General features: G+C 44.6%; 58 protein-coding genes, 1 tRNA gene, 1 other RNA gene and 1 other annotated feature (1 of these 61 cut by a window edge). Of the genes, 44 read left to right on the top strand and 16 right to left on the bottom strand.

Translation table 11 applies throughout. The annotated features are described in order from the left end of the window. The 12 genes from H7198_RS00300 to H7198_RS00245 form a co-directional block, all read left to right on the top strand. On the top strand, positions 1–470 hold the 3' portion of the coding sequence (locus H7198_RS00300) for a beta-ketoacyl-ACP synthase III (protein ID WP_274457677.1). It extends 499 nt beyond the left edge of the window; 470 of the gene's 969 nt are visible here — the last part of the coding sequence; the start codon falls outside the window, past its left edge; it ends in the stop codon at positions 468–470. 157 nt (positions 471–627) lie between these two features. Next, on the top strand, positions 628–1,374 hold the full coding sequence (locus tag H7198_RS00295) for a CAP domain-containing protein (RefSeq protein WP_274457674.1): 747 nt from the start codon (positions 628–630) through the stop codon (positions 1,372–1,374). Between the two features lie 181 nt (positions 1,375–1,555). Next, on the top strand, positions 1,556–2,716 hold the full coding sequence (locus H7198_RS00290; protein ID WP_274457672.1) for an LCP family protein: 1,161 nt from the start codon (positions 1,556–1,558) through the stop codon (positions 2,714–2,716). Positions 2,717–2,809: 93 nt separating this feature from the next. Further along, complete coding sequence (locus tag H7198_RS00285; protein WP_274457670.1) at positions 2,810–3,754, top strand: Ppx/GppA phosphatase family protein; 945 nt, start codon at positions 2,810–2,812, stop codon at positions 3,752–3,754. Further along, positions 3,751–4,974: a hydroxymethylglutaryl-CoA reductase, degradative gene (locus tag H7198_RS00280; RefSeq protein ID WP_274457668.1), complete on the top strand. Its 1,224-nt coding sequence runs from the start codon at positions 3,751–3,753 to the stop codon at positions 4,972–4,974. Before H7198_RS00285 ends, H7198_RS00280 begins: the two co-directional genes overlap by 4 nt. Then, complete coding sequence (locus H7198_RS00275) at positions 4,971–5,942, top strand: nitrate ABC transporter ATPase (RefSeq protein WP_274457667.1); 972 nt, start codon at positions 4,971–4,973, stop codon at positions 5,940–5,942. Before H7198_RS00280 ends, H7198_RS00275 begins: the two co-directional genes overlap by 4 nt. Positions 5,943–5,955: 13 nt before the next feature. Further along, positions 5,956–6,666 carry an NAD-dependent protein deacylase gene (locus tag H7198_RS00270; RefSeq protein WP_274457665.1) on the top strand — a complete coding sequence of 237 codons (711 nt, stop codon included), beginning with the start codon at positions 5,956–5,958 and terminating at the stop codon, positions 6,664–6,666. 58 nt (positions 6,667–6,724) lie between these two features. After that, the gene (locus tag H7198_RS00265; RefSeq protein WP_274457663.1) at positions 6,725–7,759 is read left to right on the top strand and encodes a cation diffusion facilitator family transporter; all 1,035 of its coding nucleotides are present in this window, start codon (positions 6,725–6,727) and stop codon (positions 7,757–7,759) included. A gap of 449 nt (positions 7,760–8,208) precedes the next feature. Next, positions 8,209–9,591 carry an Nramp family divalent metal transporter gene (locus tag H7198_RS00260; RefSeq protein WP_274457661.1) on the top strand — a complete coding sequence of 461 codons (1,383 nt, stop codon included), beginning with the start codon at positions 8,209–8,211 and terminating at the stop codon, positions 9,589–9,591. Between the two features lie 26 nt (positions 9,592–9,617). After that, a complete protein-coding gene (locus tag H7198_RS00255) occupies positions 9,618–10,079 on the top strand; it encodes a universal stress protein (RefSeq protein ID WP_274457659.1) in 462 nt (153 codons plus the stop codon). 91 nt (positions 10,080–10,170) lie between these two features. Beyond that, entirely contained in the window at positions 10,171–10,515 is a 345-nt protein-coding gene (locus H7198_RS00250) for an ArsR/SmtB family transcription factor (protein WP_274457658.1), read from the top strand. 67 nt (positions 10,516–10,582) lie between these two features. Next, positions 10,583–10,666, top strand: a tRNA-Leu gene (locus H7198_RS00245). 134 nt (positions 10,667–10,800) lie between these two features. Here H7198_RS00245 and H7198_RS00240 read toward each other — a convergent pair. The 4 genes from H7198_RS00240 to H7198_RS00225 are packed head-to-tail and all read right to left on the bottom strand — an operon-like array spanning position 10,801 to position 13,958. Beyond that, entirely contained in the window at positions 10,801–11,706 is a 906-nt protein-coding gene (locus H7198_RS00240; RefSeq protein WP_274457657.1) for a DNA/RNA non-specific endonuclease, read from the bottom strand. Then, entirely contained in the window at positions 11,706–12,440 is a 735-nt protein-coding gene (locus H7198_RS00235; protein WP_274457654.1) for an amino acid ABC transporter ATP-binding protein, read from the bottom strand. The genes H7198_RS00240 and H7198_RS00235 overlap by 1 nt, the downstream gene beginning before the upstream one ends. Continuing rightward, positions 12,437–13,135 (bottom strand): amino acid ABC transporter permease, encoded by a 699-nt coding sequence (locus H7198_RS00230; protein WP_274457652.1) that lies wholly within the window; start codon positions 13,133–13,135, stop codon positions 12,437–12,439. Before H7198_RS00230 ends, H7198_RS00235 begins: the two co-directional genes overlap by 4 nt. A 28-nt stretch (positions 13,136–13,163) precedes the next feature. Beyond that, on the bottom strand, positions 13,164–13,958 hold the full coding sequence (locus H7198_RS00225) for a transporter substrate-binding domain-containing protein (RefSeq protein WP_274457650.1): 795 nt from the start codon (positions 13,956–13,958) through the stop codon (positions 13,164–13,166). 435 nt (positions 13,959–14,393) lie between these two features. On the opposite strand from H7198_RS00225, the gene metG reads away from it, so the two are divergent. Further along, positions 14,394–16,433 (top strand): methionine--tRNA ligase, encoded by a 2,040-nt coding sequence (gene metG, locus H7198_RS00220; RefSeq protein WP_274457648.1) that lies wholly within the window; start codon positions 14,394–14,396, stop codon positions 16,431–16,433. Between the two features lie 79 nt (positions 16,434–16,512). Here the strand turns inward: metG and H7198_RS00215 are convergent, their stop codons facing one another. Together H7198_RS00215 and H7198_RS00210 are read right to left on the bottom strand one after the other, a co-directional pair. After that, positions 16,513–17,850, bottom strand: a complete 1,338-nt coding sequence (locus tag H7198_RS00215; protein ID WP_274457646.1) for a dihydrolipoyl dehydrogenase family protein — start codon at positions 17,848–17,850, stop codon at positions 16,513–16,515. 99 nt (positions 17,851–17,949) lie between these two features. Then, on the bottom strand, positions 17,950–18,438 hold the full coding sequence (locus H7198_RS00210; protein WP_274457643.1) for an ECF transporter S component: 489 nt from the start codon (positions 18,436–18,438) through the stop codon (positions 17,950–17,952). 212 nt (positions 18,439–18,650) lie between these two features. On the opposite strand from H7198_RS00210, the gene gap reads away from it, so the two are divergent. After that, positions 18,651–19,673 (top strand): type I glyceraldehyde-3-phosphate dehydrogenase, encoded by a 1,023-nt coding sequence (gene gap / locus H7198_RS00205; protein ID WP_274457641.1) that lies wholly within the window; start codon positions 18,651–18,653, stop codon positions 19,671–19,673. 112 nt (positions 19,674–19,785) lie between these two features. Here the strand turns inward: gap and nadE are convergent, their stop codons facing one another. Beyond that, positions 19,786–20,607 (bottom strand): ammonia-dependent NAD(+) synthetase, encoded by an 822-nt coding sequence (nadE, locus tag H7198_RS00200; RefSeq protein WP_274457639.1) that lies wholly within the window; start codon positions 20,605–20,607, stop codon positions 19,786–19,788. A 259-nt stretch (positions 20,608–20,866) separates the two neighbouring features. Between nadE and H7198_RS00195 the strand changes: the two genes are divergently transcribed. The 23 genes from H7198_RS00195 to H7198_RS00085 all read left to right on the top strand — a co-directional run bounded on the left by H7198_RS00195 (position 20,867) and on the right by H7198_RS00085 (position 40,480). Beyond that, on the top strand, positions 20,867–21,595 hold the full coding sequence (locus tag H7198_RS00195; protein ID WP_274457636.1) for a YdcF family protein: 729 nt from the start codon (positions 20,867–20,869) through the stop codon (positions 21,593–21,595). 208 nt (positions 21,596–21,803) lie between these two features. After that, on the top strand, positions 21,804–22,508 hold the full coding sequence (locus H7198_RS06945) for a mucin-binding protein (RefSeq protein ID WP_274457634.1): 705 nt from the start codon (positions 21,804–21,806) through the stop codon (positions 22,506–22,508). A 50-nt stretch (positions 22,509–22,558) separates the two neighbouring features. After that, positions 22,559–23,458, top strand: coding sequence for a mucin-binding protein (locus H7198_RS00185; RefSeq protein WP_274457906.1), 900 nt, complete (start codon positions 22,559–22,561; stop codon positions 23,456–23,458). A 186-nt stretch (positions 23,459–23,644) separates the two neighbouring features. Further along, complete coding sequence (fabZ, locus tag H7198_RS00180; protein ID WP_091502758.1) at positions 23,645–24,088, top strand: 3-hydroxyacyl-ACP dehydratase FabZ; 444 nt, start codon at positions 23,645–23,647, stop codon at positions 24,086–24,088. Continuing rightward, positions 24,075–24,548, top strand: coding sequence for a MarR family winged helix-turn-helix transcriptional regulator (locus H7198_RS00175; protein WP_091502757.1), 474 nt, complete (start codon positions 24,075–24,077; stop codon positions 24,546–24,548). The genes fabZ (H7198_RS00180) and H7198_RS00175 overlap by 14 nt, the downstream gene beginning before the upstream one ends. Before the next feature lie 17 nt (positions 24,549–24,565). Then, positions 24,566–25,540, top strand: a complete 975-nt coding sequence (locus H7198_RS00170; RefSeq protein WP_274457630.1) for a beta-ketoacyl-ACP synthase III — start codon at positions 24,566–24,568, stop codon at positions 25,538–25,540. 97 nt (positions 25,541–25,637) lie between these two features. Next, on the top strand, positions 25,638–25,880 hold the full coding sequence (locus H7198_RS00165) for an acyl carrier protein (RefSeq protein WP_091502755.1): 243 nt from the start codon (positions 25,638–25,640) through the stop codon (positions 25,878–25,880). A gap of 62 nt (positions 25,881–25,942) precedes the next feature. Next, positions 25,943–26,908: a DUF561 domain-containing protein gene (locus tag H7198_RS00160; RefSeq protein WP_274457627.1), complete on the top strand. Its 966-nt coding sequence runs from the start codon at positions 25,943–25,945 to the stop codon at positions 26,906–26,908. Positions 26,909–26,922: 14 nt separating this feature from the next. After that, on the top strand, positions 26,923–27,864 hold the full coding sequence (locus H7198_RS00155; protein ID WP_274457625.1) for an ACP S-malonyltransferase: 942 nt from the start codon (positions 26,923–26,925) through the stop codon (positions 27,862–27,864). A gap of 2 nt (positions 27,865–27,866) precedes the next feature. Further along, positions 27,867–28,595, top strand: a complete 729-nt coding sequence (gene fabG / locus H7198_RS00150) for a 3-oxoacyl-ACP reductase FabG (protein ID WP_091502752.1) — start codon at positions 27,867–27,869, stop codon at positions 28,593–28,595. 38 nt (positions 28,596–28,633) lie between these two features. Further along, complete coding sequence (gene fabF / locus H7198_RS00145; protein ID WP_274457621.1) at positions 28,634–29,884, top strand: beta-ketoacyl-ACP synthase II; 1,251 nt, start codon at positions 28,634–28,636, stop codon at positions 29,882–29,884. 14 nt (positions 29,885–29,898) lie between these two features. Beyond that, positions 29,899–30,384, top strand: coding sequence for an acetyl-CoA carboxylase biotin carboxyl carrier protein (accB, locus tag H7198_RS00140; RefSeq protein ID WP_274457618.1), 486 nt, complete (start codon positions 29,899–29,901; stop codon positions 30,382–30,384). Positions 30,385–30,468: 84 nt separating this feature from the next. Next, positions 30,469–30,900, top strand: coding sequence for a 3-hydroxyacyl-ACP dehydratase FabZ (gene fabZ / locus H7198_RS00135; RefSeq protein ID WP_091502749.1), 432 nt, complete (start codon positions 30,469–30,471; stop codon positions 30,898–30,900). 1 nt (position 30,901) lies between these two features. After that, positions 30,902–32,278 (top strand): acetyl-CoA carboxylase biotin carboxylase subunit, encoded by a 1,377-nt coding sequence (locus tag H7198_RS00130; RefSeq protein ID WP_274457613.1) that lies wholly within the window; start codon positions 30,902–30,904, stop codon positions 32,276–32,278. Positions 32,279–32,338: 60 nt separating this feature from the next. Next, positions 32,339–33,190: an acetyl-CoA carboxylase carboxyltransferase subunit beta gene (locus tag H7198_RS00125; RefSeq protein WP_274457611.1), complete on the top strand. Its 852-nt coding sequence runs from the start codon at positions 32,339–32,341 to the stop codon at positions 33,188–33,190. Beyond that, complete coding sequence (accA, locus tag H7198_RS00120) at positions 33,183–33,980, top strand: carboxyltransferase subunit alpha (protein WP_274457609.1); 798 nt, start codon at positions 33,183–33,185, stop codon at positions 33,978–33,980. The genes H7198_RS00125 and accA overlap by 8 nt, the downstream gene beginning before the upstream one ends. A 76-nt stretch (positions 33,981–34,056) precedes the next feature. Beyond that, positions 34,057–34,415: a transfer-messenger RNA gene (gene ssrA / locus H7198_RS00115) on the top strand. 243 nt (positions 34,416–34,658) lie between these two features. Further along, the gene (locus H7198_RS00110) at positions 34,659–35,204 is read left to right on the top strand and encodes a hypothetical protein (RefSeq protein WP_274457607.1); all 546 of its coding nucleotides are present in this window, start codon (positions 34,659–34,661) and stop codon (positions 35,202–35,204) included. A gap of 248 nt (positions 35,205–35,452) precedes the next feature. Next, positions 35,453–36,391: a phosphate/phosphite/phosphonate ABC transporter substrate-binding protein gene (locus H7198_RS00105; protein WP_274457605.1), complete on the top strand. Its 939-nt coding sequence runs from the start codon at positions 35,453–35,455 to the stop codon at positions 36,389–36,391. 92 nt (positions 36,392–36,483) lie between these two features. After that, the gene (gene phnC, locus H7198_RS00100) at positions 36,484–37,284 is read left to right on the top strand and encodes a phosphonate ABC transporter ATP-binding protein (RefSeq protein ID WP_274457603.1); all 801 of its coding nucleotides are present in this window, start codon (positions 36,484–36,486) and stop codon (positions 37,282–37,284) included. Then, on the top strand, positions 37,284–38,066 hold the full coding sequence (phnE, locus tag H7198_RS00095; protein ID WP_274457601.1) for a phosphonate ABC transporter, permease protein PhnE: 783 nt from the start codon (positions 37,284–37,286) through the stop codon (positions 38,064–38,066). The genes phnC and phnE (H7198_RS00095) overlap by 1 nt, the downstream gene beginning before the upstream one ends. After that, positions 38,063–38,857 carry a phosphonate ABC transporter, permease protein PhnE gene (gene phnE, locus H7198_RS00090; protein ID WP_274457599.1) on the top strand — a complete coding sequence of 265 codons (795 nt, stop codon included), beginning with the start codon at positions 38,063–38,065 and terminating at the stop codon, positions 38,855–38,857. The genes phnE (H7198_RS00095) and phnE (H7198_RS00090) overlap by 4 nt, the downstream gene beginning before the upstream one ends. Positions 38,858–38,914: 57 nt before the next feature. After that, positions 38,915–40,480, top strand: a complete 1,566-nt coding sequence (locus H7198_RS00085; RefSeq protein ID WP_274457597.1) for a bifunctional metallophosphatase/5'-nucleotidase — start codon at positions 38,915–38,917, stop codon at positions 40,478–40,480. A gap of 43 nt (positions 40,481–40,523) precedes the next feature. Here the strand turns inward: H7198_RS00085 and H7198_RS00080 are convergent, their stop codons facing one another. Continuing rightward, complete coding sequence (locus H7198_RS00080; RefSeq protein WP_274457593.1) at positions 40,524–41,132, bottom strand: Pr6Pr family membrane protein; 609 nt, start codon at positions 41,130–41,132, stop codon at positions 40,524–40,526. Between the two features lie 275 nt (positions 41,133–41,407). Between H7198_RS00080 and H7198_RS00075 the strand changes: the two genes are divergently transcribed. Then, entirely contained in the window at positions 41,408–42,013 is a 606-nt protein-coding gene (locus H7198_RS00075) for an NAD(P)H-dependent oxidoreductase (protein ID WP_274457591.1), read from the top strand. An 83-nt stretch (positions 42,014–42,096) separates the two neighbouring features. On the opposite strand, the gene H7198_RS00070 is transcribed toward H7198_RS00075, so the two are convergent. Then, positions 42,097–43,182, bottom strand: coding sequence for a glycosyltransferase family 2 protein (locus H7198_RS00070; RefSeq protein ID WP_274457589.1), 1,086 nt, complete (start codon positions 43,180–43,182; stop codon positions 42,097–42,099). Between the two features lie 25 nt (positions 43,183–43,207). Beyond that, on the bottom strand, positions 43,208–45,445 hold the full coding sequence (locus H7198_RS00065) for a glycosyltransferase family 39 protein (protein ID WP_274457587.1): 2,238 nt from the start codon (positions 45,443–45,445) through the stop codon (positions 43,208–43,210). A 247-nt stretch (positions 45,446–45,692) separates the two neighbouring features. On the opposite strand from H7198_RS00065, the gene H7198_RS00060 reads away from it, so the two are divergent. Further along, positions 45,693–46,502 (top strand): alpha/beta fold hydrolase, encoded by an 810-nt coding sequence (locus tag H7198_RS00060; RefSeq protein ID WP_274457585.1) that lies wholly within the window; start codon positions 45,693–45,695, stop codon positions 46,500–46,502. Positions 46,503–46,584: 82 nt separating this feature from the next. On the opposite strand, the gene H7198_RS00055 is transcribed toward H7198_RS00060, so the two are convergent. The 4 genes from H7198_RS00055 to H7198_RS00040 all read right to left on the bottom strand — a co-directional run bounded on the left by H7198_RS00055 (position 46,585) and on the right by H7198_RS00040 (position 50,624). Then, positions 46,585–47,427: an amino acid ABC transporter substrate-binding protein gene (locus tag H7198_RS00055; RefSeq protein WP_274457583.1), complete on the bottom strand. Its 843-nt coding sequence runs from the start codon at positions 47,425–47,427 to the stop codon at positions 46,585–46,587. Then, positions 47,411–48,061: an amino acid ABC transporter ATP-binding protein gene (locus H7198_RS00050; protein WP_274457581.1), complete on the bottom strand. Its 651-nt coding sequence runs from the start codon at positions 48,059–48,061 to the stop codon at positions 47,411–47,413. Before H7198_RS00050 ends, H7198_RS00055 begins: the two co-directional genes overlap by 17 nt. Positions 48,062–48,065: 4 nt before the next feature. Beyond that, positions 48,066–48,707 (bottom strand): amino acid ABC transporter permease, encoded by a 642-nt coding sequence (locus H7198_RS00045; protein WP_274457579.1) that lies wholly within the window; start codon positions 48,705–48,707, stop codon positions 48,066–48,068. Positions 48,708–48,756: 49 nt separating this feature from the next. Further along, positions 48,757–48,990 (bottom strand) — a binding site (T-box leader). Between the two features lie 233 nt (positions 48,991–49,223). Further along, positions 49,224–50,624 (bottom strand): APC family permease, encoded by a 1,401-nt coding sequence (locus H7198_RS00040; RefSeq protein WP_274457577.1) that lies wholly within the window; start codon positions 50,622–50,624, stop codon positions 49,224–49,226. A gap of 100 nt (positions 50,625–50,724) precedes the next feature. Here H7198_RS00040 and H7198_RS00035 point away from each other — a divergent pair, with 100 nt between their 5' ends. After that, positions 50,725–51,594, top strand: a complete 870-nt coding sequence (locus H7198_RS00035; RefSeq protein ID WP_274457575.1) for a LysR family transcriptional regulator — start codon at positions 50,725–50,727, stop codon at positions 51,592–51,594. Positions 51,595–51,624: 30 nt separating this feature from the next. On the opposite strand, the gene H7198_RS00030 is transcribed toward H7198_RS00035, so the two are convergent. Continuing rightward, the gene (locus tag H7198_RS00030) at positions 51,625–52,173 is read right to left on the bottom strand and encodes a TetR/AcrR family transcriptional regulator (RefSeq protein ID WP_274457573.1); all 549 of its coding nucleotides are present in this window, start codon (positions 52,171–52,173) and stop codon (positions 51,625–51,627) included. Between the two features lie 128 nt (positions 52,174–52,301). Between H7198_RS00030 and H7198_RS00025 the strand changes: the two genes are divergently transcribed. Next, positions 52,302–53,783, top strand: coding sequence for a DHA2 family efflux MFS transporter permease subunit (locus tag H7198_RS00025; RefSeq protein WP_274457570.1), 1,482 nt, complete (start codon positions 52,302–52,304; stop codon positions 53,781–53,783). Next, entirely contained in the window at positions 53,777–54,205 is a 429-nt protein-coding gene (locus H7198_RS00020; protein WP_274457569.1) for a DUF4811 domain-containing protein, read from the top strand. The genes H7198_RS00025 and H7198_RS00020 overlap by 7 nt, the downstream gene beginning before the upstream one ends. Positions 54,206–54,349: 144 nt before the next feature. Here the strand turns inward: H7198_RS00020 and H7198_RS00015 are convergent, their stop codons facing one another. Continuing rightward, the gene (locus tag H7198_RS00015) at positions 54,350–54,901 is read right to left on the bottom strand and encodes a TetR/AcrR family transcriptional regulator (protein ID WP_274457567.1); all 552 of its coding nucleotides are present in this window, start codon (positions 54,899–54,901) and stop codon (positions 54,350–54,352) included. A gap of 142 nt (positions 54,902–55,043) precedes the next feature. Between H7198_RS00015 and H7198_RS00010 the strand changes: the two genes are divergently transcribed. Both H7198_RS00010 and H7198_RS00005 read left to right on the top strand, forming a co-directional pair. Further along, on the top strand, positions 55,044–56,522 hold the full coding sequence (locus H7198_RS00010; protein WP_274457565.1) for an MDR family MFS transporter: 1,479 nt from the start codon (positions 55,044–55,046) through the stop codon (positions 56,520–56,522). Between the two features lies 1 nt (position 56,523). Further along, complete coding sequence (locus tag H7198_RS00005) at positions 56,524–57,075, top strand: DUF4811 domain-containing protein (protein WP_274457561.1); 552 nt, start codon at positions 56,524–56,526, stop codon at positions 57,073–57,075. Positions 57,076–57,151 lie beyond the last annotated feature (76 nt).

Genomic DNA, 57,151 nt, shown 5'->3' with positions numbered 1-57,151 from the left:
TGGCTAAGGATGATGGCGAGTTCATCCAAGCAGAAGAGATGCATACACGTGGTGATGCTGAAGTTGTGCACTCAGGACGCATCGCACCATTGACAAAGCTCTCGGCAGATAATTATCCTAAAATTGATGCTTTTGCCCAAGAGGGACGAGCGGTTTATAATGAAGTGACGACTTTGATTCCTGAGCATATTCAATCGATTTTGAATCAAGAGGGATTGACGGTTGATGATGTTGACTATTTTGTCCTACACCAGGCCAACTTACGAATGATTGAGAAGGTGGCTGAAATTTTAGGCCAACCAATGACAAAGTTCGTAACGAACGTCCAGCATTATGGTAATTCCTCATCGGCAGGGATTGCGATGGCCTTTGATCAGTTAAATCAAAAAGTCGATTTATCGGGAAAGAAAGTTTTGCTAACCGGGTTTGGTGCTGGCTTCACCTATGGTTCTCTTTTGTTGAGCCTATAAAATTTGCATTTACGGTTGAAATATTGTAATATAAACGTAACCTATGGGATATTATGTGGTAACGCAGGTGTCCTAGAATAGGTATATAGATTGAGCGCTTATTGATTAAGCAAGCCAATTATTTAAAAAATAAGTAGAAAAATATGGAGAGTCTCTCATGAAGAATAAACTTACTAAGACAATCTTGGCTACTTTAGCTTCAGCTACTGCCTTTGCGGCAGCAGGTCATTCAGCTTCAGCCAACGATATCACAATCAAGGCTGGTGACACTTTGTCACAGATCGCCGAAGATAACAACACAACTGTTGAAGAATTGGTTGCTAAGAACAACATTGCTAACGCTGACTTGATCATCGCTGGTAACACAATCTCAACTGATGGTGTTGCTTCACAAGCCGCATCAACTACTGCCACAGCAACTGCTTCAGTTGCAGCAGCTGCTGATGAAAACGTTACTGCATCAACTTCTGATGATTCAGCTAACACACAAGCTACTACAAACACGAACACACAAGCACAAGCAGCTACAACTGCTTCAACTAACTACACAGCTTACTCAGCTGGTGCTTCTGGTTCAGTTCAAACAATCATTAACGCTATGAACGCTAAGCGTGCAGCTGCTGGATTGGCACCTGTATCATACGATGCTTCATTGGCCGCAACTGCTGTTTCACGTGCACAAAACGCTGAAGCAAACGGCGGATTGCCAACTGGTCACTTCCAACAAGTTGCCGGACCTGAAGTTGTTGCTATCCAATGGTCACCATCATCAGTCGTTGATGCATGGTACAACGAAACTGGAATGGTTGCAGCACCTGCTCACCATAACTGGTTGATGAACGCCTCATTCACTAAGGTTGGATTTGGTATCGTTGGTGACACTATCGTTGGTATCGCTGGCTAATCACTTTATAAATAACGACGACTAGGATTTCCTAGTCGTCTTTTTTTATATTTTAAAAGTAAAGCTTTTACTAAGAATGCGCTCTTTGACGGTTTTTAACCTTGGTTTAACATGCACTGTGATAGAATAATAAAAGTTAAGAGTAAATCTCAAATTCGTTAGAAGCGGAGCAAAAATATTTATGCAAGAAGAGCCAAAACAGCTTTCACGTGCAGTTCGTAATGAAGGCATACGTGCAAAGCGTAAAAAGCGAAGTCGTATTCGTAAGTGGATTTTTTGGATTTTAACGGTTATTATTCTTGGTACCGCTGGATGGGGAACCTACCTTTATGCCCAGTATAAAGGTGCTATTGATGATATCCAAAAATCTGCTCACATTAATAAGACCCGTAACGTATCAAACCTAATTGCCCGCGGAAAGCCTTTCTCAATTTTGGTATTGGGAACTGATGTTGGTGAATTAAACCGTGATCGAACTGGATTAACGGATTCCATGATGTTGGTAACGGTTAATCCAAAAACAAACAAGACCACGATGGTGTCGATTCCACGTGATATCTTGACGGCCATTCCTGGCTACGAGGATTCCTTCCCACAAAAGTTGAACTCAGCTTACGCCTTTGGTGGCGTTGGAGCGACAATGAAGGCCGTTCAGAACTATTTGAACGTTCCAGTCGATTCCTACGCATTGGTCAACATGAAGGGCTTGGAGACTTTGGTTAATAAGGTTGGTGGTGTTTCTGTTGAATCCCCAATGGATTTCCAATATAGTCAAGATACGGCCCATGATTATGGTCCAAACTTGTATCGTTTCCACAAGGGTTCTACTAAGTGGGAGAAGTCCGATGATAACGGTGTTACTTGGTCATCATCAAAGACTAAGCTGGATGGTGATGCGGCTTTGGCCTTTTCACGTATGCGTTATGATGATCCGCAAGGGGATTACGGACGTCAGCAACGTCAACGTTTGGTTATGCAGGCAATGATTAAGAAGGCAATCAACGCGGATACGTTGTTGAACTCATCTTTCATCAAATCTTTGTCAAAGTACGCACAAACTGATCTTTCCTTTAACGATATCGTGAAGATTGCTCAGAAGTATCGTTCTGCTGCAAAGCACCAGGATTCCGATCATATGCAGGGAACTGGTGTCATGCTTAGTGGCGTGTCATACCAGGCCGTAACGGATACGGAAAAGCAACGTGTAACGGATAAGCTTCGTAAGCAGTTGGGATTGTCTGCTAAGGAAACTGGTTCACAGTTCGGAGGCGACGTGCCATCAAGTGGCTTGAGTATTGCCCAAACTTACTTATCACAAATTAATGAAACGGTTGATGAATAATCAACTAATAAAAGCATTAGACAGCCGTCTAATGCTTTTTTCTTTAACGAATATCCGTGTTATACTGGACAATAATCACTAAATGGGGCCGCTATGCGAGAAAAGACAATTGCAATTATCGACTTAGGGAGTAATTCAGCCCGAATGGTCGTCGAGAAGTTGAAAGAAGACGGCACTTACCAAGAGATTTTTCGGGTAAAAGAAGATACCCGCCTCTCTCAGGGCATGGGGGACTCCCTCATGCTTCAAGAAGAACCAATCCAGCGAACGTTACGTGTTTTAACGGACTATCGTGAACGACTGACAAAGTTTTCTGTTGAAGCCATCTATGGTATTACGACGGCCGCTGTTCGAACGGCTAAGAACCAACAGGACTTTTTAGATCGCGTGTATCAGGCGATTGGCGTGCGATTGCGTGTGCTGACCGGAGAAGAAGAAGCCCACTATGATTTTCTAGGTGTTTTGTCCTCCTTGCCAGATGAACAGTCAGCTGTGATTTTAGATACCGGTGGCGCGTCGGTAGAACTGATACCCTACCATCAAAAAATGGCCGAAGCAGAGGTATCGCTGCCCTTTGGAGCTGTTAATTTATCTGAAAAATACCACCTTGCGGATGTGATTTCAGAAAAAGATATTAAGAACGCCTGTCAGCAAATCCATGCTGATTATGAAAAGCTGCCCTTTATTAAAGATAACCAGGATCAACCGGTTATCTTATTGGGCGGGGCAAATCGTTCACTGGCAAAAATGGCGGAAAAGAAAGGCTGGGCTAAGCAGCACCAGACAAGTTTACACGGTCTATTTCTCTCTGCTGATCGAGTGGAGCAGGTTTTCTCTGAGATTTCTCAGATGAACCGCAAGGAACGAGAACACTTGGCGGGCTTGGAAAAGAACCGAGCAGATATTATTATTTCTGGCTTACTGCCCGTCTTGAATTTGATTCGCGTGCTTCATTCTCCTAAGGTTATTTTCTCGGAGTCAGGCGTTCGCGAAGGTCTTATTTTCGAATTGATTCAAAAGGAATTTAGTCATTCATGACAAAAAAGTTTTACCAATTATCACCTGCCGAAAGGCTGGAAACGTTAGATTTACCAACTGACTTAGCTGACTTTTATAAGGGACAGCAGTCTGTTGAATTAGAAAATATAATTGAGAACTACTTAGCTGACTTCAGGTTACCTGAGGGACTTTTACATCACCTTGTTGTCGATGGTAAGGTTTACGAAGTGCCAATGGTCACGGAAGAACCATCCGTGGTCGCCGCTGCTAATAACGGTGCTCGAATGATTGGCTTAGCTGGTGGCTTTAGCTCAAAAAAGGCCAGTCAGCCATTATTAGGTGGTCAAATTCTCTTTAAAGGCGTTAACCAGTTCAAACTGCAGGCCTTCGTTGATCAAAATAAGGCAGCTATTTTTGCTGCTGCGGAAAAGGCTAAGCCTTCCATGGTGGAACGTGGCGACGGCCTTAAAAAGGTAAACCTTCGTTTTGTGGGTGAAGAACAGGCTGCTCTAGACCTAACTGTACAGACAGGAAAGGCGATGGGAGCCAATGCCGTGAACACCATTTTGGAAGCGGTAAAATCTTGTCTACAACCCTATCAGGACAATATCGTTGCAGCTATCCTGACTAATTCCGGCCGAGATGCGCTGGTGACAGTTCAAGGTTCTGTGCCCGTTGAAGCGGTGGGCGGTGAAATGGCTGCCGAAAAAATCGTTTCACTTTCGGACTTTTCGAAAGACGATGTTGACCGTGCGGTGACAGAGAATAAGGGTATTTTTAACGGCTTATCGGCAGTAGTTATGGCTACTGGTAATGACTACCGGGCTGTTGAAGCGGCTGGGCATGCCTATGCGGCTAAGTCTGGTAAGTATCAATCATTGTCAACCTGGCAATTGAGCGATGATAAGGAGGCATTGGTTGGTCAATTAACGATGCCTCTCAATATAGGTGTCCTTGGAGGGGCGATTGCCGCTTTGCCAATGGCACAGAAAAATTTAGAATTGCTTGGCAATCCAACGGTTGATGAATTAAAGAAGGTTATTTTAGCAACCGGATTGGCCAATAATCTGGCTGCTTTAAAAGCAGTTTCAGGTAAGGGAATTCAGTCTGGACATATGAAGATGCAGGCTCGTGTACTGGCTGTTCAAGCGGGTGCCCGCCCTGATGAAATCATGGCGGTGGCCGATGAGTTAGCCCAGTCGGGACAAATTGACCAAGAAAACGCAGAAAGAATCTTAGGAGAATTAAGAAGACCATGACGCCAAAATTGGAAGTTTTACTCGAACAAGTGAACCAGACCTATCCTGGAACGGTTATGGTACGTACGGGTCAAGAAAAGTCAGGACGTTTACGTTTGGACCAAGCCAAGCAGTCTTTTTTAGCAGACCGCTTGTTAATTGAAGTGCCAGATCAAACGGAAGCTGATTTTGTGATTGGTAACGAACTCTTGCAGTTAATGCTTTCTTTGAATGGCATTGTCCCTCAAATTTTCTTCGGACTGACTTTTGAAGATGATGCGCTGGACCAACAGCTGGTGACCATCGCTAGCCGCTTGCACAAGATGGTGATGCACGGTATTACCTACCGTGAAATGGCTAAGCAGGGCTATTTGACTGCTGATACTGCCAGTGCTTTCCAGGCGGGAATTGAAGATGAGTTAACGGCTGAAGAAGGCGAAATTGATGGTCAACATCTATTCCGCTTGCTTTCACTTGTTGATGCTCAAATTTTGCTAGCTGTATTGAAAGAACAGGGACTTCTTGAAGAAGCTAAGGGTGCAGAAAAGGCCTTTTCAAAGCTCTATCCAAAGGCAAATGCTGAAGCCAAGGCTTTGGCCGAGCCAATTATGACAGCCGATTTGAAGGACTCCCGAACGATTCGTAAGACGATTGTTCGACTCTTTGCTGGCCTTGACGAATTACTTGAAAAAGATCAGTTGCCAACGGTTAATGCGAAGCAGTATGTCACTTTGGCACCGGTATTGTCAGAACGTCAATTGGCAGGACCTGTTAAGAACCTATTTGAGATTTTCCATTCTGATATGACGGACTTTGCTTCAAAGGAAAAGGCCTATGTTGGATTAGGAAAGCAGGATCAACAAAATACCTTTGTTATCGCACCACCTAAAAATCCGGCAGATCGTCCTAAGTTCTTTAAGGAACTGTACGAATTACCAGTGAAGGACTTGCTGGAAAAATTGGCCCTACCATACATTGTGCGTAAATAAGGGGGATAAACGAATGGAAATGGTTGATGAAAGAATCCAAGAAGCCTTTGACCATGCAAAGAAAATTGTTTTTTTGACTGGGGCAGGGGTTTCAACGGCGTCGGGTATTCCTGATTATCGTTCAAAGAACGGAGTCTATCAGGGTTTACAGTATTCGCCAGAGTATCTTTTATCTGACCAGGCTTTCCAAGGCATTCCAGAGATTCAATATCAATTCATGCAGGATAACCTCTACTTCCCGGACGCCAAGCCGAATGTCATCCATGAAAAGATGGCCGACTTTGTTCGTGAAGGACGTGCCCGTGTGATTACTCAAAATATTGATGATTTGGACGTGAAAGCAGGCCTTTCTGATAAGCAATTGATTCGCTTTCACGGCTCTCTTTACGACCTCTACTGTCCAAAGGATGGGCGGAAAGCAACTCTTGCTGAGTATCAACAGTCGCTTTACCGGGCCTCAGATCATGCCAAGATTCGCCCTCGAATCACCTTTTATGGTGAAGTACCATTCCGTGTGGAAGAGGCGGTTTCTTGGGTGGCCGATGCCGATTTGATTTGTCTGGTTGGTACTTCTTTTAAGGTGTATCCATTTGCTGGATTGCTAAATTACGCGCATAACCAAGTGCCTATTTTTGCTGTGAATTTAACACCATTGCCAAGTATGCCGGGTGTTGAACAGGTAATTGGAGATGCCACTAATTTCTTTAGTCAATTGAAAAATTAAGCCGAAAGGCTTTTTTTTATTTAGAAAAAAGGTATGATACAAAAAGGAGGAAGAGTATATGTCTAAACAAGAAGAGTGGCATGATTCAGAGAAGGGCCACTCCAGTACTGCAACTCAACCGAAGGAAAATCATGTTCACGAGCATGCACACCAGGCTGCACAGCCTTCGCAGAAACCCTATCTAATTGGGATTAGTTTGAACCTGATTTTCGTTTTGTCTGAGTTAGTCTTTGCAAAGTTAGCCCATTCAACGGCATTGTTTGCCGATGCCTTTCACAATTTATCAGACGTGTTAGCACTCGTGATCGCCTGGTTAGCAGTCTTGGTTTTTGGTATCAAAGCCACGCGTAGTAAAACTTACGGTTGGCACAATGTTTCCATTCTAGCTTCAATTTTTAACACTGTTCTGTTGCTCTTTGCTGTTGGAACAATCTTTGTTGAGGGAATGAGTGATTTATTGAACCCTGGTCATATTCATACGAATGGTGTCATGATTACCATAGTGGCTGCCATTGGCATTGTTGTGAACGTTTCAACAGCCATGCTCTTTAAGGCTTCTGGTGTACCAGACGAGCATGGTCACAGCCACGGTGGACACGGTCATGGACACGGGGATGGCCAAGATTTGAATGCGAAGACGGCCTACATCCATCTGCTGTCTGATGCGGGTGTTTCGATTGGCGTGATCCTTGCGGGTTGGTTGATTAAAGTCACTGGTTGGCAGTTGATTGACCCAATCGTTTCTTTGTTAATTGGTTTGATTATTCTAATTACAGCTTGGCCTGTGATGAAAGAAACGGTCAACTTAGCCATTAATGGTGTACCAGATGAAATCGATGAAGATGCGATTTATGACTATTTAACGAAGAAACCAGGAGTTGTTTCTTTGCATGATTTGCATATTTGGCCATTATCGACGACGGAAACTGCTTTGACGGTGCATCTCGCATTTTCAGATGACGTCTTAGAAAATAATCATGGTCAAAAATTACTCTCCATTATTGAGGATGAATTAAAACATGACTTTGGAATTAGCCACGTAACGATCCAAATTGAAGAGGCTAATCATCAAGAAAATTGCAATACAATTTAAGCTGTATTGTACGCTAAATATTCTCTGTTTCTGGTTAAATAAGAATGGTTCTCACTTATATGAGAGAATTACAAAGAAATGTTAAATTAAGATTAAATCATAAAAGAGGCTTAGGGCTTGTTCCTAAGCCTTTTTATATAAATATGAGACAAAAAAGGGAAATAGATGACAAAAATTACACTTGACCTGTTCTGCTGCTCGTGTAATATTAATTCTAGACTTAGGAAAAAGTCATTGGGTTAAGTACCTTTCATAAGCTTTCAACAACCAAGTTGAATGAAATCCTTTATGAAAATTATTTAGCGTAAAAAACGATAGCATTCTGCTATTCTATCTACTTTAGAATAACTCGATATTAAGCAAGAAAGTCTTGTGAACTTTTTTGCTGCGTTCGTTTTTAACGACATTCAATGACCACCTTCCTAAGGAGAATTCCAAAGGAGACAATTATGGACAATTCCATGAATAAAAAGACTCATCATTCATTGATTGAGCACGCCGGTGAGAAGTCATTGGCAGAAGTAAACGGTTCGATTGAAGTTCCAAAGGATGGATCTTTCTGGCGCCGTTTGTTAGCTTTCTCAGGGCCAGGTGCCTTGGTTGCCGTTGGTTATATGGATCCAGGTAACTGGGTTACATCAATCAAGGGTGGAGCTGCATACCACTACTTGTTGCTTTCAGTTATCTTGATTTCATCATTGATTGCCATGCTCTTGCAGTACATGGCTGGTAAGCTTGGAATCGTTAAGCAAGAAGATTTGGCCCAAGCCACTGGTAACCGTACGAACAAGTTCGGCCGTTACGCACTCTGGATCATGACCGAATTGGCCTTGGTCGCAACGGATATCGCCGAAGTTGTTGGTGGTGCCATTGCCATGTCATTGTTGTTTAGTTGGCCACTATTGGTTACCATCTTCTTGACTGCCTTCGATGTTATCATCCTTCTTCTCTTGATGAAGTTTGGATTCCGTAAGATTGAAGCGATTGTTATGACTTTGATTTTGACGATCTTGGTTGTCTTCGTTTACTTGACAGTCTTGTCAAAGCCTGACTGGGCAGCGGTTATGGGTAACTACGTACCTCGTCCACAGACTTTGTCAACTGACGCACTTCACGGATTGGACAGCCCAATCACATTGACTGCTGGTATCATTGGTGCCACGGTTATGCCTCACAACCTTTACTTGCACTCATCAATTTCACAAACACGTCAAGTGAACCATGATGATCCTGCTGAAGTGAAGGAAGCTATCAAGTTGATGACTTGGGATTCAAACCTCCAATTGACTTTGGCCTTCTTCATCAACTCAATGTTGTTGATTGTTGGTGCCGCTTTGTTCTTCGGTCACGCTACTGAATTGGACGGTTTCCACCAATTGTACGACGCATTGAACGACCACAACATCGCTGGTGCAATTGCATCACCTGTTTTGTCAACATTGTTCGCCTTGGCCCTCTTGGCTTCAGGTCAGAACTCAACGATTACTGGTACTCTTACCGGTGAAATCATCATGGAAGGGTTCTTGCACTTCCGTATCCCAATGTGGCTTCGTCGTGTGATTACCCGTGGTATCGCCATCACGCCTGTATTGATCATTGCGATCATGTACGGTGGTAACGAATCACAAATGGATGCCTTGATTGAATCAACACAGGTATTCTTGTCAATCGCCTTGCCATTCTCAATGGCCCCATTGATTTACTTTACTTCTTCAAAGAAGATTATGGGACAGTTTGCTAACTCTGCTTGGGTAAAGTGGGTTGGTTGGCTCTGCTTCGTTGGATTGACGATTATCAACATCGTTCTTGTCTGGAACATGTTTGCCGGATAAAAGCGAGTAGAATTTAGGAGGCTATGATGGCTGAATTACAATTGAATGTTGAACCAAAGCATTTCAAGACAATTTTGGTTGGTGTTGATGAATCAGAACAAGGCTACAACGCCTTGGCAAACGCCATCCACCAAGCGCGCGAAGATAACGCACACTTGATTATTGCTTCAATTTTGGAAATGGGTGACTTGTCAGCCATTGCCGCTTTGCACTTGGACGCTATCAAGGAAAAGCGCGAAGAAATTGAAAAGAACTTGGAAAAGTACCGTGCATACGCTGAATCACAAGGCGTAAAGCAAGTTGACACTGTCTTTGATGACGGTGACAAGGCTGGCCAAATCATGGTCGAGGACATTGCTCCTTCTGTGAAGGCTGACCTTCTTGTTGTGGGTGCCCACTCACGTCAAGGCTTCTGGGGATCAATCGGTTCTCAAGCTGCTTACATCGCACGTAACTCAAAGATTTCTGTTTTGATTGTTCAAGACTAAAAGATTTGAAAAGTCCCTGCTTCGGCAGGGGCTTTTTTTGTTGTCTATTTTAGGTCGGTCTGACTTCGATTGCTTTTGCTATAATAGGGATATGCAAAAAAGAATCCTTGAAGAATTAAGCCATATCTTTAAATTGCTTTCGGCTGAAAAGCGTTTAGCAATTTTGATGCTATTACAGGAGCGAACGTATACTGTTTCCGAGCTAGTAGAAGAGCTTGGAATGGAACAATCGGCTGTCTCACACCAATTGAAGGCTTTGCGTGAAGAACAAGTGGTAACGGATGAAAAAGTCGGACGGACAGTTACTTACCGTTTAACCGATTCCCACATTATTGATCTGTTAGAAAACGCCGAAGAACACGTTGGACACTTAGTTAAAAACGAAACGCATGCCGAGTGGTTAGCTGACGAGACATCTCGTAAAAATTCCAAATAAAATATCGTTTTATTCTTGACAGGGAGTGCTCCCCTTGATAAACTGATATAGTTGTAAAAAACGAATTGCCCTTGTGGCGGAATTGGCAGACGCGCTGGACTCAAAATCCAGTGGTGGCAACACCGTGTGGGTTCGACTCCCACCGAGGGCATCTCAAAAGAGAAACGAGAAATCGTTTCTCTTTTTTTAGATAATTATTTGATATTCATTCCTTTAAATAAAATGCAGCTATATAGGTAAAGAAAAAGGGCACTTCCTATTTAATAGGAAGTGCCCTTTTTGTCTTTAATTGATTGTTGATGAGCCGGTATTGTAGTTAATCGTAACACCAGGTTGAACATTAAATATCCAGTAGTTCAGGTTGAGACTAGCCCCATTATCTTCAACCGATTTGGCCATGTAGTGAACACCACGGGGTACGAGTTCGTTACCTGAGTAAACAGGAGTTACCTGTCCGCGGATGGTGATATTTGGGTTCTGCTTAATGGCATAGCGGATATCATCCTCCGGTACTAACTGACCTGGATAGGCGTTTTCAACGCGGGTCCCGGTTGTCATGTTTTCCGTCACCATAGTAGGCATACCAAAGAACTGGTAACCGACGATGTGGGACTTATTCCAGAGGGCTTGCTTGCTACCGCCAAGGGTAACCTTGGGATTGTTGTGGTAGCCACCAATCCAGGCGGTCCCGTTAAAGTGATCGTTTTGGTTCCAACCGGATGGTCGAACTGACTGTGGGATTTGGCTAGGACGCTTGGTAACCTGATCCATAGCAGCCTTAGAAGCGACAAAGTTAGCTTGCTGAGAACGGCCTAAGGAATCAAGAGCCGATAGTGAAAGACCATCGACTGGGTTTAGCTTACTGCCGTTGCCGGGAAAGGTTTCCTGCATTTCAGTCGCTGTAAAAGTCGCCTGGTTATTATTCAAATGAACAATATCGCCATCAAGGGTGCCGTCCCATTTGATGTTTAATAAATCAGCATCGTTAGAGGCAGAACTTGATGGGGTATTGGCAGACTTATTGGCTTTCTTTGCCGATTGAAGTACCTTGGACTGACTTTGCCCGGTACTTGATTTGTGCTTGTGATTATCCTGACCAAAGGCTTGGTAGGAGAGTACAGCAGCAATTGCGATGATAATTGCAATGGTTTGAGAAAAGCGGGATTTAGATTGTTTTCGACGTTTGGCCATTAGAAGGACATTGCTCCCAAGAATTGTTGAATGCGTTCGCTATCAGAGTGGAAGAAAGTTTCCGTAGCTCCATTATAGCCAACTTTACCATCATCAATGAAAACAATCTGGTCGGCGACTTGTTCTGCAAAGGCCATGTTGTGTGTGACGACAACCATCGAAGTATCTTTTTTTGCTAAGTCTTTCAGAACACGCAGAACCTGTGCCTCTAACTCGGGATCGAGAGCGGATGTTGGTTCGTCTAATAGTAGGTATTTTGGTGACATAGCCAGCGCTCGTAAAATGGCAACACGCTGTTGCTGTCCTCCAGAAAGTTGGTAAGGATAGCGGTCGGCTAGTTCGGACATACCAAATTGTTCGAGGAGTTCGCTGGCCTTTGCTTCGGCTTCTTGCTTGTTCTTCTTTTGAACCTTAATGGGACCTTCGGTCAAATTACGCATCACCGTTAAGTGCGTGAACAAAGCCTTTTCCTGGAAGACCATCGCCGTTTTTTGCCGAATCTGTAAGATTTGGCTTGTCGTGATTGGCTGTGAAAGGTCCAAAGTCAAATCATCGATTTGCAACTTTCCCTGGTCCGGCCGTTCCAGTAGGTTCAGCGAACGAAGCAGGGTGGACTTACCAGAACCAGAAGGACCCACGATGGCTATGGTTTGTTCGGCCGGGAAGGTGAGATTGATGTCGTCGAGGGCGACTTTATCAGGATAGTGCTTGAAAAGATGTTCAACTTGAATCATTGTGCGAACCTCGATGTGTACTTCTCTAAGTAATGTTGGGCAATCGCTAGGATTGACGTGAAGAAGGCGTAAACCATAGCCACTAAGATGTACATGGATAGAACCTTATAGTTCGCCGCGGCAATTTGTTGGGCTAGGTAGAAAATTTCGACAATTGTGATAACGGATGCCAAGGAAGTGTCCTTTAACAGTGAAATCAGTGAGTTGGAGAGCGGTGGGATGGAAATCCGTGCTGCCTGTGGTAAAACCACGTTCCAATAGACCTGTGCGCTTGTCATCCCTAAGGATTCGGCTGCCTGCTTTTGTACTTCGGGTACGGAGGCGATGCTTGCTCGAATCGTTTCGGAAGCGTAGGCCCCAGTATTGAGTGAAAAGACGGTGATTGCTGAAACCCAAGCAGATTGGAAAAGAGCGATGTGAGCGTTTGGCAAACCGTAAAAAACAATGAAGAGTTGCACCAAAAGTGGTGTGGAACGGAAGAACCAAACGTAGGCTGCTGCTAACCACTTAAGTAGTTGAAGCGCAGCTGCTGCCCATTCGTTTTGTGGTAATTTAGCCACTCGAATGATGGCGGTAATGGAGGCCAGGATGATACCAAAGAAGAAGGCAATGGCCGTTAATGGGAGGGTATATTTGAGCGCTGTCATGAAGAGCTCGGGCAGGTATTTGACTGCCAGGTTGAAAAAGTCAATCATCTTTTCTTCCTATCTGTAAGTGTCTTGCTTATTCCTTGGTTAGGTCCTTGTTAAAGTATTTCTTTGAAAGCTTTGTCAAAGTCCCGTCGTCGCGAAGCTCCTGCATGGCCTTGTTGACCTTGGACTGCAACTTCTTGCTGTCCTTGTTCATCAAGACACCGTCAGGCGTTGAGCCCATTTCTTTTGAAATATCGACGGCTTCCACATCGGCGTTGGGGTTGGACTGCTTCCAGTTTTCAAAGGCCCCCATGTCGTTTAGTGAACCATCGGCACGGTTTGTTGTGACTAAGTTCATGGCCTCGATGATACCGGCAACGGCCTTGATGTTGGCTCCTTCGGCTTTGGCCTTCTTACCATAGTTGGAAGTAACGGATTGAGCCATCGTATTTCCCTTGATGTCGGACAGGTTGTTCAGGGAAGTATCACCAGTACGCTTGATCAACGCCGCGCGTGGATACAGGTAGGCTGTTGACATGCGGTAGTTCTTCTTACGCTCGTCTGTGATGCCGATGTTGTTAATGACGGCATCGTAGCGCTTGGAGTTGAGGCCAGCGATTAATGAGTCCCACTTAGACTGAACAAAGTTGACCTTCATGTCCATTTTCTTAGCCAGCGCTTCGGCGATTTCAACTTCGAATCCGGTTAGCTTCCCTTTATCGTCGTGGTAGGAGAAGGGCGCGTAAGTCCCCTCCAGTCCAACGGTGAAGGTGCCGGACTTGATGGTTGTTGATTCTGAGTTCGACGAGGTCATTTTCACGATACCAAAGATACCGCCAATGATAACGATGAGACCTGCGAGGATAATTGCCATTTTCTTATTCATTTGTATACTCCTAAATTTTTGCAAAATAAAAACCACCCATTCAGCAGATTATCCTCTGCTAGTGGGTGGTTTTTAGCCTATAAACGCCACCCTAAAAAAGAGGTGCGCAACAGCAAACCATAAGAGTCGTCGTAAGTTGTTGGTTGTTTCGAATGTTCGCGTTCATAGGTTGTCTCCTTTTGTGATATGCACTAAGTGTACCGGGGGGCGTTTTTTTTGTCAATACAGTTTAGTAAATATTAGATAAAGTTGGAGGGAATTGGTTTTATAAGATAATTCAATTAAAGGCCATTATAAAGCAATTAGTGAATAAATGCTCAAAAATGGTTTATTAGAACTTTGAATATTGATTAACCCGCTTTACTTGGCCTGGATGGGGCGACTTTGCTATAATAGTGAGCAGAACAGGCTCCATTAGCCAGGAAAGGGACTCATATGTCAGAAAAAAATACCTTCTATATTACAACCCCAATTTACTATCCATCAGGAAAGCTCCAATTGGGTAACACTTACACGACTGTTTTGGCCGATGCCGCAGCTCGTTACCACCGTTTGCTCGGTGACGATGTTTTCTTCTTAACTGGAACCGATGAACACGGTGAAAAGATTCAGAAGAAGGCCGCAGCCGCTGGAACGAGCGAAAAGGAATACTTGGACAAGATGGCCAAGGACATCAAGGAACTCTGGTCTTTGATGCACATTTCTTACGACAAGTTCATTCGTACGACGGACGTCGACCACGAAAAGGCCGTCCAAAAGATTTTCCAGAAGTTGCTTGATCAAGGCGACATCTACAAGGGAACTTATGAAGGCTGGTATTCAGTTTCTGATGAAGAGTACTTTACCGAATCACAATTGGCCGAAGTTTACCGAGATGCCGATGGCAACATGATTGGTGGTAAGGCGCCATCTGGCCACGACGTGGAAAAGATTCAAGAAGAAACTTACTTCTTCAAAATGTCAAAGTACGCCGACTGGTTGGTTGACTACTACAAGAACCACCCAGAATTCGTTCAACCTGAATCACGTATGAACGAAATGCTTCAAAACTTTATCTTACCAGGATTGGAAGATTTGGCCGTTACCCGTACGTCATTTGACTGGGGTGTACCGGTTCCGGGTGATGAAAAGCACGTTATTTACGTTTGGATTGATGCTTTGGCTAACTATATTACAGCCTTGGGATACGGTTCAGATAACGATGAATTGTTGAAGAAGTTCTGGCCTGCTAACGTCCAGTTGGTGGGTAAGGAAATCGTTCGTTTCCACATTATCTACTGGCCAATCATGCTCCACGCCCTTGGATTGGAATTGCCAAAGGAAATCATCGGACACGGTTGGTTGGTCATGAAGGACGGTAAGATGTCCAAGTCCAAGGGAAATGTAATTTACCCTGAAGATTTGACTAGCCGTTACAGCTTGGACGCGGTTCGTTACTACTTGCTCCGCGCGATGCCATTTGGAAACGATGGTGTCTTCTCACCCGAAGACTTCGTTGACCGCGTCAACTTTGACTTGGCAAACGACCTTGGAAACTTGTTAAACCGTACGGTTGCCATGATTAACAAGTACGAAGGTGGCGTGATTCCTGAGTTCGTTTCAGATAAGACAGAATTCGATTCTGACTTTGAAGAATTGGTTGCCGAAAAAGTCGCAGCCTTTAACGAACAGATGACTGCCGTGCACACGGCCGATGCGCTTGAATCTGTTTGGGCCATCGTTCGCCGTGCTAACAAGTACATCGACGAAACGGCTCCTTGGGTCTTGGCCAAGACGGCTGCAGAAGATCCTGCTGCAAAGGAAACTTTGTCAGCTGTCATGGCCCACTTGGCTGCTGCTCTCCGTGTCATTGCCGCAACCTTGCAACCAGTCATGGTTGATGCTCCAAAGGAAATCTTCGAGCAGTTAGGTTTGACTTTGCCAGCAGAGGGCGTGAGCTTGGAAGACTTGGCTATGGCTGACCTTCCTGCCGGTGCCACTGTCGTGAAGAAGGGACAGCCAATCTTCCCACGTTTGGATGTTGAACAGGAAGTGGCCTTCATTGCTGGTTTGGTATCTAAGGATACCAAGGGTAAGGGCCGTGCCGTTAAGGAAGCCGCTAAGCAAGCTGAACAAGAGAAGGAAGCTGCAGCGGTTGAACACAAGCCTGCCATCGAATACGATGACTTTGATAAGGTGGAAATCTTAGCCGCTAAGATTACGGCTGCTGAACTTTTGCCAAAGTCAAAGAAGTTGATTAAGTTTACTTTGGATGATGGTTCTGACAAGCCACGTCAGATTCTTTCTGGAATCCGTCAGTGGTACCCAGAACCAGAAGTTTTGGTTGGTAAGACGGTTGCCATCGTGGCGAACATGAAGCCACGTAAGATGGCCGGCGAACTTTCCGAAGGAATGGTTTTGTCTGCAGAAAAGAACGGTATTGTGACCGTGACAATCTTGCCAGATTCAATTGAAGCTGGTTCAGGCATTGAATAAAAAGTATAAATAAAAAAGCGCCTCGTTTCGTAATGAAATGAGGTGCTTTTTTACATTGCTTTGTTGAAAAGTGACCTGCTTACTGCAAGTTATCCAAGGCTGAGTATCCGATTGATGGGAAAATCGTTACTAAACGCTTGATTTGAGCGGGTGTGTAACCGAATTCGATGGCTGGAAGAAGGGCGTTGACCACGTTTTCGGCCTTGTCTGACAATTCAATCACACCGACTAATTGCTTATTCTTGTTGTAAATCAAAGAGCGTTTACCGGCCTTTTCAAAGTCAACCAGACGGTACCAGTCATCCATGACGTCCTGTTCAATAATGTCGAACTGATCAGGATGGGCCTTGGCTTCATCAACCGTCACACCGGCCTGTGCCAAGCGTGGCGTTGTGAAAAGGTTTTCACCGATGGCTGGGTAGTTGATGGCTTCTTTATCTTCACCTAGAATGTGGGAAACAATGTACTGTGATTCAAAGGTTGCCGTTGGCGTTAACTTTGGTTGGGACTTCTTGATGACGTCACCAGAAGCGTAGATGTTTGAAACGGCGGTTTGAAGGAATTCGTTGACTTCAATTCCCTTGTGATCGTATTTGATGCCGAGTTCGGCCAAGTTAAGACCATCGGTATTAGGAATACGACCGGTTGCATCAAGAATGTAGTCGGCAGGGAATGAACCGGTGTTGGTTGAGATTGAGTAAGATGAACCATTTTGTTCAATCTTTTCAACCGTTGTGTTCTTGATGAAGAGAACACCTTGTTTAGCCAAAGCCTTCAGCAATTCTTCCGTGTAGTCACGGTTAAAGGCTGGCAGTGCTTGTTGGTCGCGCATGATAACCGTTACCTGTGAACCGGCAGCGCGCATGATGGAAGCAGCCTCCAATCCGATGAAACCAGCGCCGATGATAACCATCTTCTTTGGAACAACGGGGATGCTCAAGAAGTCCTTTGAATCGTGTAGGAATTCTTTTCCGGGTAGGTCCAAGCGGTGTGAGTGCTGACCTGTGGCGATAACGACTTTGTCGGCATTTACCTTACGGTCGCCAACTTGAAGGGTGTGGGCATCAATAAATGATGCATGGCCGAAGATGAAGTCAACACCGGCAGACTCCATGGCACCCTGAATGGCAGGAGCGAATCCATTGATAATTTCTTGCTTACGCTTCATGGCTGTTGGCCAGTCAATGTGCGTATCACCGGCGATGACACCGTCTGACTGCTTAGCTGTTTGAACAGCCTTAGCAGGCGCTTCCAAAATAATTTTGGCGTTGCAACCCCAGTTTGGACAAGTTCCACCTACTTTATCTTCTTCGATAAAGGCAACGGTCTTGCCTGCAGCAGTAAGTGCAGGTGCACCATCAAAGGCACCGTGACCGGCACCGATGAAAACAACGTCATAATCAAATGTTTGTGACATGAATTTCCTCCTTGTTTCCTTCTTTACATTATCCCATGAATATTAAGAAAATAAAAACTTTCTAAAAAATAAAAAGCAGACCCAGGGGTCTGCTTATAATTACTTGATGCTGATGCGTCCTTTTAAGAAAGGTAAGATGATGAGTGCAATAACGGCCCCAAAGACACATTGACCAAGGTTTCCAACGATAGAAGCCCAACCAGCGGCCCAGTTATATAGGATGGCGCCAGCAAAGACGTATCCGATGATCATCACGATCGAAGCGACGATAAGAGCGATTGCTTGCGCCCAAGTAGACTTGGCGATGGCCATGCCGGCGATGTAACCTTCTAGTCCGTGGATAACGAATGAAAAGATTAACCACTGTGGATAACCCGCGAATAAATCAAGAAGTCCACCTGAGAAGGCCCCAACCAAGAAACCAGCACCTGATCCCATGGTTAAAGCGGCGACAAAGATGCCGGCTTCAACCAGGTTTACAAAGCCAGAGGTTGCTGGAACGGGAATGTGAACCACATAGGATAGGGCCACATTGAGGGCGATTATTGCTGCTAAGATCGTAATTTTTTTACTTGACCAAGTTTTCATAGTCTCTCTCCCTTATGTTTCCTTATTTAGAAAGGAAAATTTAAATATTCTTTTTATTTTACCATGATAATTTAATAAACACCCATATATTATAGTAAATGGTATGGTCAGGCTTGTGAGGAAATATATATTCGACTTGCACTGCTAACTAGCCATTGTGTTATAATATGGGTGTTGACATAGGTCAAAAAATTATTTGGAGGTCTACACACATGACTGTGAAGATTGGTATTAACGGATTCGGTCGTATTGGTCGTTTGGCATTCCGCCGTATCTTGGAATTGGGTGACTCAGCTGCTGATGTTGAAGTTGCAGCCATCAACGATTTGACTAGCCCTGAAATGTTGGCATACTTGTTTAAGTATGACTCAATTCACGGTACTTTGAACGCGGATGTTTCAGCTGACGAAACTGGAATCATCGTTAACGGAAAGCACTACACTGTTTATGCAGAACGTAACGCTGCTGACTTGAAGTGGGTTGAAAACGATGGCGTTGACTACGTATTGGAAACTACTGGTTTCTATACTTCAGCCGAAAAGTCACAAGCCCACTTGGACGCAGGTGCTAAGAAGGTTTTGATTTCTGCACCAGCCGGTGACGTTCCTACTGTTGTCTATGGTGTTAACCAAGACATCTTGAAGTCATCAGATAAGATTGTTTCTGCTGGTTCATGTACTACTCAGTCATTGGCTCCAATGGCCAACGCACTTGAAAAGGAATTCGGTGTTAAGACTGGTTTGATGTTGACTATCCACGCTTACACAGCTTCACAAAGCTTGCAAGATGGACCAAAGTCACCAAAGTTTGAAAAGCGTCAAGCAAACCGCGATGCTGCATCAAACTCATTGCCACACTCATCTGGTGCCGCTAAGGCAATCGGAAAGGTTGTTCCTTCATTGGATGGTAAGTTGACTGGTTCAGCTATCCGTGTTCCTGTTCCTGATGGCTCAATCACTGAATTGACTGCTGTTTTGAAGAAGGATGCTACTGTTGAAGAAATCAACGCAGCTATGAAGAAGTACGAATCTGATTCATTCGGATACAACGGTGACGGATTGGTATCAAACGATATCATCAACGACACTCACGGTACTGTCTTTGACCCAACACAGACTGAAATCATCGAAGGTGACGGTCAACAATTGGTTAAGATTGCTGCTTGGTACGACAACGAATACGGTTTCACTTCAAACATGATTCGTACTTTGTTGCACTTCGCACACATCGGCTAAAATTAAAAATTAATTTTTTCGAAGAACTGCCTTTTGGCGGTTCTTTTTTTGTTCCCAGTTTTAAAGCGAAACAAAAGGACATAACAATCGTTATGTCCTTTTTTGAATGATTTTAGTAAAACCAAGTATCATAAATGGTGACTGGTTCGTGGCGTTTGTGTTGTGATGCAAGGTAGAGTTCTTCAATACGCTGAGCATCTTTTCGATCGATTTCTTTTCCTTCGAGATAGTCATCGATACTATCGTAAGTAAGACCGAGGGCGACCTCATCTGGTAGTTGTGGATGATCATCTTCTAAATCAGCGGTTGGCACTTTCTTATATAGGTGAGTGGGTGCCTTTAGTTCGACGAGCATTGCTTGGCCCTGTCGCTTATTGAGTCGCCAGAGGGGATTAATATCCGTTCCACCATCGCCGTATTTTGTGAAAAAGCCGGTCACTGATTCAGCGGCATGGTCGGTTCCGATGACAGCCAGGTTATGTTCGCGAGCTACGGCATACTGAGCAATCATCCGTATCTTTGGCTTGATTGATCCCCGACTGAGATCGTCGACCTTGAGCCCGGCCTTTCGGAGGGAGATAACCATAGCATCGGTACTAGCTTGAATATCAGTAGTAATAGTCCTGTCAGGTTGAATGAAATCGAGGGCAGCTTGTGCATCTTCTTCATCTTTTTGTTCACCATAGGGTTGGCGAACGGCGATGAATTGGTAATTGTTTTGATTTTCCTCGCGTAATTCGTTGATAGCAAGTTGCGCAATTTTTCCAGCTAAGGTCGAATCTTGACCGCCTGAGATGGCTAGTAACAGTCCCTTGTACTGACTGTGGAGCAAGTACTGCTTTAAAAAGTCGATTGAACGACGGATTTCAGCTTGTGGGTCAATGACTGGTTGTACCTTTAATTCTGAAATGATTTTGCTTTGTAAATCACGCACGATGTTATCTCCATTTAGAAATTTTGATGCAGTGTAAAATGCGTTCGTTTTAAGAAAACTTACGAGAATGATTATAGCAGTAAAATGCCATAGTGTTATCTTAAAAGGTTCCGATTGATTTCATTCCTGCTGGTTTATAATGTGGGTAAAGCTTTTGATTTGAGGCATTGTTATGTTACTTATTGTTCTACTATCTTTAACTTCAGTTCTAGTTCTTTCCTTAGCTTGGTTATCCTGGGGGATTTGGTGGCGATTGCGGATGCGTCCGATGATGTTCATTTTGACCATCTTTTTGCTTTGCCTATTAGGGGTTGCCTGGTTGGGCGCGGTGTTCGCAATTCAAAGCGAAATACTAAAAGCACTCTGGACGGGTTCCCTCGGGAATTTGTTCCTACTTGATGCAGGCTGGTGTCTGACTTTGCTAGCGATGAAGGTTTACGACTACCGTCACCGTAAAATTCCTCAGGTTCAGGATATGATTGTCCTTGGTGCTTACTTGAAAGACGGCCATGAAGTTGGACCTATTTTGGCGGGACGGATTAATCGAGCAATGCAGGTAGCAGTTGATCAAGGATGTCGAGCAACAATCATTTTTACTGGTGGACAGGGATTTGACGAAGAGCTGCCGGAAGGCTTGGCGATGAAAAAATACGCGGAAAAGACTTTTGATTATCCCAAAGGGCAGTTATTAGTGGAAAGTCGTAGTCGCAATACTTTTCAAAACCTGACATTTTCAAAGGAAAAACTACATGATTTAAGTCAAACCATTTTAATTGCCACCTCAGACTACCATGTTTTACGTGCTTCCTTTTTGGCCCGGCGAGTTGGACTTCCAACCCAAGTGATTGGTGCTAAAACAACTTTTCGAGTTCGTTGGCGGGGACGATTGCGAGAATATCTGGCGCTGTTAAATCTGCAGCAAGGCCTAGTTGCCATTACGATTTTTTTGATTTATTTTGCCAGCTTTTTAATTGTTTTCTTCTTATAATATAGGTTAATTTATTTAGAAAATAAGGCTTCGAAAATGCGGGTGTAAAAAATTACGCTTCTTTACATTTTCGGAGTTTTTTATTAATAATATTACGCCCAGTATTACGAGAAGATAACGATTTGAATATATGGTCTTAGAATGAAAGTTAAACGTTGAAATAAAGCGAACAGGAGAGTACAACTTAGGTATAAGGTAGGGCTTTAATATGTTAAAAGACATCAAAAAGATTGATTGGGAACTAACCCATAAATATACACACCTGAACAAAAAGTATCTGCATAAGATTGAAAAGGAGTGGGCCGTACTGTCCGTTGCTGCTTTTACTTTTGCTGGCGGAGTTTCATTAATCCAACAGCCAAAGGTTGAAGGAACCGATGCAGAAGAAACGAAGGTAGTAGCGAGCGCACCAAGTACTACTGCCTACCGGTCAATGATAACGAAAATGCACGCTAAGCAGAGTGAGTTAACTAACAGCGACACGACTGGTAATGCTACTAATAACAGCGCTGCTGCGACTACGCCGGTTAAGGACAACCTGGGCCTGATTCATCCCGGAAACATTCCAGCGGGTGTGCCTTTGTCGGACTTTTTGAAAACCTACAACCGCGTTATCCACTATAAGGATGCGGAAAATCCAAACGGCCCTGATATTGCCCCTTCAGCAACACAGCCTGTTTCATTGGTGCGTTGGGCTACCTATGATTACACTACCAATAAGGTAGTCGGTTGGGGGCGTATAGCCACTGCGACGCATCGTATAACCCTGATGGTTATTCCGCAGATTTTCCAGCTCAAGTTTCTCCTGTTCTTACTTCTCAAGGATTTACTGATCCAGATCAGCCAACAGTTGGTGAACAGCAAATTCCTAACACTCAACTTATCACACCTGACCAAGCGGATGAACAGGTAACGGTTTACTACCAGCACGCACGTCGCGCTGTTGTACCAGCTGATAAGGCTGTGACTGACAAGGATGTTACTCGTACGATTAACTTGGTTGATGCTGATGATAACAACCATTCATTGGGTCAGACAAAGCAAACGGTACACTTGCACCGCCAAGCCGAGTACTTTGATTTGGTTAAGAATCAAATTGTTTATGGTGATTGGACTGCCACATCGGCCGATAAGGACTGGGCTGCTTATACTGCTCCCGATAAGTCGAGCGATGGCTATGTTAACCCCACGAACTCTATCAGTGAACAGGCGGTTACAGGAACAACGTCGGATGACGCAGCGACACTCGCCTATCACCATCAAAAAGATAACGTTACTTCCCAGACGGCAGGACTTTCAAAAAAGTATCGTGCAGAGCTATCTAAGAAAATTACTCGAACGATTCGCTATGAGAATAGCGAAGGGCAAAAGATTGCCCCAGACGTTGTTCAAACCGTTGACTTTGAGCGAACAGCCCAAGAGGACATGGTCACCCACCAGTTGATTGGCTTTAGCCAATGGGGAACAACAACCGGAAATGTTTGGGCTAGCCAAGATTCACCAGCTGTTGCGGGTTATGATAACCCCGACAAGAAGACGGTTGCGCAAGAACAAGTTGGCCTGAATGATACTGATAAGACGGTAACTGTTCATTATCAGAAGAGTGCCGTAAAACCAAGCAATAACAATGGTGGTAATGGCACTAATGGTGCTAATGCCAACAGTGGAAATAACGCTGGTAGTGCTACTTCAGGCTCAACTCCAGCTAACCAGCAGCCTGTTTCGACAAATAAGGCATCGAAAATACTATCTGCTTTACCAAATACCGGTAAGAAGGTTATCCGTTCCGTCTGGCCAGCTGTCACAGGAGCTGTAGCGGGTATTAGCTATGTCTTCACTAAGAAGCGTCATGAAGATGAATAATCTTTACCTAAACTAAACAGATTAATGTTAAAAGAGCCGCTCATGCCTTGGCACAAGCGGCTCTTTTTCTATTAGATAATGCTTCGATGGAGAGATAGTTTGACTATCGAAGTATTTATGGTAGACTATCATTATCTTGAATAATTCTTTATAGCGGGCGACTTTGCCCCAAGAAAGGAACAGCTAATGCCAGTGTTAACAACTACGGAAATCATGGATTTGATTCCGAACCGTTACCCAATCATTTACATGGACTACGTCGAGGAAATGGTGCCTGATGAATCAATCGTTGCCGTTAAGAACGTAACGATTAACGAACAGTTCTTCCAAGGACACTTCCCTGGTAACCCTGTTATGCCTGGTGTATTGATTATTGAGTCATTGGCACAGGCTGCTTCTATTTTGATTTTGTCTTCACCACAGTTTAAGGGGAAGACGGCTTACATGACTGGAATTAACGACGCGAAGTTTAAGAAAATGGTTGTTCCTGGTGATGTTTTGAAGCTACATGCTACATTCGGCAAGGTTCGTGAAAACATGGGAACTGTTGAAGTTGTGGCTAAGGTTGACGATAAAGTCGCAACTAAGGCGGAGCTGATGTTTGTGGTGGCTCCTGATGAAAAAGACTGATTTAGCACCCGCTTCAAATATTGATTTTAAAACGGCCAGCCAAACTTTGGTCGATTTGATTGCCAACATTGCTTGGGTTGAAGAGGGGGCACTAAAGCAGGGCCCCTTTTCTGCGCTGACAGTAAGAGATGTGCATACGATTTATGCCATTTCAATGTATGAAGAAAAGACGGCTTCCCAACTCGCTAAGGCGGTGCACTTGTCACCGTCAGCGATGACAACGGCCATCGATCGCTTAGTGCAAAAGGGTTATGTGGAACGACGCCGTTCCAAAACGGACCGACGGGTTGTCAAACTTGGTTTGACCCATCAAGGTCGTATTTTGTACCGTGCTCATCGAGCCTTCCACATGCAATTGACGAAGGCCATGTTTACTGGCTTTAGTGAAGACGCAGCCGAGGTGCTCGAAAAAGCGCTGGGCAATTTGAAAAACTACCTTCAAGACTTACTGAAAGAGTGAGCATAAAAGGATTGAACATGGAAAAGATGAAGATTGTGGCAACCGCTAAGCAAGTGCCTGAGCGAGTTGTTACGAATGATGACTTAGCCGATTTGATGGAAACATCAGACGACTGGATTTACCCACGTACTGGGATTCATAACCGTCACGTTGTGACCGATGAAAATACATCTGATTTAGCAACTTCAGTTGCTGAAAAGCTCCTAAAGGAAGCTGGTTGGGATGCATCAGACTTGGATTTCATTATTGTTTCGACCATGTCACCGGATGCTCTCTCACCCCATACTTCTGCCATCGTGCAGGGAAACATTGGGGCGGAAAAAGCCTTCGCTTTTGATATCAACGCGGCCTGTTCAGGATTTGTTTACGGAATGTCCGTCGCTTCTTCCTTCCTTTCTTCTGGTCGTTATCAGAAGGGAATGTTTATTGGGGCTGAAGTGCTTTCAAAGTTGATTGACTGGAAAGATCGAACGGTTTCTGTTCTCTTCGGGGATGGTGCCGGTGGTGTCTTACTCGAAGCGAGTGACGAAGAACAAGGACTTCTGGCCGAAGAGTTAGAAACCTTTGGTGACCGTGGTGAAGCCATTCTGACTGGACGCTTTGCCAATAAGAACGCCTTTTCCGGTGAAATTTCGCCATTGGATCCTTACTTCCATCAAGATGGCCGAGGCGTTTATTCATTTGCCACACGGGAAGTGCCAAAGGCCTTGGATAAGGCTCTCAAAAAGGCAAATTTATCAGCAGATGACGTGGACTTCTACTTTGCCCACCAAGCCAACCACCGAATCATTGAATCCATTGCCAAGAACTTTGGCCAATCAATGGATAAGTTCCCAACCAACATGGTTGAATACGGGAACACTTCTGCCGCCTCAACTGCCATCCTCTTGGATGAACTTTACAAGTCTGGTCAAGTTAAGCCGGGTATGACCGTCGCCTTTGTTGGTTTCGGTGGCGGCCTAGCAATTGGCGCTCAAATCTGGAAGCTTTAAGTAAGACTTTTACAACATTATTATTCAATTACGGTGTAGGAGGCTGCACCGTAAAAATCTAACGTATTGCAATACGAACCTATAGGAGACTGTGCTCATGACACAAGAAGAGATTTTTGACAAGGTAAAGGACATCTTGGTTGACCAATTCGATTTGGAAGACTCAGAAGTTACAATGACTACTAACATGACTGATGATATCGATGCCGATTCATTGGACTTGTTCGAAGTTTTGAACCAAGTGGAAGACGAATTCGACATTAAGTTGGAAGATACTGAAGAAGTATCAACTGTTGCTGACTTGGTAAACAAGATCAAGGAACAAACTGACAAGAAGTAATCCTTCTTATTAGGCGGCGCTCGTCGCCGTGTACATATTAAATTTAAGGGTAAGGGCATATTATGACTGTAAAAGTTGGAAACGAAATTTTTGATAAGCTCGGCATGAAGTACCCCATCGTTGAAGGTGGAATGACTTGGGCCGGAACTGGTGCATTGGCAGCAGCCATTTCAGAAGCTGGTGGACTTGGGTTCATCGGAACGGGTTACTGGCACGGAGACGACGTTCGTAAGGAAGTTCGTCGTGCCAAGGCTTTGACTGATAAGCCATTTGGTGTCAACGTGATGTTGATGTCACGTCACATCCGAGAAGTGTTCGATGTCATCATCGAAGAAGGTGTTAAAGTTGTTGCCACTGGTGCAGGTGATCCATCACCATTCTTGGACGAATTGCACGCCGCTGGCATCGTTGTGATGCCCGTTGTTCCATCTGTTTCACTCGCTAAGATGATGCAGCGTAAGGGTGTCGATGCCGTTATCGCCGAAGGTATGGAATCTGGTGGTCACATTGGTCAGATGACAACCATGGCCTTGGTACCACAGGTTGTTGACGCTGTTGATATTCCTGTTATCGCCGCTGGTGGAATTGCTGATGGACGCGGGGTTGCTGCAGCCCTTTGCTTGGGCGCCTCAGGTGTCCAAATGGGAACACGTTTCCTTGCTTCACCAGAATCTGAAGTGCATGAAAACTTCAAGAAGAAGATTATTAAGGCCCGTGATATCGACACCATCGTTACTGGTAACATTGCCGGTTCACGTGCCCGTGTCTTGAAGAATAAGATGGCCAAGGAATACGTGAAGAAGGAAATCGAAGAAGCTCAAAAGCCTGCTCCAGATTACGAAACGGTTGAAAAGCTTGAATCAGGTACTCTCCGTGCAGCTGTACAACAGGGTGACAAGGATGGCGGAGCCTTCATGGCCGGCCAAATCTCTGGTTTGATTCATGAAGAGAAGGCAGTCGCTGACATTTTGGCTGACACTTGGGCACAAGCGACAGATATCTTGGGTATTCCAAACACAACGAAGTAAGGTAAGGATTTTCTATGCGCATCGGATTACTATTTAACGGTCAAGGTTCACAAAAGGCCGGAATGGGGCAAGACCTCTACGACAATTTACCCACCTTTAAAAGTAAGATTGATCAGGCTTCAGAAATTTTGGGTTATGACCTGGTGGAAGTTTTCAATGATGAAGACAAGATTGGTCAAACAAAGTGGGCGCAACCTGCCATCGTGGCCTTCGATGCCGCTTTGGCTGCCTGCCTAGTGGAAGCTGGCGTTCGTCCGGTGGTTGCCGGATTGGGACTTTCCCTTGGCGAATATCCTGCATTAGTTGCTAACGGTATGATGACTTTTGAACAGGCAATCGCCCTAGTAAAGGACCGTGGCGAATACATGCAGACGGTTGGGGATGCCAACCCGGGCAAGATGGTAGCGGTTTTGGACGACAACCAGGAAATGATTGTTGAAACTGTTCAAAAACTGCAAAACGAAGGATTAGCCGTTTACCCTGCTAACTTCAATACTTTTGCTCAATTGGTGATTGGCGGAAAAGAAGCCGATGTTGATCAAGCTGTGGAAGCTTTAACAGCTGCTGGTGTCAAGAAGATGATTCCTTTGCCAGTTTCCGGTGCCTTCCACACACCACTTCTGAAAGAAGCGGCTGATAAGATGGCGACGCGTTTTGCTGATGAAAAGTTTGCGCAAGCAACTTACCCGGTTTACTCGAACACAACGAAGCAGGTCTTTACGGTAGCCAGCTTGAAGGACACGCTGACAAAGCAAATCGTTTCACCAACCTATTTTGCCCAGTGTTTGGACGAAATGGTGAAGGACAACAAGGTAGATGCGCTGCTTGAAATTGGCCCTGGTGTGACTCTTTCAAAGTTTGCCCGAAAGATTGTTTCAAAAGAAATTACTCGTTATTCCGTAACGGATTGGACGACTTTTGAAAAAGTCGTTTCAGCAGTCAAGGAAGAAGGATAAAAATGGATTTTACTAATCAAACTGTCTTGGTTACTGGTTCTTCACGTGGAATCGGTTTAGCTGTTGCCCACGCCTTTGATAAGGCTGGCGCGAACATTATCTTGCACGGCCGTTCCCCTTTGAAGGAAGAAGTGATTAATTCTTTCTCAAAGACACCACGTACTCTACAATTTGACATTGCCGACGGGGAAGCTGCTGAAGCTGCCTTGAAGGCCTTGTACAAGGAAGAAGACTTCGATGGTATCGACATTTTGGTCAACAACGCTGGTATTACAAAGGACCAGTTGGCAATGGGGATGAAGTTGGAAGACTTTGCTGCTGTTGTAAACACGAACTTGACCGGAACTTTCAACGTGACACAGCCAGTCTTCAAGAAGATGATCCGTCAAAAGCACGGTGTCATCATCAACATGGCTTCCGTTGTTGGTTTGATGGGAAACATGGGTCAGGCCAACTATGCCGCTTCAAAGGCTGGTGTGATTGGCTTGACTAAGTCCTTGGCCAAGGAAGGTGCTCGTCGTAACATTCGCGTAAACGCGATTGCGCCTGGAATGATTGTTTCAGACATGACGGATGCTTTGTCAGACAAGGCGAAGGAAGCCATCTTGAACGAGATTCCATTGTCACGTTTTGGAACAGTGGATGACGTTGCTGACGTTGCCTTGTTCTTAGCGGGTAATGATTACATCACTGGTCAAACGATTACGGTTGACGGTGGACTTTACATCTAATTAACAATTCTTTAAACAAGAAGTTGAAAGGAAACATAATGACACGAGTTGTAGTTACTGGAATGGGTGCAATTGCTCCTAACGGAAATGATACAAAGGCTTTCTTGGATGCCATCTTTGCTGGTCAAAGTGGGATTAAGCCAATTACAAAGTTTGACCCAACAGAAACTGGTATCGCAGTTGCTGGTCAAGTGGATGGCTTCGATGCCACGACACGCGTTGGAAAGCGTGCGGCCCGTAAGTTGGATTTGTTCTCACAGTACGCCATTGATGCCTCAACTCAGGCAATGGAACAAGCGGGACTTTTGCCTGACGAAGATTCTGAAGAGCAATCAAAGGTCGAAAATCCTAACCGTTTCGGTGTTATCTTGGGTAACGGAATTGGTGGTTTGACAACCATGCAAGAACAGATTATCAAGATGCACGACAAGGGGCCACAACGTGTGTCACCATTGTTCGTTCCTGAAGCAATCCCTAACATGGTTTCTGGTAACGTGTCATTGCGTTTCGGTGCTAAGGGAAGCAATATGACAATCGTTACTGCCTGTGCCTCTGCAACAAACGCCATTGGAGAAGCCTTCTGGCGTATCCAATCTGGTAAGGAAGACGTTGTCTTGACTGGTGGAGCCGAAGCGGCTGTGAACGAAATCGGAATCGCTGGTTTCGCCGCTTTGACTGCATTGTCAACTGAAAAGGATCCTAAGGAAGCTTCAAAGCCATTCGACAAGAACCGTCATGGCTTCGTCCTTGGTGAAGGTTCTGGTGTCTTAGTTCTTGAATCACTGGAACACGCCGAAGCACGTGGTGCCAAAATCTTGGCCGAAGTTGTTGGTTATGGTACGACTGCCGATGCTTACCACATGACATCACCAGCTCCTGATGGTGAAGGCGTTATCCGTGCTTTCAAGGAAGCCATCGAAGATGCCAACATCAAACCAGAAGACATCTCTTACATCAACGCCCACGGTACTGCAACTGGTGCCAACGATTCAGGTGAAGCTGAAGCCATCGCTGCTGTTTTCGGTGAAAACTCAGTGCCTGTTTCATCAACAAAGGGTATGACTGGTCACTTGCTTGGTGCTGCTGGTGCCGTTGAAGCTGTTGTATCAGTTGGTGCCATTGATCGTGGTATCTTACCTGAAAACGTTGGCTTCGATGAAGCAGATGAGCACACAAAGAAGGTGAACTTGGTTAACAAGACTAACCAAGACCAAGCGCCTAAATACGTTATGTCAGCTAACTATGGATTTGGTGGCCACAACGCCGCTATCATCTTCAAGAAGTTTTAAGGGGAACACTCCAAATGAATTTAAATGTTAATGAAATTCGTGAGTTGATGTCAGATCTTGAAAAGTCATCGCTCCGCGATATTGCCATCCAAGATGGTGACTTTTCACTCCACCTTTCAAAGAACGAACAAGTTGCACCTGCTGCCCCAGTTGCAGTCGCGGCTCCTACGGCAGCTGCCAGTGCGCCTGTTTCAAACGAAGCTAGTCCTGCCGCCGCATCTGAGGCAGCTGCTGCTCCTGCACCTGCTGCACCAGCAGCTGGTAAGGAAATCAAGGCGCCAATGGTTGGTACGGTTTACTTGAAGCCAAAGCCAGAAGAACCAGACTTCAAGGCCGTTGGGGACCACGTCGAAAAGGGCGAAACGGTTGCCATCATTGAAGCCATGAAGTTGATGACTGAAATTAAGTCTGATGTTTCAGGTACGATTGCTGAAATCTTAGTTGAAAACGAAGAAGTCGTTGATTACGACAAGCCACTTTACCGAGTAACGACGGACTAACCGTCTTACTTGAATAGTTGGCCTTAGGCTAAGTAAACTCTCAAAGGTTTACTTGGCATACATAGGCATAAAAGGAGAAGAAACATGTCTTTAATGAACGCACAAGAAATTCAAGAAATCCTTCCACACCGTTACCCAATGCTCATGTTGGACACGGTTGAAGAACTCGTTCCTGGTGAAAAATGTGTTGCCATCAAGAACATTTCAATTAACGAAGAAATCTTCCAAGGACACTTTCCAGGTAACCCAACTTTCCCAGGTGCTTTGACTGTTGAAGCCTTGGCACAAGCTGGTGCCGTTGCCCTCCTCTCAATGCCAGAATTTAAGGGTAAGACCGCTTACTTTGGTGGTATCAAGAAGGCTCGCTACCGTAAGATGGTTCGCCCTGGTGACCAAGTTCGCCTTGAAGTGACTTTGGATCGTTTGCGTGGCCCTGTCGGTTCCGGAAAGGGAATCGCTTGGGTTGACGGAAAGAAGGCAACAACGGCCGAACTGACCTTTATTATTGGAGAATAAAATGTTCAAAAAAGTATTGGTAGCAAACCGTGGTGAAGTCGCGGTGCGAGTTATCCGTACCTTGAAGGAAATGGGTATCAAAACGGTAGCCATTTACTCAACGGCGGATAAGAATTCGCTACACGTACAAATCGCTGATGAAGCAATTTGTGTGGGTGGCCCTAAGCCAGTTGATTCATACATCAACATGAAAAATGTGATTTCAGCTGCCGTTTTGACAGGTTCTGAAGCCATTCACCCCGGTTACGGTTTTCTTTCAGAAAACGATCTCTTCGCCGAAATGGTTGGCGATGTGGGCATTAAGTGGATTGGTCCACGTCCTGAAACCATTGATTTGATGGGAAACAAGGAACACGCCCGTAACGAAATGCGTCAGGCCGACGTACCAGTTATTCCTGGTTCATTGGGGTACATTCACAACGTTGACGAAGCACTTGAAGTTGCCCACGAAATTGGCTACCCAGTCTTGTTGAAGGCCGCTGCCGGTGGTGGTGGTAAGGGAATGCGTTTCATTTACCACGATGAAGAAATGCAGGAAAACTTTACCAACGCCCAGACTGAAGCCAAGATGAACTATGGGGATGACCATATGTACATCGAAAAGGTGATGCTGGATTGCCGTCACATTGAGATGCAGGTCATCCGTGATCAATTTGGTAACGTCGTTTGTTTCCCAGAACGTAACTGTTCTTTGCAACGTCGTAACCAAAAGGTGATGGAAGAATCACCTGCCGCTTCCATGACACCTGAAATGCGTGCCGACATGGTTGATGTGGTGACGAAGGCTGTTAACGCAATTGATTACGAAAACACGGGAACGATTGAGTTCTTACAAGACCAAGAAGGAAACTTCTTCTTCATGGAAATGAACACTCGTATTCAAGTTGAACATCCGGTTACTGAAATGGTGACGGGCCTTGATCTGGTTCGCTTGCAGGTTCTTGTAGCGGCTGGCGAAGAATTACCTTTGAAACAAGAAGACGTTAAGATTCAAGGTCACGCTGTCGAAATGCGTTTGACGGCGGAAAAGCCTGAAGCACAGTTCGCACCATCAGCTGGTCGGGTTGACTTTGTCTTCTTGCCAACTGGTGGACCTGGTGTCCGCATCGATTCTGCCCTTTACAACGGCGATATGATTCAACCTTTCTACGACTCAATGATCGCTAAGTTGATTGCTCACGATGATACTCGTGAAGAAGCAATTGCGAAGTTGGCTCGTATCATCGATGAAACTTCAGTTTCCGGTGTCGCAACTTCTAAGAACTTCCAAAAGGCTTTGTTGAAGGACGAGGGTGTCCTTCAAGACAAGTTCACGACGAAGTACTTAGAAAACAAGTTCTTGCCAGAATGGGAAGCCTCATTGGCAGAAGAACAGTAAAATCTTTTCAACGGTAGTGTAACTACCCATAAAGAGAGGAGTGGGCGTAGCCCAGACGATATGGAATTGTTTTCATCTGACAATAAAGTCGATAATACTAAAATTAAGGTGACGGACGCCGTTCGTGATCGAATTCCTGATGGCCTTTTCTTGGCCTGCCCATACTGTGGGACTCAGATTTATAACAAGCAACTTGGGGATTACCGTGTCTGCCCTGAGTGTAACTATGGTTTCCGTTTGCAGGCACGCGAACGTTTGGGACTTTTTGCAACGGACTTCGTTGAGTTTGATGCGGACCTAACAATTGACCAAACGGATTTTCCTGGTTATCAAGGAAAGTTGGACCGTGCCAAGAAGCAAACAAACATGAACGAATCAGTCTTGACTGGTTCTGGTAAGATTGCTGGCGAAGAGGTTGACCTCGGTATCATGGACTCATACTTCATGATGGGGTCACTTGGTTCAAAGACTGGTGAGAAGATTACTCGCCTCTTTGAACACGCAACGGCTAATCAATTACCTGTTGTCATGTTTACCGCTTCTGGTGGTGCCCGTATGCAAGAAGGAATTAATTCCTTGATGCAGATGGCTAAGATTTCTGGAGCTGTTGCCACACACCAAGAAGCCGGTTTGCTTTACTTGGTTGTCTTGACTGACCCAACGACCGGTGGTGTGACCGCTTCCTTTGCCATGCAAGGGGATGTGACTTTAGCAGAACCACACGCCCTGGTTGGATTTGCCGGTGCCCGAGTGATTGAATCAACCATTCATGAAAAGCTACCGAAGGACTTCCAGCGTGCTGAAACGCTTTTGAAGAACGGCTTTGTGGATAAGATTGTACCTCGTCAGAATATGGCAGAAATGATTGGAAAGATTGTTTCAATGCACAAGCAGGAGGTAGCCGATGTTTGATTTCATTAAAACGATGTTCCAAAAGGATGTTAATCCAGCCGAAATCGTGAAGAAGTCCCGTGAAGACCGTTTTATGGCACGGGAATTGATCAACGGTTTGGTAAGTGATTTCGTTGAGTTACACGGTGACCGTTTGTCATCCGATGATTCTTCCGTTATCGGTGGAATTGGTCGTTTGAAGGGACGCCCTGTGACAATTATCGCCATTGATAAGGGAACGGACATCCAAGATAAGATTTCAAAGCGTAACGGCTCACCAGAGCCTTGGGGATACCGTAAGGCCCAGCGCTTGATGAAGCAAGCAGCAAAGTTTAACCGTCCAATTATCACATTGATTAACACGCCTGGGGCCTTCCCGGGTAAGGATGCTGAAGCGCAAGGGCAAGGAGAGGCCATTGCGAATTCCATTCTTGAGTCAATGAAGTTGACGGTACCAATGATTGCCATCATCTACGGAGAAGGTGGATCAGGTGGTGCATTGGCTTTGGCTACTGCTGACCAAATTTGGATGTTTGAAAACGCCACGTATTCAATCCTATCACCAGAAGGTTTCGCTTCCATCCTTTGGAAGGATGCCAAGCGTTCTGATGAAGCGGCCGCCATCATGGGAATCACGCCCAGTGACTTGTTAGAGAAGCATGTCATCGACCAGATTATCCCTGAGGGTCGCCACCATGCCAAGATTTTTGAAGGCATGCAGGATAAGCTTGATGAAGAATTCAAGCAGATGCAGCAAATGTCTGGCGAAGAAATCGTTGCGGCACGTCGTGCACGCTACCGCGCTTTCTAAGCAAGAGAAGGGCTTTCTTGAGAGAAGGAAGATGTTATAATGGTACTAAGGATTTTATCCTTAGTGCTTTTTATTTGGGTCTGTCCCGGAATTCGACAGGCTGTTTCGAGCGCTAGCTGCATTCCGCCGTCTGGGCGTAAAGCAGGCAGACTATTTAACTGCAAAAAACAATAACTCTTACGCTGTCGCTGCCTAAAAACCAGTGACACGTGGGCATGTCCGTTAGGCTAACATGGTGGATTTTGCTCTTATAAATGGTTAGCTCGAGTGTAAGACGATGTCGGCGCCTTGCCCTTTAAACCCAATTCGATCCCAGCCAAAGTCAAGTTCTGGACAATGGCTGCTTTGGTTGCGGTAACAATGATTGCCCTATGAATGTAGACGCTGGCGTGGCGGGCGGTTTGGACAGGGGTTCGACTCCCCTCAGATCCATTGTGAGGTCTAGCAGTAGTACTGGAAGGTATTACTGTTAGACCTTTTTTCTTTTCCAAAAAATATTTTATAAAAAACTAGCACTTACGAATTAAGAGTGCTAAAATACTTTCAACAGAAGAAAGGACGTACCTGATGATTCTCTTTTCATTCCTAATTTTATTTATTTTCCTTCTTTATCTTTGCTTTGTATTCCTAACTTGGATGCCGGCAATTTTACTTATTTTGTTGCTTATATTGGGGGTTGTGTTTATCTTTACCCACCTGCTGCCAATCCTCTTGCTTATCGCGGTGCTTTGGGGAATCTCCTATTTCGTCAAGAAACAGCGGTCTGAAAAGTCCGAACAGCAGGGACAGCATTTTTCAAGAACCAATGAAGAACCTAAGACAGTTCATGATGACCAACCAAGCATGGCCAGGCAAAAGAAGCCAAACCATCCATTTAAGCGCTCGTTGAACCAAGTTGAAACGCTCTTTAAGCAGAATCAAGCCTTGAACCTAGGAGATGGCCTTTGGGTTGATCAAGCTAACCAGAAAGTATTACTGATTCTAGGGGATGATGACAACGATGATTATCTAGAAGCGGAGTTTAAAGATATCCAAAAGTACTTTACTCAGTTTGAGTCCGACTATAGTCAGACTTTTGCCATTCATTTTAAGGGGATGCCCGAGAATGACTTTGCCAACGTGACCTTGTCAAAGCAGGACAATGATTTGCTTGGACAAAGTCCAGTCGACTATTTGAAAACGATCCTGTCTCATTATGGGGTCCCATTGAAGAAAAAAGATTAGAAAATGTAGCACTGCCGTGAAGGTGGTGCTTTTTTGTTGGGTGAATGTTCGGCTTTTTACTTTAAATTATATAAAATTCGTTTAATGTTCGGTTGTAGATTAAATAAAGTTTAAAATTTATATTGAAGGGAATCTGAAAATGAGAGATACTTGACTCGTAACGAATGAAGAGTGTTCTTGATTAACTATAATCGTTAAAATGCGAATTATTTTGTTAATTGTCTGCTTATTGGGAGAAAAACGGAAAAATGAAAAAACTTCTTGTTGCTGTTGCAGTGTTGATTATCGCTGTTGGTGGTTTCTTTGCCTTTACTTCTGGTGGAAAGAAATCGGATTCAGGAAAGTCAAGTTCTAAGATGGATTTGAAGGAGTTGAACGTTCAGTTCATCCCTTCATCTCAGTCAGATACTTTGCTAGCCAAGGCTAAGCCACTTGAAAAGTTGTTGAGTAAGCAACTGGGTATTCCAGTGCACGTGTCATTGTCAACCGACACGAACTCAGTGATTGAAGCGATGGGTGCCAAGAAGGTCGACATGGGATTCTTGTCACCAGATGCCTACGTCATGGCACACAAGCAGTACGGTGCAAAGGTGATTTTGCAAGCTGCTCGTTACGGTGTTAAGAATGATAACACTGGTGATAAGACTGATAAGCTAGTTGATAACTATGATGCCATGGTTATCGTTAAGAAGGATTCAAACATTAAGTCAGTGAAGGATTTGAAGGGCAAGAAGATTGCCGTTCAAGGTCCTACTTCGGATGCGGGATATATCTTCCCAGCCGTTGAATTAAACAAGAAGGGTGTGAACGTCATTAAGGACTCAACCCTTGTTCAAGTAAAGGGTCACGATCAAGGTGTCCTCTCAGTATTGAACGGTGATACGGATGCCGCCTTTATCTTCGGTGACGCACGTAACATTGTAAAGAAGGATCAACCGGACGTCTTCGATAAGACTCGTATCCTTTACACAACGAGTGGTATTCCAAACGACACCATTTCACTTCGTAAGGGTGTCAGCTCTTCAGATTCTGAAAAGATTAAGAAGGCCATGGAAAAGATTTCAAAGACGGACGAAGGAAAGCAAGTTTTGCACGACGTCTACTCATGGGATGGCGTAATTGATTCAAAGGATTCAAACTTTGATATTGTACGTAAGTACCAGAGCCAACTTCAGAAAATGCAATAAAGACTAATTGGGCCAAGATGGTCGCCACCAATGGTGGACGGCCATTTTGTGCGGTATAGGACAGTTTGAAATCTGACAACTAAGAGGAAGTTATGACTGAAAAAAAGGGCAACATTGAAATCAAGAATGTCTCGAAAGTGTATCCAAACGGTACAGTAGGATTGAAGGACATCAACCTAAACATCAAACAGGGCGAATTCGTCATGATTGTTGGTTTATCAGGTTCCGGAAAGTCAACGCTTCTCCGTTCCATTAACCGTTTACATGATGTTACTGACGGTGAAATTCTCATTGATGGGCAGGATATCACGAAGGCAACGGGAAATAAGCTGCATAAGATTCGCCGTTCAACAGCGATGATTTTCCAGAATTATAACTTGGTCAAGACTTCTTCTGTTTATCGTAATGTCATGTCCGGACGCGTCGGCTACTATCCAGCATGGAAGGCTGCTCTTGGACTTTTCACAAAGGAAGACCAGGAAATGGTGAAGACAAACCTGGCCCGTGTTAACTTGCTCGATAAGTATTACGTTAAGGCCCGCGATCTTTCTGGTGGTCAACAACAACGTGTTGGAATTGCCCGTGCGATGATGCAGGAACCATCTGTTATCTTAGCGGATGAACCAGTTTCTGGTTTGGATCCTAAGACGACAAAGTTGGTAATGAATGATTTGAAGAAATTGAATGAAGAAGATGGGATGACTATCATCTTAAACGTTCACTCCATCGGTTTGGCTTTGAAGTATTCAAGCCGAATTGTCGGTTTGAAGGAAGGCCGTATTATTTACGATAAGCCAATCGCAGAAGTCGATAAGCGCGACTTCAAGGAAATTTATCGTGAAGCAGGAGACGACAGCAGTGTTGAAGCTGGCAACGATGTGGAGGAAGATTGATGAAACAATCAATACCAAAACGTCCAATGATGAAGGAATGGCACGTCATTGGCTTTACTATTTTCTTGCTACTCGTCTTTGCGGTGATTCTTTCGGCACAAGCAACGGGGGTTGGTCAGGACTTTTCATCTGAGCAGTTCTTTGATCTCTGGGCTAAGATGGCTAATCCGGATTGGTCTTACATTCCCGACATTATTACGCCACTCCTTCAGACCATTCAAATGGCCATCGTTGGAACCTTAATTGGTTGTGTGGCAGCCATTCCAGTTGCCCTCGTGTCAGCCTCTAACATTGTCCGGAATCCATACGTCCGTGGCGTGGTTCGCTTTATTATGAACCTGGTCCGTTCGATTCCTGAAATGCTTTTGGCAGCGCTCTTTGTTGCCGTTGTCGGAATTGGTGCGTTGTCAGGGGTTTGCGCCTTGTCAGTGTTCTCTTTCGGAATGATGTTTAAGTTGCTTTACGAAGCGATTGAAACGGTTGACCAAGGGCCAATCGAAGCGATGCGTGCTGCCGGTGGTAACCGCAACCAAGTCATTGTTTTCGCAGTCATCCCACAGGTCTTGAACCAGTATTTGTCCTTCTTCCTTTACACATTGGAAATCAACGTCCGTGCTTCTGCCGTGCTTGGTTACCTTGGTGCCGGTGGAATTGGACTTTACTTGAACACGACCCTAGAAATGTTCCGTTACGATCGAACAGCAGTGGTTATTCTAGGAATTCTAGTGGTTGTTGTTCTGGTTGATGCACTATCGAATAAACTACGGGAGGCTTTGTCATGATGGTAAAGAAACGTTCATTTTATGAGCAAAGTCGTCCATACATCATTTCATTAATCGTATTGCTGATTGTGATTTGGGCTTTCTCAGGTATTCAATTCTCTGGTATTAAGTCTTCTGCTGGACAGATTCTTGGTTCAATCTTCTCAGGACTTTTTCACCCAGACTGGTCATACGTTTATTCAGGACACGGAGAAGACTTGGTTTCAGCTTTGATTGAAACGCTGGCCATTGCTTTCCTCGGAACGATTATTTCTTCCTTTATCGCTGTGCCATTCGCCTTTTGGGCAGCACGGACGACTAAGAAGTTCTCAGTGCGTTCTTCTTCTGGAAAGTTCGTTTTGACGGTTATCCGTGTTTTCCCTGAATTGGTGTTGGCTATTATGTTCATAAAGGCCGTTGGACCAGGCGCCTTTGCTGGTGTCTTGGCAATGGGTGTTCACTCGATTGGAATGATGGGAAAGCTTTTCTCAGAAGCGATTGAAAACATTGATCGTGGACCTGAAGAAGCCATTATTTCAGCCGGTGGTAACCGCTTTGATGCCTTGAACTGGGCAACGCTACCAACTGTTATGCCAGAATTCATTAACTTCACCCTTTACCGTTTTGAAATCGCGGTTCGTTCCGCTTCCATCCTTGGTATTGTTGGTGCTGGTGGTGTCGGTGCGCCTTTGATTTTCGCACTGTCAACGCGTTCGTGGTCACGTGTTGGGATTATCTTGATTGGTATTGTCGTCATGGTGACGGTTATCGATTGGTTATCCGGAACAATCCGTAAACAATTATTGAAGTAAAGGTTATTTAAAAGCAGGGGCCAGGTTGGCTGGCCTGCTTTTTGATTGGAGAAAGACATGAAATTACAGGTATTATCAACATCTGATAGCCACACCTTTTGGTGGGCAAGTAATATTATTGATAAGGATGCGATTAAGCCATACGGCCTTTTCCGTGCTGCCTCAACCATGTCGGTGATTGAAAGTATCGCCCGTGCCGAAGGCGACTTTGTTCTAAAGATTGAAAACGGGGACTTCATTCAGGGCTCTCCTTTGGGAACTTATTTGGCTAACGTAGCGGTGGATAAGTCCAAGGTTTTCGAGACTATTCCACAGGAAATGGGTTATGATGCTCGTATTTTGGGAAACCACGAGTTTAACTATGGTCGTGAATACTTGGAGAGCATCTTTAAGGATGATGATTCCCTGTTGAACGCCAATGTTTTGGATGCGACGACCAATCTACCATTTATTGGAAAAGCCTATAAAATCTATGAAAAGAAGGGCAAGAGGGTTGCGGTGATTGGTTTAACCACCAAGTACGTGCCAAACTGGGAACGCCCTGAAAACATTCCGGGGCTCTTCTTTGAAGACCCTGTAAAAGTCGCTAAACGCCTCGTTTCAAAACTGCAGAAAAAGGCCGATGCCGTTTTGATTGCCTACCACGGCGGCTTTTCACGGGACCTTGATACTGGGGCGGTTTTGGAAAAGGAAACTGGTGAAAACCAAGGAAACGAACTCCTAGCAATTCCAGGGGTTTCGGCCTTGGTAACCGGTCACCAGCACCGTTTGCTAACCGGTGTTTATAATGGGGTGCCAATTAGCCAACCAGGTTATCGAGCAGAAACGGTTGGCCAGTTGACAGTGGATTTGGATGCTGGCACGGATCAAGCAGCGGACGATTCTGTTGAACTGCCCGCCTCCCGCTTAATCAAGACAGCGAACTGGCCTGAGAAGGCTCAGCTTGTGAGTGAAACGGCTAATTTGAAGGCAGACTTGGATAAGTGGTTGGATGAAGTGATTGTTTCTTTGGGTGCTGATATGACTTTGGGTTATGTTCCAAAAGCTCGGCAGGAAGGGCATGCGTTCGTTGATTTAATTAACCAGGTTCAGCTGGATGCAACGGGGGCTGACCTTTCGGCAACGGCACTCTTTAACGATGAGATGCCTGGTTTTCATAAGGATGTAACTCGTCGCGAATTGCTAGGAAACTATCCATTCCCCAACACCTTGGTGGATATTGCGCTGACTGGGAAACAGTTGAAAACGGCCTTGGAAGTTAACGCTGGTTACTTCACCCTTCAGGATGGGGATGTGATGATTAGCAAGCCTTATTACTATCCAAAAAAGCAGGATTATAACTACGATCTTTGGTCGGGATTAAATTACCGGTTTGACCTAACGAAGCCAGAAGGCGAGCGGGTAACGATTGAAGACATCAAGGGTCAGCCTTTTGATTCCGAAAAGACCTACACGGTTGCGGTTAATAATTATCGTGCAACCGGTGCAGGAAACGAAGTTTTTTCTAAGGGAAAAGTCGTCAAGCGCTACTCAGAGCCGTTAACTACCTTACTATTGGATTACTTGAAACAGCACGAAGGCCTAGTTATTGAACACCAGGATAACTTTCATATTGATAAATAAATAAAAAGACCAGTAAACATTTTGTTTACTGGTCTTTTTGTATTTATTTGGCTAGTTTCTTATCTAAGGCGTAGAAAAGGTAGCCGAAGATGAGGAAGAAGAGGGTTAGGCCGAAAACGAAGACGGCGACCATTCCCCAGCCAATCATTTCGTTATTGATGAAGTAGTAGGGATAGTGATTGCCGGAAAGTGGGTAGACAATCTTAAATTGTGCGGCGATAACCGTGAAGACGTAGTAGATAAGTGGAATCAACAACCAGTAGAGAGGCGCTTTCTTAGAAAAGTTTCCCTTTTGGTCGAAGAGGAACCAGTCGAAGATAACCATCAAAGGGACAATTAAGTGGACCATGAAGGTTCCGCAGTAATCGAGTGTGCTATCCATGTGGAAGGAATAGGGTGCTAAGACACCCCAGTAGATTAACATGGTGACTGTAATGGCGAGTGTAACGGCGCCTTTAACGTTCTCGTTTAACACTTTACCGGATTGTGCTAGTGCATAGATGAAGTAAAGGATGCAGAGCACGTTTGAGAGGGTGGTGTAATAAAGAAACATAGCGGGGCTGAGTTTGGTATTGATGCAGACACCGACGATTCCAATAATCACTAACAAGGTGCGATAGAGGGTCTTTGCTTTGTGAGATTGAATGAACATTATTTTTTCCTTTTTTAATTGTTTCGCTAATATTAGCAACCTATTGAGTATACATGAAATCAATATAAAGCTGTACTGATAAAATTATATAATATTATTCTAATGTAACACATCTGTCGCTTGTTTTTGTTTTTAGAAATCTGTAATATTATGTACGTTGCTTTTTGAAATAAAAGTAATGTTTTTGTGGTATATTGAAATAGTTTGATGTATTTGAGTTGCTTACCGCGTCATTTATACAAGCAGCTCCTAAATGGAAAAAAGGAGCAGTACCAATGAACATATTAATCATCCAAGGGCATCCGGATGACCAATCATTCACTCATTCAAATGCCCTTCACACGTACGAAACCTTACGTCATGATGGGATGAGTGTCCAAATTATTGATTTAGCGATTGCCGACTTTGACCCGGTTCTTCGCTATGGTTATCGAATACATATGAAAGAACAGGGTTTCATTAACCAAGTACAGCAAAAGATCCTATGGGCTGACCATATCTGTTTCTTTTTCCCTGTCTGGTGGGGCGCCGAACCTTCAATTTTGAAGGGGATGATTGATCGCGCGTTGATGCCTAGCTTTGCTTATGAGCGCATGGGGCCATTAAGGGTTACTGGCTTCTTGAAGGGTAAAAAGGCCAGTCTCTTTATGACAGCCGATGATCCGGCTTATTACCATCGCCGGTATGGTGGTATTGTCACTCGTTGGAAGAGAGATATCTTGGGACTATCAGGTATCAAAATGGCGAAAGTCCACATTATGGGTGGCGCACGTTGGGTAAACGATGAAAAGAAGCGCTTAGCCTTCATGGAACAGTGCTACCAACAGATTAAAACTTTTGCGGTTCAACCGGTAAACGATAATGATCCTTTGGTCGATTAAAAAGACAGGCATCTGCTTGCCTTTTTTTATTTATGAAGTAAAAAAGGACGCCCCCAAAAGAGTGGGGACGTCCTTTTTCTTATTTACTGGGCTCGTTTGTACCAGTTGCTTTGATTGCTACTCGCAATGTGTGGGGCGCCGATTGGTTGTTCGGCAACGGTGATTAACCGTTCGTTTGAACTTCCTTCCGGGCTGGCAGATGCTAATACACCGGTTTCGGCTTCAATACGGAAGAGGGGGCGTGACTTAACTTCGGTAAAGACCTTACCAACGTAAGTTCCGATGACACCGATGGCCATTAGGTTTAAGCCACCGAGGAGCCAGATGGAAATCATGAGTGACGACCAACCAGCGGTTGGGTTACCAATCAGTTTCTCAATGATTGTGTAGGCAATTTCAATACCGGCAATTGATGAGACTACAAGTCCTAAGTTGAAGAGTAACTTGATAGGCTTGACGGAGAAGGACGTGATGCCATCAACCGCGAAGTTAATCATCTTCTTTAATGGATATTTCGAAGTACCGGCTTCACGTTTGGCCCGCTCGTAGTAGACCTTATCGGATTTATAACCTAGTAGGGGAACCATGGCTCGCAAGAAGAGGTTTCGCTCTGGCATGGATAAGAGTGCTTGGACGGCAACCTTTGACATGAGCCGGAAGTCGGCGTGGTTTGGTACCATTTCGATACCGAGCCAATCGGCCATTTTATAGAAGGCTAGGGCTGAGTTTTTCTTGAACCAGGTATCGGTTTGCCGGGAAGAACGAACGGCGTATACGATTTCGTTTCCTTCCAGGTACTTATCTACCATCTGACCAATGATTTCGGGAGAATCTTGTAAATCGGCATCCAAGGTAATGGTGATATCAGCTAACTTGATTGCTTCGGTCAAACCAGCGATTAAGGCTGGCTGGTGTCCAAAGTTACGGGATAGTTTAACGATGAAGACGTCGTTGTTTTCACCTTCCAGCGTTTGCATGATGGAGTAGGTTTGATCCTTTGAGCCATCATCAACAATTAGAATGAAGGAGCCGGTCGCAATGCGATTCTCTTGAATCAAGTTTTCCTTGATGCTCTGTAATTTGGCGACCGTGTGGTTGAACATTTCCTCTTCGTTATAAGCGGGAAGGATTAGTGCTAACTTGGGTGCCTTTTTAACTTGTGTGAGCATGGCGAGCTCCTTTCTTTAAAATGAATTACTTAAATGCAGCCGAGAGATCGTACAAGGTTGAGCTGCCGGATTGACCGCCCATTCCCATGCCGCCAGTCATGCCGGATGATTGGCTCGATGACTTAGATGAAGATGATGAGTAGCTTACTTGCTTACCATTCTTCTTGACCCAGGCGAGAATCTTTGAGATGTCGCCGGTTGATGACTTGGTGTTACCAAGGACGAAGTACTTCAACTGTCCTGACTTAACCAATTGTTTGAACTCTGATAGCGTCATGGTTGGATCAGTACCGTTGTAACCACCCAATGCCATGACAGCCTTACCAGACTTAATGATGTAGCCGGAAGCGGAGTTGGAATCGGTTGTTGCAAAGAGGTACTTAGCTGAACCTTGATTCTTCTTCGTGTAAGCCAAGAGTTCTGAATCAACTTGACCACCCATGTCGGATGAGCCACGGGAAGAAAGAAGGGAAGGACTAGCAGCGGGGATGGCTGCTGAGTTGTGTGACAACGTTGGTGTCAATGCCCAGAATCCAGAGAGTAGTGCGACGACAACGATGGAGAGTGCAATCTTCAACTTGTTGTTCACGACTTTGTTAACGAACCAGAGGGCAGAGATAGCGATGGCGAGAACAAGAATGATAATACCGGCCACTGGGTAGTATGACCAAGCGTAGTAAGCCTGCAATGCGGCTGTTCCGGTAAGTGTCAGAGCCAGAAGGGACTTCGCAATCAAGCCCTGCTTCTTGCCACCTTCCTTGACCATCTTAGCGATTGCGACTGCGGCGATAGCTGTCAAAGCAGCAATTGCAGGTGCCAACATGATGGTGTAGTAAGGGTGGAAGAAGGATGCCACTGAGAAGAAGCCGTAGACAGGAACGAACCAACCTGCCCAGAGAAGGACGTCTGCTTGTTCTTCAGAGATGCTGTACCATTTGCCGCCCTTCTTACGGAAAGCCCACCAGCCAGCACCCATACCTAGGAAGGCGAATGGGAGGAACCAGCCAATTTGTGAACCAAGGTCGGATTGGAAGAGACGGAATGGACCGGCTGTTCCGATGGCGAACGCTGAGTTACCACCGCCGGCCATGCCGCCCTTGCCACCTTTACCGCCACCAGGGTTTCCCATCTTACCAGATGGTTTAGTGCCACCAGGTCCACCGTTCTTAGAACCGGATGGCTTACTTGGTGCACCGTTACCTGATTTCGAGCCATTTGATCCAGATGGTGCTTGGCCCTTGCTGTTACCAGATGGTGGGGTAGGAGCGTTGTTGCTGTTTTTATTGTTTGAACCTGTTGGCGCTTGACCATTGCCAGTTGGAGCCTGGCCGTTGTTGCTATTTGTATTCGTCGTGCTGTTCTTAGAACCGGATGGCTTAGTACCTGTAGGGGCACCATTACCAGTACCGTTTGAACCAGACTTCTTAGCGTTCTTTCCGCCCATACCGGAGAATGAACCACCAGTACCGGTGGATTGCCCTAAGAGACGTTCTGTTCCGTTATAGCCAAAGGCTAGTTCCATTAAGGAGTTCGTTTGAGATGAACCAATGTAAGGACGGTTTGAAGTTGAAACGGAATCAACGGCTGCTGGGTAAGCAACGGTGAAGATACCGAGGGAAGCCATAGCTGCTAGTAACCAGGCGACTTTTTTCTTCCATGGAAGCTTGATAGCAACCCAGTAGAAGACAAGCATGGCTGGTAGAATCATGAAGGCCTGCAACATCTTGATGTTAAAGGCAATCCCGATAATGGCAAATGCTAGGAGCACTAACCAGAACTTCTTCTTGGCGACAGCTCTTGTTAGCGTGTAAACCGCCAAGAGTAGGGAGAAGACCAAGATGGCATCCATGTTGTTAGTACGTGAGTTGGCAACAACGGTTGGTGTCAAGGTCATGACCAAAGCTGCTAGACGGCCAGCCCATGGGCCGAACTTAGGGGTGATGAGCTTGTAAAGTAGGGCAACCGACCCAATTCCTGCCAAGACGGAAGGGAGGACGACTGACCAGCCGTGTACTCCGAAGATTTTAGCCGAGATGGCCATGAACCAGAGGGCGATTGGTGGCTTATCAACTGTGATGAAGCCGGCCGGGTCAAAGGCCCCGTACCAGAAATTATGCCAGGACTGCGTCATCGACGTAATCGCGGCGGTATAGTATGAGTTGGCAGAGCCCGCGTCCCAGATTCCCCAGCCGTATAAAAATGCAGCGAGGACAAGAATACCGGTCAGATACCAGTCAGTTTTTTTGAAAGATAGTTTTTTCAAAAGACTTGCCTCCTTCAGTAGGATAAATTAAGTTTAAAATAGAATGCCTATATTAAAATTAAATGAGTATCAAACGAAAATTAAATTTTTGTTCTTTAAAAAGTCTGGTTGAAGAGCATTTATTAAGGAAGAGATTGATATTTTGTCAAAGGTCGAATGAACTCCTTTTTCCTTACTTTAAATAAAAGTCAGAAGATTGCTTATGTTAAACTGGGTAAAAGATGATGAATGAAGTAGGGAAAAGAAGATGAAGACGAGTAATTTAATTGACTATACGGTGGTTGGTGCTGGTACCCCAATTGTTTTCTTACATGGGATGGCCCTCGATAAGCGTTCGACTTCGCTGTTTTTCGAGCCCTTCATGCGCTCTTCGAATTGGCAACGGGTCTATCTCGACTTGCCGGGGATGGGGCAAAGCGCACCAACGACAGCAGCATCTTCGGAAGCCGTCTTACGGGCACTGATTGAAGCGATTCATGAAATTATTGGCGACCAACCCTTTGCCGTTTACGGTCATTCATACGGTGGTTACTTGGCACAAGCGCTAGCCAATCGTTTACCTGAGCAGGTGGTTGGTCTTTTTCTAACAGGGCCGGTGGTGATGGCGGATAAGGCCAAACGCAAACTGGCGAAACACCAAAATGTCTTTGTCGATGAAGTGCAGGTTGATGAAAATGAATCTTCTTATGATGCTTTCTTAAAGATGAACGTTCAGGTTAGTCAGGAACATTGGGAGCAGTACCAGAAAATGATTCTGCCGGGATTGGCCGCCATTAATCACTCTTATTTGGTGAAACTGCATGAACATTACACCTTGGAAGAAGAGCCGATTTTACAGAAAAGGGACTATCAGATTCCCCTTACAATGATGGTTGGCAAGAACGATCAGATTGTCGGCTATCAAGAACAGTGCCAGCTAGTGCAGCAAAGTGAAATGGGAGAGCTCTTTCTCCTTAACCAAACGGGACATAATTTGCTGATTGATCAGCCCGAACTGGCCAAAGTCGCCTTTCACCATTTCTTAGAAACCGTACAAGCGTATTTGAGTCAAGAATAATCCGTCCTTTATTTATAAAATAGAAAAAATGCCCTACCAATTTGGTAGGGCATTTTTAGCTGCACTGAGATATTTTAATTAATTATCCGAACCACTTGTTTTCAATCGTCTTCATGTAGCCGTTCTTCTCAAGCTTTTCGAGTTGTTCGTTAACCTTCTTTTGGAGTGTCTTATCACTCTTACGGAAACCAACGACATCGCCGTTTGATTCGAACTGACCATCAATGATGTTGTAGTTATCGAGCGTTCCCTGCTGCTTCAAGTAGTAGCGGGCGTAGTCTTCATCGACTAAGATACCTGTGATACGGTCTGAGTTCAAGTCGTCGAAGGCCTTGTCAAATGTATCGTAGCCAACCGCTTGTTGGTCTTTGATGTACTGCTTCAAAACCTTAGGCTGGTTGTTCAAAGCCGTTTCAGGGGATGATTGCGTTTGAACGCCCAAAACCTTGTTCTTCATGTCGGAATACTTGTTGATGTTTGCTGACTTCTTGGTTACCAAGCAAATTGGAGCTGTGTGGTAAACCTTTGAGAAGTTAACCTTTTTGGCGCGTTCGGCCGTCTTTGAGTAACCGTTCCAGATGGCATCGATGTTACCGGTCTTCAATTCGGTTTCCTTCATTGACCAGTCAATTGGTTGCCACTTAACCTTGATACCGAGGTTAGCAAAGACCTTGTTAGCCAAATCGATATCGAATCCGACAATCTTACCGGAGTTGTCACGGAATCCCATTGGAACGAAGGTGTCGTCCAAACCAATGGTAATGGTCTTGTTCTTTTCAATACGTGACCATTGGTCCTTTTGTCCGGAAGAACCGTTATCTGATCCAGACTTCATGAAGAAGAATACGGAACCGATGATGGCGATGAGGACAAGGCCGATAATGGCGTTGACCGTTACTTTTTTCTTATTATTTGTTTTTTTCATTTTCTATCTCCTTAAGAAAATCAAAGTTGGTGTCGGCGACTTTTTCGGCAAATGGCAGGTCGTGGGTGACAACCATTTGACTAACGCCTTCTTTCTTCAGTGCCAGCATAATCTTTTCAACCTGTTCCGTTGATTTTTCATCCAAACCAGAAGTTGGTTCGTCGTAAATAATCACTTCAGGGTTCATCGCCAAGGCACGAGCAATGGCGACACGTTGCTTTTGGCCACCGGAGAGCTGATAGGGATACAAATCAGCTTGTTCGGTGATACCCAGCTGCTTAAGCAGTTCGTTAACTTTTTGGTCAACTTCTTGCTTAGCACGTTTTTTAACCAATACTGGGGCCAATGCGATGTTTTCCTTTACCGTTAAGTGGGGGAAGAGGTTGAAATCTTGGAAGACCAATCCGATTTGTTCGCTGATGGCAGGGTCACCGATTTCGTATTCGTTGCCGTTAATTTCTACCTGGCCGGCCTCGGCTTCTTCGAGTCCGGTTAGGACTTTAATCAACGTTGTTTTACCAATTCCAGAAGGACCCATGACGGTTAAAATTTCACCGTCCTTGAGTTCCAAGGAAAGGTTCTTGAAGATGACATTGTCACCATATTGCTTGCTCAGATTTTTTAGTTTCATCATCTGCTTACCTCCAAGTGTTAAGCTTCTTTTCGCTTGCCCGTAGGGCGAGAGTGACAATGGCAATCATGATTAGGTAAACGACACCAACAATTAAGTAAGGAATGAGGGAAACGTCACGACTGGCGGCGATTGTTCCGGCTCGTAGAATGTCGCCCAATCCAATGACGTAGACAAGGGAAGTATCTTTGACCAGGTTGATAACTTCGTTACCAAAGGCGGGAACAACAATCTTGATAACTTGTGGCAGGATGACTTTGAAGAAAGACTGTGTCTTACTTAGACCAAGAACTTGCGCTGCTTCAAACTGGCCTTGCGGAATGGCTTGAATACCACCTCGGAAGATTTCGGCTAGGTAAGCGGCGTAGTTGATGATAAAGGCAAAGGCCACCGCGTTGAAACGGGAGAAGGTAATGCCAATCATGCCCAGTCCGTAGTAGACGAAGATTAACTGAAGCAGCAATGGCGTGCCTCGCATAATCCAGATGTACCCGTTGACAAACCAACGGAGCATGAAGTATTGAGAACGCATGGCTAATGCGACAATGATACCAAGCGGAATTGATCCGATAATGGTAACGAAGAAGACACCCAGTGTCATGTTTAAGCCGGACAGGATGGTCGGCAAGTAATTTCCAATTTCTGACATAATCTATTCCTCCAGGTAAATAAAAAAGCCCTCTAAGCACAGCTAGTGCTTAGAGGGCGATAAAGAACGCGGTTCCACCTCATAGTTGTCGAGTCATCGCTGACCCAACCTCAAGACGTCAAAGACGCCTAGTACGGTAACGGGTACAAATCGTTGCAGACTACTTAAAGTTCGCCTGCACGCTCCTAGGTGTGGTTCACAGAAGATCCATTGCTTACTCGCAGTCCTACGTAAGCTTCCTGAGAATGGAATCTAAAGCTACTCTCCTAATCGGTGCTTTGTTTTAAGGTTGGCTTAATTATAGGCAGGCTTTTTTCATAATGCAAGCTTTATTTAAACGAAAATATAAATATATCAATGGTTTTTGAGCTTTGTCTTTATTAAAAATAAATGATAAATCTTACTTTTATGATGTTTAAAGGACTTTTATGAGAGTGAAATTTTCTGTTGAATTTAGTAAAAAAATTTAAAAAATAAAATAAAAAGTCGCACTCGAATGGGTGCGACTCTTAATAATTAGTCTTTTTGTTGCAACTTTGAATGGCGAATACCATAAGTAAAGTAGAAGACAAATCCGATTACCAACCAGATGGTTACTGAAATCTTCGTGATGCTTGGTAGCATGAAGATCAAGACAATGGTACATAATCCAGCAACGATTGGTAGGAATGGGTACCATGGCATCTTGAATCCGTCATTCTTAATGTCCTTACGACGACGGAGAAGAATAATACCAAATGAGATAAAGGCAAAGGCAATCAATGTTCCAGCGTTAATTAGTGAAGCTAATTGAGCAAGTGGTACAAGACCGGCGAAGACGGCCTGAACAACAGTGGCCACGATGATGGCGTTTTCAGGAACACCCTGCTTCTTTGAAACCTTACCCATTGACTTAGGGAGTAGTCCATCACGTCCAAGGGCGTAAACAAGACGTGAACCACCGATGAACATCGTCATCATGGCCGTGAAGATACCGAAGAGGGCACCAACAGTAATCAATTTGTTAAACATGTTTAAGTGGATAACCTGCATGGCAAAAGCGGCAGGATCATCGACACCAAGGTCCTTGTAGTTCACGATACCAGTCAAAACGAATGAGAATGATACGTAAAGAACAACGGCAATCGCAACCGTTCCAAGAATTCCACGGATAACGTTCTTTCCTGGATCGATTGTTTCGGCTGAGTTAGCGGCCAAGGCATCGAAACCAATAAAGGCAAAGAAGACAGTGGCTGCGGCAGTCAAGATTCCACCCATGCCCCATGGAGCGCCATGGAATTCTGATGGGTAGAATGGGGCATAGTTGTCAGATTTCACGTAGAAGATACCAACAGCAATGAAAAGGATGATGATGGCAACTTTAACAACAACGGCAAAGTTTTCGACCTTTGTTGACATCTCAGAACCGCGCATAATGATAGCTGCGATAACAAGCACAATCACAACGGCAGTCAGGTTAATAACCCCACCTTCCATTGGACCAGCCTGCAATGCCTTTGGTAGGTTAATTCCTACCGCAGATAGCAGGTTGTTGTTGAAGTAGGCGGCAAATCCGGTTGCTTCGGCTGATACAGCCAGGAAGTACTCTAGAATCAATGACCAGCCTAAAATCCAACCGACGATTTCGCCGTAGACAACGGAACCGAATGAGTAGGCTGAACCGGCAACGGGCATGGCTGATGAAAATTCGGCGTAGGCCATTCCGACCAAGCCAGAAACCAGGGCCGCTAACAAGAAGGCGATGGCAACGGCTGGGCCAGCGTGGGAAGCCGCTTCGTTACCTGGCAAAATGAAGATACCAGTACCAATAACGGCACCAATACCAAGACCAATCAGGTCCTTTGTGCGAAGTGTTTTCTTCAGTTTTGAATCAGCTTGCATATAGGATGCAACGGATTCTTTCTTAAAAATATTCATGTTAGAATACCTCTCTTATTGATACTAACTAGCATAATTGATAAACTACGATAAGTAAAATTAATAAATAAAATGTATACATAAGGAAAAACGATAGATAATGAACCGACTCTTAGTACTTGAAACCATCATTGAAATGAAGTCCTTTACCAAGGCGGCCGAAGTGCTGGGTTACACACAGTCGTCTGTTTCACAGATGGTGGCGGGGATGGAAAAGGAGTTTGGCATTCAGATTTTAAAGCGCTCCCGAAACGGGGTTAGTTTAACTGCCGAGGGCCAGGAAATCTACCCCTACGTTGTGCAGGCACTGCGCCAGTATCAGGCTTTAGAAGAGCGGGCGGCCTCATTAAAGGGGTTGAAAACCGGAACGGTTCGAATCGGAGCGATTACCTCGGTGTCTTGTTACTGGTTGCCCGCGCTCTTCAAGCGTTTTCAAGAAAAGTACCCAAACATTGAGTTCGTTCTGCAGCAGGGTGATTACGGGATGATTCGTACCTGGTTGAAGAATGGGGAGGTCGACTTTGGATTAATGACCGCAAATTACGGGGATGGATTTAACAAAGTCGTACTGCATGAAACTGAGATGAAGGCCTTTTTGCCGGAATGGCATCCTTTGGCCAGGCAGGACAAGGTGGCGATTGAGCAATTAACCAATGATCCTTTTATTCTGGTTGAAGGAGGGGGCTACGCTGAACCGCTGGTTGCCTTTGAAAATGCGGGACTGGAGCCAAACATCCGCTACCGAATTCAAGATGATTACACAATCATGTCTATGGTAGAGGCCGGATTGGGAATTTCGATTCTATCCGAACTCGTTTCTTCTCGAACGAATTTTAAAGTGGTGGCGAAAGAAGTGATTCCTAAAATTATGCGCCCCATTGCCATTGTTTACCGTGAAAAAGCCAGTATTCCGATTGCCAGTCAGTATTTCATTGACTTTTTAATTAAAAATGAGGAAAAGCTACAATAGAAAAGAGCAGTGCAATGAGCACTGCTCTTTTTATTTTTCATCAATAAAGAATGTGTCCGGTAACAAGTTGACAAAGTGTTCAGCTAATTCCTTTGCAGGCTGCTTTGCCCCAGTCTGTAACCAATGGTAGAGAACGGAAGTTAATGCGCCAGAGTAGAAGGGGAGTTTGTATTCGTCTTTCCATGGGAATGGGCTATCAATACCGTTGCGATTCGAAAATGTATCAAAATAGTCGAAGGCGTAGGAAGCCAATCCAGATTGAAAGAGAAGAATGAAACGTGATTTTTCCCTTGCAAGAACGTTAAAAATATCAGCGATTTTTGCAGCTGCCTCTCCTCGTGTCCAAACGGTTGGGATGCTTGGCTCCTGGTCCTTACCCAATAATTGATCTAGATAATAATTTAGAATATCTTCTTTACTTGAAAAATTACGGTAGTAAGAAGCTCGGGCAACCCCAGCCGTTTTAATGAGTGAAGCGACTGGAATCTCCGACAGTGGACGACTTTCGAGCTCTTTGAAAAGTCCTGTTACAATTTGATCCTTCACGCTTTGTTTCGTTGTGGGTAGGGCCTCTGACATTTTTGTACTCCTTATTTTTTCTTAGTATAACAGAAAAAATAGAATGATACATATTGACTCATTTTTAGATAAGGAGTATATTGATTTTATTCATGAGACATTATGCATCATTTTCTAAGGAGGATAAAATGACGAATGAACAAAAAAGGGAGCGAAAGGGCGTTCTAGCCGTTATGATTGTCGCGGCAATCGCTGGTGCACTCATGCAGACATCGCTTGGAACAGCCCTGCCAACGTTGATGAAAGCTTTTGATATTGATTTGGCAACGGCACAGCAAGCTTCGACCTGGTTTTTGTTGGTGAACGGGATGATGGTACCGCTATCCGCCTATTTAGCAACAAGAATTAAGACACGAACCCTGCACCTGGTGGCTTATCTGCTACTACTTGCGGGTATCCTAACGAGTATGTGGACACCCGAAAATGCGGATTTTTGGTGGTTGTTTCTAGCGGGTCGAATCCTAGCGGCCATGGCTGTTGGTATTATGTTGCCACTTTCTCAGATTGTGGTACTGAATATGTACGGTAAAAACGAGCGTGGTGCAGCGATGGGAATGCTTGGTTTGGTCATTGGCATGTCGCCTGCCATTGGTCCGACTTTGACGGGCTGGATTTTGGATAAGAATCACAGTATCTTGGGGCGGACATTATCAGATTCATGGCGTTCGATGTTTGTGATTCCACTCATCATTATTCTCATTGCCATCGTACTGACACCATTTTTGATGAAAAACGTGGTGCCAAACAAGAAGATTTCCTTAGATGTGCCTTCTGTTCTCTTTTCAACGGTTGGTTTCGGTCTATTCTTATGGGGCTTCACCAACGTGGCTAGTTACGGTTGGGCTGATTTTGGTTCAGTCATTGCGCCAATTGCTATTGGGGCATTGGTATTGCTTGCCTTTGTGTGGCGTCAGCTGAAACTTCGAGTGCCATTCCTAGATGTGCGGGTTTTTGCAAACAAGAACTTTACCCTTTCAACAATCGGGTTATTGTTAACCATGATGGCTATGTTTGGTGTCGAAATGATGCTGCCAACCTATTTGCAAAATGTACGCGGTATGTCACCACTTAAATCTGGAATAACTTTAATGTGGGGAGCCCTCTTCATGGGATTCCTATCGCCAGTTGCCGGGGCTTTGTACAATAAAGTCGGTATCAAGAAGTTGGCATTCATCGGCTTCTCAATGCTTACGTTGGGAACATTGCCCTACCTTTTCCTAACGGCCGAAACGCCCACTATCTTGATTTCAGTTTTGTACGCCATTCGAATGGCTGGGATTGCCTTGACCATGATGCCGTTAACAACTGCTGCAATGGCAGCGCTGCCAGATGATAAGAACGCGGATGGAACGGCTGCGAATAACACTTTAAGGCAGGTATCAGCTTCAATCGTGGTTGCGGTGTTAACATCGGTTGTTCAAAACATTGTGAATACTAAGCGACCAAGCCATTCGTTGAAATTGACCGATCCGCTTCAATACGCGGATATGGTACTCAATGCCTCACTCGATGGATTTCGCGTGGCCTTTCTGATTTCAATGGTGATTGCTCTATTAGGAATTATCCTAACTTTCTGGATTCAAGGTAAAAAGGAGGATGATGAATGTTAATTTGGATGATTGCAGTCTTGGTTGTGCTAGCCTTTTTCTCCTGGTTCTTTGTTCATGGACGGTTGGTACAGATTATCGCGGGTACGACTTTTTCACTATTAGCTATCGCTGCGGTGATTTTGCTGACCTTAAACATGGGGCAACATTTTGGTATGGAAAAGTCAGTGACGACAACGAGCCATGAGGTATACTCTGTGCTGCTCAATCAATCAGCTGTCAAGGCCGTGGCTGTGAAGCAGATTGGTGATGGGAATTATGTACTTGTTTATAAGGACTACGAGAAAGATCAACAGCCTAAAAAGCATTTTGTTCCGGATACTTCAGAAGTAGTGAAAGCTGTTAAAAGTTCGGCTAACTATCAAAAGGCCGATGTAAAAACGGCTGAAGTTCAAACGAAGACGGTTAAATGGACTTATAAATAGGATTTCTATCGTTTCCTTTTTGAACAAAAAGAAGAGGATAATATTGTATCCATTAAGCATCAGTTAATTCTGCCGGAAAATTGGCAAGTGATTGAAAAATAGTGTAGAAAAAAAGCGTGTTGATTTAACACGCTTTTTTCGTTTTTACTTTTCATCCACAAAGATTTCTGGAGGAAGCATTTTAGTAATGATTGTGGCCATTTCTTTAGGTGTTTCTGGGCTATTACGCTTTAACCATTCAAACAGGACGCCTGGTAAAGCCCCGGTAAAGAAGGGGAGTAGGTAGGGGTTATGGTTCGGTAAATGACTTCTCTTTTCTTCAGGAATACTCTGAGGAATGTTTCGAAAATAGTCAAATAAATAAGAGGAAAGTCCCGAGTTAAATAATAGTAAGAAGTGTTCTTTTTGTTTTAAGAAAAAATCGAAGATATCTTCTAAATTATTGGTAACAGAATCCTTTGTCCAAGTGGGGAGTTGGCTTGTTTGCCTGCGTTTATTTAGTAACTCCGCAAGGTAATAATCAAGAATTTCTTCCTTGCTATTAAAGTTTCGATAGTAAGATGTACGGCCAACGCCGGCGGATTTAATTAATGAAGCAACTCGGATTTCAGAAAAGGGTGTTGTCTCTAGTTCTTTAAAGAGTCCTTGGACAATCTGTTCTTTTACTCGTGCGTTTTCTTGTTGACCGTAGTTCATGATATTTCTCCTAGCTACTGATAGGGACATTGTACCAGAAAAAAGAATTTACTGGTACATATTGACACAGTTAAATATCCTGTTAGAATATTAAATGTTAATAACTGGTACAAAATGTACCAGATAGAAATGGAGAAATATTATGGAAGCAAAACGTCCATATAACCGTGGGTTAATCCTTGCGGTTTTGATGATTGCGGCCATGTCAGGTGCTTTGATGCAGACTTCATTGGGAACGGCTTTGCCAACCTTGATGAAGGCCTTCAACATTGACCTTTCAACGGCCCAGCAGGCAACGACCTGGTTCTTGCTTGTGAACGGAATGATGATTCCTTTGTCAGCCTATTTGGCTAACCGAGTACCAACGAAAATCTTACACATCGTTGCCTACGTTCTACTTTTGATTGGTGTGGCTCTTTCAATGTTTACACCAGAGCAAAAGGATATGTGGTGGATGTTCGTGGCTGGACGTATTGTCGCTGCCATGGCCGTTGGTATTATGATGCCAATGTTGCAGGTTTTGATCATTAACATGTACAAGCCTGAGGAACGTGGTGCAGCCATGGGTATGATGGGATTGGTTGTTGGTATGTCACCAGCCATTGGCCCTACTTTGACTGGTTGGATTTTGGATAAGGATCACACCATCTTAGGTATGACCCTTTCAAACAACTGGCGTTCAATCTTTATCATCCCATTCATCATCATTGTGATTGCTACGATTTTGGCACCATTCTTGTTGAAGAACGTGATGGAAACAAAAAAGTTGAAGCTGGATTACGCTTCACTTATTCTATCTGTTGCCGGATTTGGACTCTTCCTTTGGGGATTCACTAACGTTGCCTCACAGGGTTGGGGTGACTTTGGACAAGTTATCGCGCCAATCGCAGCCGGTGTTATCCTTTTGGCCATCTTCGTATGGCGTCAATTGAAGTTGCCAGTGCCATTCTTGGACATGCGCGTCTTCATGAAGAAGGAATTTACAATTCCAACTGTTGCCCTCTTGTTGGCAACGATGGCAATGTACGGTGTCGAAATGATGTTGCCAACTTACTTGCAAAACGTCCGCGGCCTTTCAGCTTTGGATTCAGGTATCACGTTGATGTGGGGAGCCCTCTTCATGGGATTCATGTCACCAGTTGCCGGTGTTTTGTATAACAAGGTCGGCGTTAAGATGCTCTGCTTCTTCGGATTTGGTGTTTTGACTCTCGGTACTGTTCCTTACATCTTCTTGAATACAACGACACCAACGGTTGTTGTTTCAGTTCTTTACGCTTTGCGTATGGCCGGAATCGCTTTGGTTATGATGCCATTGACGACGGCCGCCATGGGTGCTTTGCCTGATGAAAAGGGTGCCGATGGTACTGCTGCCAACAACACATTGCGTCAGGTTTCATCATCTGTTGTGGTTGCCTTGTTGACATCAATCGTGCAAAACGTGATTAACAACAACACACCAAGCTCTTCATTGAAGACGACTGACCCTGTTCAATACGCTGGTAAAGTCTTGAATGCTTCAATGGATGGTTTCCAAACTGCCTTCTTGATTTCATTGATTTTTGCCGTAATTGGTTTCGTCTTTGTCTTCTTCATGAAGGACAACAAGAAGGAGGAAAAGTAACATGATGATTTGGATTATTGCCGGATTAACGCTTTTGACTTTCCTCTCAATGTTCTTGATTGGAAACAAGGTTGTCGCCTACACATTGGGCGGTATCTTCGCTGTCCTGACTGTCGTTTCAGTCGGATTGCTTTCAGCCAACATGGACAACCATTTTGGAATGGAAAAGACTTCTGTTACAACAACCACTCAGGTTTACTCTGCAACACCAGCACAGTCACCTGTGAAGGCGGTTGCCGTAAAGAAGATTGGCTCAGATAACTACGTCTTGGTTTACAAGGATGCAGAATCTGATGCACAAGCAAGCACACACTTTGTGCCAAACACAAAGAAGATTGTCGAAGCAACAAAGACAACTTCAAACTATGAAAAGACGAATGTTGAAAATGCTCAAGTAAAGACGGTAACAACAAAGTGGACCTACAAGTCTGACCTTTGGAAAAACCTTTTCAAGCACAAGAACGATGACAACACCGTTTCAATTAAGCACACTCTGCAAGTTTGCTCGTATGCTGATAAAATGGACAGATTTTATGCATCGTCCACTGTATAATTATCCCAAGACTAAAAAGGAAATCAGCACATGACTAAAAGGCCACGTTACTCACAGGAATTCAAAGATGCCATTG

Source organism: Fructobacillus sp. CRL 2054, from assembly GCF_028764065.1.
Taxonomy (GTDB): Bacteria; Bacillota; Bacilli; order Lactobacillales; family Lactobacillaceae; genus Fructobacillus.
Note: the sequence above shows the minus strand (reverse complement) of the source record. Positions and strands in the feature narration are given on the sequence as shown.

Excerpts from the sequence above, each read along its gene's own strand:
- H7198_RS00295 (WP_274457674.1), top strand. The coding sequence starts at position 628 with ATGAAGAATAAACTTACTAAGACAATCTTGGCTACTTTAGCTTCAGCT.
- H7198_RS00290 (WP_274457672.1), top strand. The coding sequence starts at position 1,556 with ATGCAAGAAGAGCCAAAACAGCTTTCACGTGCAGTTCGTAATGAAGGC.
- H7198_RS00285 (WP_274457670.1), top strand. The coding sequence starts at position 2,810 with ATGCGAGAAAAGACAATTGCAATTATCGACTTAGGGAGTAATTCAGCC.
- H7198_RS00280 (WP_274457668.1), top strand. The coding sequence starts at position 3,751 with ATGACAAAAAAGTTTTACCAATTATCACCTGCCGAAAGGCTGGAAACG.
- H7198_RS00275 (WP_274457667.1), top strand. The coding sequence starts at position 4,971 with ATGACGCCAAAATTGGAAGTTTTACTCGAACAAGTGAACCAGACCTAT.
- H7198_RS00270 (WP_274457665.1), top strand. The coding sequence starts at position 5,956 with ATGGAAATGGTTGATGAAAGAATCCAAGAAGCCTTTGACCATGCAAAG.
- H7198_RS00265 (WP_274457663.1), top strand. The coding sequence starts at position 6,725 with ATGTCTAAACAAGAAGAGTGGCATGATTCAGAGAAGGGCCACTCCAGT.
- H7198_RS00260 (WP_274457661.1), top strand. The coding sequence starts at position 8,209 with ATGGACAATTCCATGAATAAAAAGACTCATCATTCATTGATTGAGCAC.
- H7198_RS00255 (WP_274457659.1), top strand. The coding sequence starts at position 9,618 with ATGGCTGAATTACAATTGAATGTTGAACCAAAGCATTTCAAGACAATT.
- H7198_RS00250 (WP_274457658.1), top strand. The coding sequence starts at position 10,171 with ATGCAAAAAAGAATCCTTGAAGAATTAAGCCATATCTTTAAATTGCTT.
- H7198_RS00240 (WP_274457657.1), bottom strand. The coding sequence starts at position 11,706 with ATGGCCAAACGTCGAAAACAATCTAAATCCCGCTTTTCTCAAACCATT.
- H7198_RS00235 (WP_274457654.1), bottom strand. The coding sequence starts at position 12,440 with ATGATTCAAGTTGAACATCTTTTCAAGCACTATCCTGATAAAGTCGCC.
- H7198_RS00230 (WP_274457652.1), bottom strand. The coding sequence starts at position 13,135 with ATGATTGACTTTTTCAACCTGGCAGTCAAATACCTGCCCGAGCTCTTC.
- H7198_RS00225 (WP_274457650.1), bottom strand. The coding sequence starts at position 13,958 with ATGAATAAGAAAATGGCAATTATCCTCGCAGGTCTCATCGTTATCATT.
- metG (WP_274457648.1), top strand. The coding sequence starts at position 14,394 with ATGTCAGAAAAAAATACCTTCTATATTACAACCCCAATTTACTATCCA.
- H7198_RS00215 (WP_274457646.1), bottom strand. The coding sequence starts at position 17,850 with ATGTCACAAACATTTGATTATGACGTTGTTTTCATCGGTGCCGGTCAC.
- H7198_RS00210 (WP_274457643.1), bottom strand. The coding sequence starts at position 18,438 with ATGAAAACTTGGTCAAGTAAAAAAATTACGATCTTAGCAGCAATAATC.
- gap (WP_274457641.1), top strand. The coding sequence starts at position 18,651 with ATGACTGTGAAGATTGGTATTAACGGATTCGGTCGTATTGGTCGTTTG.
- H7198_RS00195 (WP_274457636.1), top strand. The coding sequence starts at position 20,867 with ATGCGTCCGATGATGTTCATTTTGACCATCTTTTTGCTTTGCCTATTA.
- H7198_RS06945 (WP_274457634.1), top strand. The coding sequence starts at position 21,804 with ATGTTAAAAGACATCAAAAAGATTGATTGGGAACTAACCCATAAATAT.
- fabZ (WP_091502758.1), top strand. The coding sequence starts at position 23,645 with ATGCCAGTGTTAACAACTACGGAAATCATGGATTTGATTCCGAACCGT.
- H7198_RS00175 (WP_091502757.1), top strand. The coding sequence starts at position 24,075 with ATGAAAAAGACTGATTTAGCACCCGCTTCAAATATTGATTTTAAAACG.
- H7198_RS00170 (WP_274457630.1), top strand. The coding sequence starts at position 24,566 with ATGGAAAAGATGAAGATTGTGGCAACCGCTAAGCAAGTGCCTGAGCGA.
- H7198_RS00165 (WP_091502755.1), top strand. The coding sequence starts at position 25,638 with ATGACACAAGAAGAGATTTTTGACAAGGTAAAGGACATCTTGGTTGAC.
- H7198_RS00160 (WP_274457627.1), top strand. The coding sequence starts at position 25,943 with ATGACTGTAAAAGTTGGAAACGAAATTTTTGATAAGCTCGGCATGAAG.
- H7198_RS00155 (WP_274457625.1), top strand. The coding sequence starts at position 26,923 with ATGCGCATCGGATTACTATTTAACGGTCAAGGTTCACAAAAGGCCGGA.
- fabG (WP_091502752.1), top strand. The coding sequence starts at position 27,867 with ATGGATTTTACTAATCAAACTGTCTTGGTTACTGGTTCTTCACGTGGA.
- fabF (WP_274457621.1), top strand. The coding sequence starts at position 28,634 with ATGACACGAGTTGTAGTTACTGGAATGGGTGCAATTGCTCCTAACGGA.
- accB (WP_274457618.1), top strand. The coding sequence starts at position 29,899 with ATGAATTTAAATGTTAATGAAATTCGTGAGTTGATGTCAGATCTTGAA.
- fabZ (WP_091502749.1), top strand. The coding sequence starts at position 30,469 with ATGTCTTTAATGAACGCACAAGAAATTCAAGAAATCCTTCCACACCGT.
- H7198_RS00130 (WP_274457613.1), top strand. The coding sequence starts at position 30,902 with ATGTTCAAAAAAGTATTGGTAGCAAACCGTGGTGAAGTCGCGGTGCGA.
- H7198_RS00125 (WP_274457611.1), top strand. The coding sequence starts at position 32,339 with ATGGAATTGTTTTCATCTGACAATAAAGTCGATAATACTAAAATTAAG.
- accA (WP_274457609.1), top strand. The coding sequence starts at position 33,183 with ATGTTTGATTTCATTAAAACGATGTTCCAAAAGGATGTTAATCCAGCC.
- H7198_RS00105 (WP_274457605.1), top strand. The coding sequence starts at position 35,453 with ATGAAAAAACTTCTTGTTGCTGTTGCAGTGTTGATTATCGCTGTTGGT.
- phnC (WP_274457603.1), top strand. The coding sequence starts at position 36,484 with ATGACTGAAAAAAAGGGCAACATTGAAATCAAGAATGTCTCGAAAGTG.
- phnE (WP_274457601.1), top strand. The coding sequence starts at position 37,284 with ATGAAACAATCAATACCAAAACGTCCAATGATGAAGGAATGGCACGTC.
- phnE (WP_274457599.1), top strand. The coding sequence starts at position 38,063 with ATGATGGTAAAGAAACGTTCATTTTATGAGCAAAGTCGTCCATACATC.
- H7198_RS00085 (WP_274457597.1), top strand. The coding sequence starts at position 38,915 with ATGAAATTACAGGTATTATCAACATCTGATAGCCACACCTTTTGGTGG.
- H7198_RS00080 (WP_274457593.1), bottom strand. The coding sequence starts at position 41,132 with ATGTTCATTCAATCTCACAAAGCAAAGACCCTCTATCGCACCTTGTTA.
- H7198_RS00075 (WP_274457591.1), top strand. The coding sequence starts at position 41,408 with ATGAACATATTAATCATCCAAGGGCATCCGGATGACCAATCATTCACT.
- H7198_RS00070 (WP_274457589.1), bottom strand. The coding sequence starts at position 43,182 with ATGCTCACACAAGTTAAAAAGGCACCCAAGTTAGCACTAATCCTTCCC.
- H7198_RS00060 (WP_274457585.1), top strand. The coding sequence starts at position 45,693 with ATGAAGACGAGTAATTTAATTGACTATACGGTGGTTGGTGCTGGTACC.
- H7198_RS00055 (WP_274457583.1), bottom strand. The coding sequence starts at position 47,427 with ATGAAAAAAACAAATAATAAGAAAAAAGTAACGGTCAACGCCATTATC.
- H7198_RS00050 (WP_274457581.1), bottom strand. The coding sequence starts at position 48,061 with ATGATGAAACTAAAAAATCTGAGCAAGCAATATGGTGACAATGTCATC.
- H7198_RS00045 (WP_274457579.1), bottom strand. The coding sequence starts at position 48,707 with ATGTCAGAAATTGGAAATTACTTGCCGACCATCCTGTCCGGCTTAAAC.
- H7198_RS00040 (WP_274457577.1), bottom strand. The coding sequence starts at position 50,624 with ATGAATATTTTTAAGAAAGAATCCGTTGCATCCTATATGCAAGCTGAT.
- H7198_RS00035 (WP_274457575.1), top strand. The coding sequence starts at position 50,725 with ATGAACCGACTCTTAGTACTTGAAACCATCATTGAAATGAAGTCCTTT.
- H7198_RS00030 (WP_274457573.1), bottom strand. The coding sequence starts at position 52,173 with ATGTCAGAGGCCCTACCCACAACGAAACAAAGCGTGAAGGATCAAATT.
- H7198_RS00025 (WP_274457570.1), top strand. The coding sequence starts at position 52,302 with ATGACGAATGAACAAAAAAGGGAGCGAAAGGGCGTTCTAGCCGTTATG.
- H7198_RS00020 (WP_274457569.1), top strand. The coding sequence starts at position 53,777 with ATGTTAATTTGGATGATTGCAGTCTTGGTTGTGCTAGCCTTTTTCTCC.
- H7198_RS00015 (WP_274457567.1), bottom strand. The coding sequence starts at position 54,901 with ATGAACTACGGTCAACAAGAAAACGCACGAGTAAAAGAACAGATTGTC.
- H7198_RS00010 (WP_274457565.1), top strand. The coding sequence starts at position 55,044 with ATGGAAGCAAAACGTCCATATAACCGTGGGTTAATCCTTGCGGTTTTG.
- H7198_RS00005 (WP_274457561.1), top strand. The coding sequence starts at position 56,524 with ATGATGATTTGGATTATTGCCGGATTAACGCTTTTGACTTTCCTCTCA.